This window comes from Intrasporangium chromatireducens Q5-1 (assembly GCF_000576575.1).
Lineage (GTDB): Bacteria > Actinomycetota > Actinomycetes > Actinomycetales > Dermatophilaceae > Intrasporangium_A > Intrasporangium_A chromatireducens.
In genome coordinates, this window is record NZ_AWQS01000002.1 from 1 (window position 1) to 56,756 (window position 56,756).

Genomic DNA, 56,756 nt, shown 5'->3' on the forward strand with positions numbered 1-56,756 from the left:
CGTTCCGGATCCGGGGGCTCGCCGCGGCGCGCGCGGCCGCGTTGGGCCCGACGCCGGTCCGGACGACCGGCGGGCCACTGGGTCCTGCGCGCAGGGCGGCTGCCTCCCGAGCGGACGGCGCACAGACGAGCACGGCCGTGCTCACGACAGGCTCCGCACGTAGCGCGCCAGCGCGCTGACCGGGAAGACGAGCCGGTAGAGGTGGTAGTTGATGTAGAAGTCGCCGGGGAAGCCGGTGCCGGTGTAGTGCGGCTCGTCCCAGCCGCCGTCGGGCTGCTGGTGCTCCACGAGCCACTGCACGCCGCGCCGGACCGCGTCCGAGCCGGACTCTTCTGCGGCGAGCAGCCCGAGCAGGGCCCAGGCGGTCTGCGAGGCGGTGGAGGTGCCCCGCCCGCGCTGCGACGGGTCCCGGTAGGAGCGCAGGTCCTCGCCCCAGCCGCCGTCGACGTTCTGCACCTGTTCGAGCCAGGCGGCGCCTCGCCGCACGGCCGGCTCCTGCGGCTCCACCCCGACGGCGACGAGCGCGGGCAGGGCCGCCCCGGTCCCGTAGACGTGGTTGGCGCCCCAGCGCCCGAACCACGACCCGTCCGGCTCCTGGGCACGCAGCAGCCAGTCCCGGCCGGCCCGGGCGGCCGGGCTGGCGGCGCGGCCGGTCAGGCCGAGCAGCTCGACGACGTGCGCGGTGACGTCGGCGCTCGGGGGATCGGTGACCGCGCCGAAGTCGCAGAACGGCAGGGCAAGGGGCAGGGTGCTGGTGTTCTCGGCGTCGAACGCGGCCCAGCCGCCGTCCCGGCACTGCATGCCCAGCACCCAGTCCGTCCCGCGCACGGCCGGGGCCGTCCCGCCAGCCCCGACCCGGTCGAGCCCGAGCACGACCTCCGCCGTGTCGTCGACGTCGGGATAGAGGTCGTTGTCGAACTCGAACGCCCAGCCGCCGGCGGCCAGGTGCGGGCGCCGCACCGCCCAGTCACCGCGCGTCGTGATCTCCTCGCGCAGCACCCAGTCGACGGCGCGGGCGACCGCGGGGTCGTCGTGCCGGAGGCCGGCGTCCCCGAGGGCGACGAGGGCGAGCGCGGTGTCCCACACGGGGGACTGGCAGGCCTCGATCCGCCGGACCGGCCCGTCGGGCGTCGGTTCCTCGACGGTGAACCGGCTCCACCCGCCCAGGCCCAGCTGCATGACCGGGTCGTCGAGGGGCCGCCCCAGGGTGCGCAGGGCCATCAGCGAGTAGACCCACGGCGGCTGGATGCCGCCCCAGGACCCGTCCGCCTCCTGGCGCTCGATGATCCAGGCCTCGGCCCGACGCAGCGCCCTGCTGCGCAGGCTGCCGGGGTGGTGCCGCTCGAAGACGCGCAGGCCCACGTCGAGCACCTGACCGAGCAGCGCCCGGCCCCGTTCCATGGTGAGGCGGCGGTATGGCGCTGAGCCCGCCCCGCTCCCACGTGACGGGCGCGTCGGCGCCGGCTCAGCGGCATACAGCTCGGTGATGTCGAAGCCGAGGGCGGCGTGCGGACGCAACGCGCAGAGCACGGCGATCGGCACGATCGTCTGGCGTGCCCAGCAGGCGAAGTCGTGGACGGACAGGGGGACCCAGGCGGGCAGGAGGACCTGCTCGACCGGGACGGCCGGCAACCGGTCCCAGGGCCAGAGGCCGAAGAGGGCCAGCCAGATCCGGGTGAAGACGCGGGACTGCTCGAGACCACCGAGGGCACGCACGACGTCCCGGGCCCGGACGAGGTGCGCGTCCTCGGGTCGGTCTCCGGCGAGTCGCAGGGCGAGGTAGGCCTCGACGGTCGTGGAGAGGTCGGCCGGGCCGCCATGGAAGGTCGCCCACGAGCCGTCCCCGCGCTGCTTGCTGCGGATCCACCGAGCGGTCCACTCCGTCTCCCGGTCGGTCCGGATGCCGAGGAACTGACGCACGAGCAGGTCCTCGGCCTCGATGGTCACGTTCGTCTCGAGCTCGCCCTTCCACCATCCCTCCGGGTGCTGCAGGGCCCGGAGCCGGGCGACCGAGCGGTCGAGCGCCGAGCGGGCCGGCGACGTGCCGGGCTCGTCGGTCGTGAGGTTGCGGTCGGCTTGCATCGTCATGCGGAAGTCCCTTCAGTGGTCCCGGCCGGCGAGGCGCGTCGCCATGGCGGCAAGCGGCGCCGCACGGTGCGGGTCGGGGAAGGCCTCCGCGAGCAGACGCAGGGCGGCATCGAGCTCGGCGGCGGCGCGGCGCTCGGCCCAGGTGCGGCCACCGGCCTCCTCCACGAGCTCGGCGGCCCGCGCCAGCTCGTCCTCGTCGAGCGGCGCCTCCTGGCGGTAGAGCGCGCGCAGGGCCGCGCCGGCCGCCGTGCCCGACGTGAGCGCTGCGACGATCGGTGCCGACTTCTTGCGGGAGCGCAGGTCGGACAGGACCGGCTTGCCGGTGCGCTCCGTGGCGCCCCAGATGCCGAGCAGGTCGTCGTCGAGCTGGAAGGCGATGCCGACCCGCTCGCCGAACTCCGCCAGCGCGGCCGCCGAGCAGGCCGGGGCGTCGGCGAGCATGGGCCCGATCGAGCAGGCGCATGCGAGCAGCGCCCCGGTCTTGTCGGCCTCCATCCGCAGGCACTCCTCCAGGGCAACGTCGGGCCGGGTTTCGAAGGCGAGGTCGGCGGCCTGACCGGCGATGAGCCGCCGGGTCGTGGCGCTCAGGGCCTGGACCGCATAGCCGACCGTGGGAGAAGGAGCCTCGGCGAGGACCTCTCCCGCGAGGGCGAGCAGCGCGTCGCCGGCGAGCAGGGCCGTCGACAGGCCGAAGGCGGCCCACACCGTGGGGCGGTGGCGTCGGGACTCGTCACCGTCCATGACATCGTCGTGGACCAGGGAGAAGTTGTGCACGAGCTCGACGGCGACGGCCGCCGGGACCGCACTGAGCGGGTCACGGTTGGTCGCGGCGGTGCTGATGAGGACGAGCTCCGGACGAACGCCCTTGCCCGACAAGCCCGTCGGGACCCCATCGGCGTCCCAGAGGCCGAGGTGGTAGCCGCAGACGTGGCGCATCCGGGGGTCGAGGCGCTCGATGGAGGCGTGCAGTGCCTCACGGGTCGCCTCGCGGGCGATGGTCACGCTGTCGGTCACGACGCTGGTCATGACGTCACCTCCATCTGGGCTCGCGCGGGGGCGCTGACCCCGGCATCGCCGTGCTCGGTCGCGGTCATGGGGACTGACAGGAGCCGGGCCGCCGCCGCCCTGCCGCTGCGGACAGCGGCCTCGAGGGTGTCCGGCCACCCGGGGACGGTCCACGCGCCGGCCAGCGCGAGGTCCGGCCAGTGGGTCGTCGGACCGGGTCGCAGTCGTCCGGTGCCGGGGCGCTGCCTGAAGGTGGCGTGTGGCTCGCGGGTGACGAACGCCTCGAGGACGTGGGCGTGCTCGAGGCCCGGCAGGTGGCGGGCGAGCTCGGCCAGGTGCACCCGGACCAGGTCCTCCGTGCGCTCGTGGAGCGCGTCGTCGGCGGCGGAGACGGACGACACGAGGTACTGCTCGCCACCAGCGGCGCGTCCGCTCGCCGCGGTGCGGTCGAAGACCCACTGGACGGCGCTGCCCGGGACCGCGGCGAACGGCACGGGCAGGACGGCGCGGTCGAACACGACGTGGACGTTGACGATCGGGGAGTGACCCAAGGCCTGCCAGCCCGCCGGGTCGTCGACAGCACCCGCGGGGACCAGCTGTGCGGCGTGGTCGTGGGGGACGGCCAGCACGACCGCCTCGGCCGGTAGCTCGGTCACCTGCTGGTGCCGGTCGCGGACGGCGACGACGAGCCCCCGGGCCCTGCGTTCGATGCGGACGACCTTGCTGCCCAGACGGACCCGGGCTCCTGCCGCGAGCAGCGCACTGCGTGGCGGTGCCTCGTGCAGCAGGCTGAGCGGGACCGTCGGGATGCCGATGTCCCCGGCGTCGACCCGGTCGAGGAGACCGGTCCGGAAGACCCGGGCGGCGAGGGCGAGGGACGCCTCGTCGGGGGCGAGGTTGAGGGCGGCCGTGGTGACCAGGCCCCAGAGGCCCTCGGTCGTGGACGGGTCCTGACCGTGTCGCCGCAGCCACGTGCCGAACGCGTCGAGGTCGACGGCAGGGTCGTCCGGGTCGAGGTGCCGCAGGGCCGCGGCGGCCCTCAGGGCGGAGAGCCGGGCAGGTCCCGGCAGCGCGTCATACCGGAGCAGGGCGGCCAGCAGGTGCAGGGGTGGCGGGCCACGGTGTGACCGAGTCAGGTGGGCCCGCTCGCCGCGGGGCAGGAGCACCTCGATGTCGAGGCGGTCCTGCAGCGCGATGAGCGGGGTGACGCCGAGGCGGTCGAGCAGGGCGAGGTAGTGCTCGTAGCAGCGCAGGACGACGTGCACTCCCGTGTCGACGGGCTGACCACGCCGTCGCCCCGACGTCGCCCGGCCGCCGAGCCTCGGGCGCGCCTCGAGCAGCGTGACCTCGCGTCCCGCGTCGGCGAGCCCGAGCGCTGCGGTGATCCCGGCGAGGCCGCCGCCGACGACGATGACCGGCGGCGCGCTCATGCCGCACCTCGCACGATGGCGTGGACAGCCACCGACACCTTCGCCGACGTCGAGAGTGACAGCCGCTGGCCGCGGACCGCGCTCGGCTCGGCGGCGATGCGGCCCAGGAGCCGGTGGTAGATGCCCGCCATGGCGGCGGTGCAGGCGGCGCTGCGTCGGTCCAGGAGGGGCAGCAACGTCAGCCCCCGGGCGTACCAGGCCTCGGCCCGGCGCGCCTCGAACCGGACGAGCGCGTCGAAGTGACGGGGCGGGTCGGCGATCGCGCCGTCCAGCCCGACGGCGAGCGTGCAGCCGAACCGGTCCAGGTCCTCCTGCGGCAGGTAGACGCGGCCCATGAGGCGGTCCTCACGGAGGTCGCGCAGGATGTTCGTCAGCTGGAGGGCGACCCCGAGGTCGTCGGCGAGCGGCTCCGCGTCGTCGAGCAGCAGCGGGTTGTAGACGCCGACCGACAGCCGGCCCACCGACCCGGCAACCTGCCGGCAGTATCCGACCACCTCCTCGAAGGTCTCGTAGCGGCGCCCCTCGACGTCGGCCAGGCAGCCGTCGACGAGGTCGTCGAAGGCATCGAGCGGGATCGGCAGCCGCTCGGCCGCGTCGGCCAGCGCAGTGAGGACCGCCCCCTCGAGCGGCGCGTCGTCCCGCGCACTCGGCGGGGAGGCGGAGGTCATGAGCGGGACGGCGCCAGGCACGGAAGACGGGGCGGGGGACCAGTCCGGCGGGAGCGGGCCGGTGGGGAGCCGCCGCGGGTGGGCGCGTCGGCCCTCGATCGCGCCGAGACAGGCCCGGAGCGCCTCCAGGGCACGCTCGCGCTCCGCCGCCGGGCCGTCACCGTCACCGATGTCGTCGATCCGGCGGGCGGTCGCGTAGACGGCGGAGAGGGCCTGGCGCTGCTCCCGGGGGAGCAGCCGGATCCCGTAGGAGAAGTTGTGCGCCTCGGCGCGGGTGATCTCCTCGCAGCGCTGGTAGGCAGTGGTGACGTTCATCCCGCCCGCCTCAGCAGGCCCTCGGCCCAAGCGGCCGCGATGTCGGACCGGGTCGGCTTCACCTGGCCCCCGAGGACGTCGTGGTCAGCGCGGCGGACCCGGCCGGCGGCGGCCCAGCCCCCGGCGACGTAGCCGGACACGGCAAGGCGGGCCCAGCCGTGCAGCGTCGACACGAGGGGGGCGCCGGCACCGAGCCAGGCCACTGCCCGTGTCGTCTCGAAGGCGACGAGCCGCCGCAGCGCGTCTCCGGCCCGCGCTGCCCCCAGGTCCTCCTCGGTCACCCCGAACCGGTCGAGGTCCTCCTTCGGCAGGTAGACCCGTCCCTCGGCGTAGTCCTCGCCGATGTCCTGCCAGTGCTCGAGGAGCTGCAGCGCGGTGCAGATCCGGTCGGACAGCTCGACCCGGTCGGGGGTCGCTGCGCCGAAGATCGTCAGGACGACCTCGCCGACCGGGTTCGCCGACAGCCGGCAGTAGTCCAGTAGCTCGGCGAAGCTCTGGTAGCGGGGGTGGTCCTGGTCGCGCAGGTTCGCTTCCACGAGGCGCAGCAGGCAGTCGGCGGGCACCCCGGCGCGGCGCACGAGGGGCCCCATGCCGGCGACCACTGGGTCCGTGACGGGCTCGCGCGCGTAGAGCCGCCGGACCTCGGCCGCGACCGCTTCGAGGGCGGCGACGCGGTCGCCGGTCAGCTCGTCGCCGAGGTCGTCGACGTAGCGGGCGTAGCGATACGTCGCGTGCAGCTCGGACCGCAGCCGCGCAGGCAGGATCCGCAACGCGACGGGGAAGTTCTCGCCGGCCTCGGCGGCTCGGACCGTAGCAGCCATGGCGGCCCTCAGGCGGGTCTCCGGACCCGAGCGTCCGGCTCCGCCCGGTCCCGTATGCCGCTCAGGCCGGCCGGCACGGAGAGCCGCGCCGCGACGGCGCGGGCGATGCCACTGGGATCAAGCCCGTGCTCACGCAGGATGCCGCCGCGGTCGCCGTGCGCGATGTACTCGGTTGGCAGCCCCAGCACCTCGACCGGGGTATCGACGCCGGTGTCGGCGACGGCCCGGGCGACGTGGGCGCCGACGCCGGAGGACCTCAGCCCGTCCTCGACCGTGACGACGAGGTCGTGCTCAGCCGCCAGGTCCGGCAGGGCCGGGTTGACCGGGAGCGCCCAGCGAGGGTCGACCACCGTGCAGCGGATCCCCTCGGCGAGGAGCCGGTCGGCCGCCTCGACCGCAGCGCCCGCGAGCGCTCCGACCGTCACGAGCAGGACGTCAGGGTTCGGGGGCCGGCGCAGGACGTCCATGCCGGCGACCCGGTCGAGCGCCGGGAGTGCCCCGGCCGCGGCGGCCTTCGGGAAGCGGAGGGCGGTCAGACCGGGCTGCTCCACCGCCTCGTCGAGCTCCTCGACGAGCGTGGCGGCATCCCGGGGGGCCGCGACCCGCATGCCTGGCACGCCGGCGAACAGGCTGAGGTCCCACAGGCCGTGGTGGCTGGGGCCGTCCGGGCCGGTGATGCCCGCCCGGTCGAGCACGAGCGTCACGGGCAGCCGGTGCAGACCCGCGTCGAGGAGAGTCTGGTCGAACGCGCGGTGCATGAAGGTCGAGTAGATGGCGACGACGGGGTGCAGGCCGCCCATCGCCATACCGCTCGCGCTCACGAGGGCCTGTTGCTCCGCGATGCCGACGTCGATGCACCGCTCGGGGTGGCGCTGCGCCAGCGTGCGCAGGCCGGTGGGGCCCACCATCGCGGCGCTCACCGCCACGACGTCGGGACGCCGCTCGGCCACGGCGAGCAGCGCATCGCCGAACACGTCGGTCCAGGTCCGGCTGGGCACGCTGCTCGGTGCGCCGGTGCGGGCGTCGACCACGCCGATGGAGTGGAGGTGGTCGGCCTCGTCGTTGACCGCGGGCAGGTAGCCGTGCCCCTTCTCGGTGCGAACGTGCACGAGGACCGGGTGGTCGCACCCTCGCGCCTGCCGCAGGGCCGTCTCCAGGGCGTCGAGGTCGTGCCCGTCGACCGGGCCGAGGTAGTCCAGGCCCATGGCCTGGAACAGGCTGACCCCGCGGGTCGCGTCACGGCCCGGCGCGACGGGTTGCGAGCCATCGCTGGCGCCGCTGCCGAGCCGCGCCACGACCGCCGGATAGCCGGCCCGGTCCACCAGGCGACGCAGGTGCTCGGGGAGTGCTCCCACCGTCGGGGCGTAGGAGCGTTCGTTGTCGTTGAGCACCACGACGATGCGCCGGCCGGACGCGCCGATGTTGTTCAGGCCCTCCCAGGCGAGGCCGCCGGTCATGGCGCCGTCCCCGATGACGGCGACGACCGGCTGTGCTGCGCCTCGGCTCGCGAGGGCCCGGCTCAACCCGTCGGCATAGGCCAGCGCCGTCGACGCGTGGGAGTTCTCGACGAGGTCATGGGGAGACTCATGTCGCTTGGGATAGCCCGACAGCCCTCCGCTCCTGCGCAGTGAAGGGAACTGGGGCAGCCGGCCGGTCAGCAGCTTGTGGACGTAGGCCTGGTGGCCCGTGTCGAACACGATCGGGGTGCTCGGCGAGTGGAAGACCCGGTGCAGGGCGATCGTCAGCTCGACGACACCGAGGTTGGGTCCGAGGTGGCCGCCGGTCGCACAGACCGAGTCGACGAGGACCTGTCGGATCTCCTGCGCCAGCTGGACGAGGCTCTCGGAGTCGAGCTCACCGAGGTCTTCCGGGCGGTGGATTGTTGCCAGAATGGACATCGTGCCTTCGCTCCGGTCACGGCCGAGGGAGGTCATGGCCATTACATCGGGATGCGATCTAATTCGAGGGTATACCCACCGGCGCCGGCAGATCACTGCCCAATTCGCGTATCCGGCCCAAGGAATTTCGCTGAGAGAGTGGTGAGAAACTCCTCGGAGATGCTGAGCGTCTCCGCCGCCCGCTCGAGCTCGGCCAGGTGGGCGCTCGCAAGGCCGTCGAGCAGCTCGTGTGCCCGGTCGGTCAGCGACACCCGCACCACCCGCTGGTCACGGGGGTCACGGTCGCGGGCGACGAGGCCCAGCGCCTCGGCCCGGTTGACCAGCTCGATCGCGCTGTTGGGGCGGATGAGCAGCTCGGCCGCCAGGTCGCCGACGCTGGGTGGCGCCTCACCGACCCAGGCTCGGACCGCGAGGAGCAGGAGGTACTGCTGGGGGGTCAGCCCGGCCGTGCGGACCCGCTGCTCACTCCACTTGGTGAACTGCAGCATCGCCCGGCGGAACGTGAAGAGCATGGCGAACTGGTCACCCGTCAACGGTTCGGGACGGGTGGTGGGCTCGTCCTGGTCGCCCATGGCCGCACCTCCGCGTGATGATTCGATCGTATGCCGACCCGCAGTCCCCACGACCCGGGCACAGGCTGGTCAGGTGCGCACGTAGGCGTCCAGCAGCCGGTTGAGCTCGGCCCCGGGATCCGCGGTGAGGCCCCCGTGGACGGGGCCCGGCTGCACGACGGTGGACCGGGGGGCGATGATCCAGCCGAAGCGCTGGCCCGGCTTGTCGAAGGTCGGCAGCCCGCGCCCACTCTCACCGCGACACAGCGCCTGGAGGCGCTCGAGGACGGCCCGGACGCCGTCAAGGTCACAGCCAGGCGCGAAGCAGCCTGCCCGCCGCTCGTCGATCTCCCAGGCGGCATCGAGAAAGCCCGCGTCCTGGCTGTAGAGGACGACGCCGACGTTGAGGAACTCCTCGCGGTCGACGCGCGGCACGAGGCGCAGGACGACGTACTGGTAGCCGTTCACCGGTCGCCCCCGGTGGGCAGCCACGCGCGCGGGTCGGCGAGACGGGCACTCAGCATCGACACGTATGCCGCTCGCACCGCGGATGCGTCGGTGAGCCACGGCGTCGGCTCGAGCCACTCATCGGGCACCTCGTCGACCGCCGCGACGAGGGCCGGCCGCGGGAGCAGAGCCGACAGCTCGGCGTGACGGGCGGCGACATCACCGGCGACATCCCGCAGGACGTGCCGGCTCGCGTCGAACGGTTGCGCCGCAAAGCGATCCGGGTCCGGCGCCCTGCCGGGCCAGGAGTGGTGGAAGTACAGGGCGGCGCCGTGGTCGATCGCGTAGGTCCGGCCGTGCCACACGAGCAGGTTGGGGTTGGACCAGGTGCGGTCGACGTTCGCGGTGAGGGAGTCCAGCCAGATGATCCGCTCGGCGAGCTCCCTCGGCGGCGGCAGCGCGCCGTCGTAGCCGAGCGCTCCGGGGAGGAAGTCGACCCCGAGGTTCGTGCCGATCGAGGCGGTGAGGAGGTCCTGGACCTCCTCGTCCGCCTCGTACTTGGCGATCCGCTCGTCCAGGTCGACGACGGCGAGGTCCGGGACCGGCACGTCGAGGAGCCGGGCCAGCGCAGCGACGATGACCTCCGCGACGAGGACCTTGATCCCCTGCCCCGCGCCCCGGAACTTGAGCACGTAGGTGCCGCAGTCGCTCGCCTCGACGATGCCGGGCAGCGAGCCGCCCTCCTTCAGGGGGGTGACGTAGCGAGTCGCACGGATCTGGGGAAGCACGGTCTCAGTCTTCTCAGCCGAGCATCGGATGGAAGCCGTTGGCCTGCAGGTCGGAGATGACCGAGGCGGCATGGTCCGCGCCCTTCGTCTCGACGCGGACGCCGATCTCGACCTCGTCGATGCCGAGCGGCACGGCGGTGCGGACGTGCTCGATCTCGAGGACGTTCGCCTCGGCCTTCGCGAGGTGGTCGAGCAGTGAGGCGAGCGAGCCGGGTCGGTCGGGCACCCGCACGCGGAACTGGAGGTAGCGTCCGCCCGCTGACAGCCCGTGGCGGATGATCCGCAGCAGCAGGAGCGGGTCGATGTTCCCGCCCGAGAGGACCGCGACGATCGGTCCCTCGAAGGCACCGGCCTGCGCGTCGAGCAGGGTTGCGGCGCTTGCCGCCCCCGCCGGCTCGACGACGAGCTTGGCCCGCTCCAACAGGTAGAGGACCGCCCGGGAGAGCTCTTCCTCGGTGACCGTCCGGAAGTCGTCGACCAGGGAGCTGATGATCGAGTAGGGCACCTCTCCGGGGCAGCCGACCGCGATCCCGTCGGCCATCGTCGCCATCTCCGCGAGCGGCACCGGGTGGCCGGCGGCGAGGGAGAGCGGATAGGCCGCTGCTCGCTCCGCCTGCACGCCGATGACGGTGACGTCTGGCCGGCGCGTCTTGACGACCGTCGTGATGCCGGCCAGCAGCCCGCCGCCACCCGTCCCGACGATGATCGTCCGGACGTCGGGGCACTGGTCGAGGATCTCGAGCCCGCACGTGCCGGCGCCCGCAACGATGTGCGGGTGGTCGAAGGGGTGGATGAGGACCGCTCCGGTCCGGTCCTCGAACTCCTTTGCCTGCACAAGGCATTCGTCGATCGTCGTGCCGAACTGCTCGACGTGCGCACCATAGCCCCGGGTGGCCTGCAGCTTCGGCAGGGGAGCGCCGACGGGCATGAACACGGTTGCCTCCAGGCCGAGCATCTGCGCCGCGAGCGCGACGCCCTGCGCGTGGTTGCCCGCGCTGGCGCACACGACGCCGCGCGCCTTCTCCTCCTCGGTGAGCCGCGCCATCCGGTTGTAGGCCCCGCGGATCTTGAACGACCCGGCGCGCTGGAGGTTCTCGCACTTGAGGTGGGTCTCCGCACCGACGCGCTCGCTCAGACCGCGGGTGTACTCGAGCGGGGTCGGACGGACGACGCCCTCGAGCAGACGCTGGGCCGCGAGGACGTCGTCAAGGGTGACGGGCAAGGCCGGTGATGCCATGACACGTGAGCCTAGTGGCGCGCCTGCTCTGCCCGTCCCAGGCCGGCCACGGCACGTCCCTCGTCAGGCGACCCGGCGCGCGTCCGCCCGGTCGGCGGCACGCCAAGCGGGTTGGAGCCGGGTCCCCAGCAGGATGTAGACGGCTCCCGTGACGAGCACCGGCCAGGCCCGTAGCCCGCTGGCCGGCAGCAGCGCGGCCCCGACGCCGGCAGCGGCCACGAGCCCGCCGTTGTAGACCAGGTCGTAGGCCGAGAAGGCCCGGCCGAGAAGGGAGTCCGGCACGTGCTGCTGCATGAGTGTGTCGCAGCAGATCTTGACCGACTGGGACCCGAACGAGACGAGGGCCGCGAGCAGCGCGGTGCTCCAGAGCGTGAGCCACCAGCCGAGCCCGAGCGCGGCCGCGCCGGCGAGCGCGAGGGCGGCAGCGGCATACGGGACAGGTGACCAGCGGCCCGCCAGCCATGGTGTGACGAAGGCGGCCAGCGCGAAACCGACCGCGGAGGCGGCGGCGGCGACCCCGAACCTGAGAAAGCCGGTCCCCCCGGCGCCGGACAATGGGCCCCTGGACAGCAGCAGCGCCTGGAGCAGGACGATGCCGAACGGCAACCGGGTGAGGAAGACGAGGGCGAGGACGAGCCAGCCGCGCACGGGCAAGGTCCGGACCATCTCGACGAACCCTCGCATGACCGCCGCCACGACCTGGCCGAGCCGTGGGCCGGCCACCTCCTGCGTCGGCCCGATGAACGGCAGCCGCGACACGACCCAGGCAGCCGTCAGGGTGCCGCCGGTGGCGACGAGCACCACGACCACGTCCGAGCCGAGGGCGTGGACGCCGGCGCCGACCGCGCCGCCGGAGGCGTAGGCGAGCGAGCCGAGGGTCGGCGCGATGGAGTTGGCCTCGACGAGCTCCTCGCGACGGACCACGTGGGGGAGTGCGGCCGAGAAGCCGGCCAGCACGAAGCGGTTGAGCGAGAACACGAGCAGGACCAGCAGGAACAGGACCGGACTGAGGGTCGCACCCGTCACGAACGCGGCCACCCCGGCGATCGCGGCCGCGCGGAGCAGCTGGCTGACAACGAGGGTCCGGCGCCGCGGCCAGCGGTCGAGCAACACCCCGACGAACGGACCGAGCGCGCTGTAGGGCAGCAGGACGATGGCAAAGGCTGCCGCGATCGCTCGGGGGCTGGCGGCCTGCTCGGGGTTGAACAGGACATGGCTGGCGAGGGCGACCTGGAAGATGCCGTCACTGCCCTGCGACGTGACCCGGGCGGCGAAGAGCCGGCGGAAGCCGCGCAGCCGCATCAGTGACACGAGCGCGCGCAGAAAGGTCACGCCGCTCAGCGTAGGCCGCGTCGTCCCCTGCCCCGGAGGGGGACGAGCAGGCCCCCGGGACAGCATCCCGGGGGCCTTCGCTGGTGTCGAGGGGGGGACTTGAACCCCCACGCCCGTTAAGGGCACTAGCACCTCAAGCTAGCGCGTCTGCCATTCCGCCACCCCGACAAGGTGATGAGCAGGGCTCTCGTGGGGAGCTCCCTGCGGCGAGGTGAAACGTTAGCACGACCCCTCACCGGATCACGAACCGAGCCCGGGGGCGCGCCCGCGGTGCGCGGCATACCCTGTGCGACATGACGCCACCCGACGCGAAGGCCCCGATCGCACCCGAGGACGAGGTCGTGCGGATCTGCTCCGAGCTGATCCGGATCGACTCGTCCAACTACGGCGACGGGAGCGGTCCGGGGGAGCGCGCCGCGGCCGAGTACGTGCTCGGTGAGCTCGCCGAGGTGGGCCTCGAGGCAGAGCTCTTCGAGAGCGAGCCGGGCCGCTCCACGGTCGTGCTGCGCCTCGAGGGCGCCGACCCGGCGCGCCCGGGGCTGGCCGTCCACGGCCACCTCGATGTCGTCCCGGCCAACGCCGCGGACTGGCAGGTCGACCCGTTCGGCGCGGAGCAGCGCGACGGCTGCATCTGGGGACGCGGCGCGGTCGACATGAAGGACATGGACGCGATGATGCTCGCGGCGATCCGGCACTTCGCCCGGACCGGCACCAAGCCGGCGCGCGACACGACGGTCGTCTTCTTCGCTGACGAGGAGGCGGGCGGCGTGCACGGCAGCCACTGGCTCGTCGACCACCACCCCGAGGTCTTCGACGGCGTCACCGAGGCGATCAGCGAGGTCGGCGGCTTCAGCGTCACCCTGCCGACCCCGAGCGGGCCCCGTCGCGCCTACCTGCTCCAGACGGCGGAGAAGGGCCTCGCCTGGCTCCGGCTCCGCGCCCACGGCCGGGCCGGCCACGGCTCGGTGCCCAACGACGCCAACGCCGTCGTCCGCCTCGCCGAGGCGCTCGCGCGGATCGCGGCCCACGCGTGGCCGCGCGAGTACGTCGCGTCGGTCCGCGGCCTCCTCGACGGAGTGAGCGAGCTGACCGGCATCCCGTATGGCGCTGACGAGCCGTCCGACCTGCTCGCAACCTTGGGCGGGGCGCGCGGTTTCGTGCAGGGCACGCTGCGCAACACCGTCAACGCGACGATGCTCGAGGCCGGCTACAAGCACAACGTCATCCCGCAGAGCGCCACCGCCGCGATCGACTGCCGGTTCCTGCCCGGGCACCAGGAGGAGCTGCTCGACACGGTGCGCGAGCTCGCGGGCGAGTTCGTCGAGGTCGAGACGGTCCACCTGGACGTCGCGCTCGAGGCCCCGTGGGACGGCGACCTCGTCGAGTCCATGAAGCAGGCGCTGCTCCGGGCCGATCCGGAGGCGGCCGTGCTGCCGTACTGCCTCTCGGGGGGCACCGACAACAAGGCGCTGAGCCTGCTCGGGATCACCGGCTATGGGTTCGCGCCCCTGCGGCTGCCCGGCGACCTGGACTTCGTCGGCATGTTCCACGGCGTGGACGAGCGGGTGCCGGTCGACGGGCTGCGGCTCGGCACCCAGGTGCTGACGGACTTCCTCCGCACCTGCTGAGGGACCGGACCGGCCTCCGGCGGCGGTCTCCTGCTTGAGCGGCCTCAGGTCCGCTGGACCCGCATGATCCGGCGCCGCAGCCACATCCGCCGGATCCCCCCGACGTAGATCACCGAGCGCGCCAGCTCCCACCGGCCGTACTCGGCATGCTCCCGGACCGCCTGGCGTGCCTCTGCCTTCGACGTGTGCCGGTCGAAGGTCAGGACCCGGTACTCGTATTCGGTCAGCGTGCTCATCCCGGCCATTGTGGCACTGCGTTGGCTCCGGCAGGACCTGACACATAGGGTTGCCGCGTCGCGTCCGTCGGGTGCGACGTGGCGTTCGCCGACGCCGCTCACCCAAGGAGGGCCCAGACCATGACCACCCGTCTTCGCCGTGCCGCCGCCTGCCTCGCCGTGCCCGCCGTCCTGCTCGTCGGGGCGTGTGGCACGAGCACGACCCCCACGGCCAGCTCCAGCGGGACCTCCGGCACCGCGTCGGTGCAGGCGAGCGGCGGCGCGACCGCCACCTCCGCCGACCCGACGAGCGGCGGTGCGACGGCCGGCGCCCACACCGACAAGGCGTCCTTCGTGTCGGCGATGAAGGCCGGCATGGCCGATGTGTCGAGCGCGCACGTGTCGATGCAGCTCGAGGGACAGGGCCAGAAGGTGTCGATGTCGGGCGTGACGAAGGTCGACTCCACGGACCCGGCCATGCAGCTGACGATGACCATGGCCGGGATGGACATCGACCTGATCGTCCTCGACGGCAAGGTGTACGTGAAGGGCATCCCCGGCGCTGCGGCCGAGGGCAAGTGGGCGCAGTTCGACAAGGACAGCGTCGTCGCCAAGAGCATGCTCGAGTCCGCCTCGGGCGCCGACCCGACGCGGATGTTCGACGACTTCGAGAAGGCCCTGACCGACGTGAAGTACGACGGACCGGAGACTGTCGACGGGGAGCAGCTGCAGAAGTACTCCGTCAAGCTCGACACGACCAAGGTCGCGACGGGCGACGCGACCTCGCTGCCGAAGTCGGTCGACTACGACGTGTGGCTCGACGCCAAGGACCGGATGCGCAAGGTGACCTTCGACCTGGCCGGAGTCAAGGCCGACATGCGGATGGACAAGTATGGCGAACCCCTTGACATCAAGGCGCCCCCGGCCTCGCAGGTCGTCAAGGGCCAGGGCTGAGTGGACTGCGCCGGGACTGAGCGGCCAAACCGGTTTGCACCGGTCACCCCGTCCACTACGGTCAAGACATGAGCGACGCGCGCGCTGCCCTGGAGCAACTCATCGCAGCACTCGAGCGCCACTACGAGGCGGCCAACTCGAGCCGGGACCCCGACCACCCCATGGTGATCGCAGCTGCCCAGGACCTCGCGGAGGCGTTCGACGACTACGACGAGGCGCTCTTCGACGCCACTGAGGTGGCCACGCCGCTCGCGGTCTACGGCGAGGACCTCGACATGGAGGAGGACGACTCCGACGACACCGGGGTCTACGCCGGTCTCGACTCCGACGACTACGACTCGGAGGACGACGAGTCCGACGACGATGAGGACGCCGACGATGAGGACGGCGACGACGACGAGGACGACGACGAGGACTACGACTTCGACGAGGACGACGAAGAGGAGTAGCCGCCCGCCGTCGGGGTCAGCCCGACACGTCCTCGAGCGCGACCACGATCTGCTCCGGAAGGACGAGGTCCTGGCTGGCGAGGGCCGTGCGGAGCTGCCCGAGCGTGCGCACCCCGACGATCGGCGCCGTCACGCCGGGCCGGTCCCGCACCCAGGCGAGCGCAACCTCCGTCGGCGACACGTCCAGGCCCTTGGCCGCGATCACCACTCCCTCGGCGATCCGGGCGCTGCGCTCGTCGAGGAAGCGCTCAGCGAAGCGGGGGAAGTCGGCGGACGCCGCCCGCGACCCGGACGGGATGCCCCTGCGGTACTTCCCTGTCAGCACGCCACGAGCGAGAGGGGACCAGGCGAGCAGCCCGAAGCCCAGCGCAGCGGCAGCGGGCGCGATCTCGGACTCGGCTGAGCGGCATACGAGCGAGTACTCGACCTCGTTGGCCACCAACGGCACCCGGGCCTGCTCGAGGAGGCTCACCGCACGCGCGGACTGCCAGCCCGAGTAGTTCGAGACGCCGACATAGCGGGCGCGTCCGGTCGTGACGGCCCACTCGAGGGCCGACAGCGTCTCGGCGAGCGGGGTCTCGTCGGACCACGTGTGCGCCAGCCAGACGTCGACGTGGTCGGTGCCGAGCCGGGCGAGCGAGGCGTCGAGCTGGGTCATCAGCGCCCGTCGTGACACGTCGACGCGGCGTTGGCCGCCGGCACGGGAGATGCCGGCCTTTGTGCAGACCACGACGTCCTCGCGGCTGACCGTCTCGCGCAGGACCGTCCCGAGGATCGTCTCCGCCGCACCGCCTCCGTAGCCGAAGGCGGTGTCGATGAGCGTGCCCCCGCCGTCGACGAAGGCACGCACGTGCTCGGACGCCTCGTGGACGTCGACGGCGTTGCCCCACGTCATGGTGCCGAGGGCGAGGCTGGAGACGGAGAGCCCGGACTGGCCGAGCCGACGGTGTTGCATGAGACCGCACGGTAGTGGACGCGCCGTTGGGGCTGCGCCGAACCGGCGCTCCGGACCTCGCTCCTTCGTCGCTCGGGTCCGCACACCTTGGCTCAGCCGCCCGATACCCTCGGGCCCATGCGACTTGGCCTCAACCTCGGCTACTGGGGACCCGGCAGCGCCCCCACCGACCTCATCGAGAACGCCGTTCTCGCCGACCAGCTGGGCTTCGACAGCGTGTGGGCCGCGGAGGCGTACGGCTCCGACGCGGTCTCCGTCCTCGCCTGGGTCGGCGCCCGGACCGAGCGGGTCAAGCTCGGCAGCGCGGTGCTGCAGATCCCGGCGCGGACCCCCGCGATGACGGCGATGACGGCCGCCACCCTCGACACCCTCTCCGGCGGCCGGTTCCAGCTCGGCCTCGGCGTGTCGGGCCCGCAGGTCAGCGAGGGCTGGCACGGCGTGCGCTTCGAGGCGCCCTTGGCGCGCACCCGCGAGTACGTCGACATCGTCCGGATGGCGCTGGGCCGGCAGACCGTCGAGCACGAGGGCCGCTTCTGGAGCCTCCCGCTGCCGGACGGGCCGGGCAAGGCGCTGCGGCTCACGATCCGCGAGCACCGCCCCGACCTGCCGATCTACCTGGCCGCCGTCGGCCCGAAGAACCTCGAGCTGACCGGGGAGATCGCCGACGGGTGGCTCGCCATCTTCTTCAGCCCGGAGCACTCCGGTGACCTGCTCGCCGCGATCGAGAAGGGCCGTCGGGCGTCCGGGCGAGCCGCCACGGACGCCCCGCTGACCGGCTTCGACGTCGTGGCCACGGCCCCCGTCGTGCTGCACGACGACGTCGAGCGGGCCGCCGACGTGGTGCGGCCGTACTGCGCGCTCTACATCGGCGGGATGGGCTCCCGGGACAAGAACTTTTACAACCAGCTGGCCTGCCGCATGGGCTACGAGGAGGAGGCGGCCCGGATCCAGGACCTCTTCCTGGCCGGGCAGCACCGCGAGGCGGCCGCGGCCGTGCCGTTCGAGTTCATCGACGAGACCGCCCTCATCGGGCCGGCGGCCCGCGTCGCGCAGCGGATCGGCCGCTACGCCGACGCGGGGGTGACGACGCTCGCGCTGTCGCCGCAGGCAGCCAACGGCGAGGGCCAACGCGCCGTGCTGCGGGCGGTGGCCGAGATGGTGCCGGCCAGCGACTAGGCTTCCGGACTGGCCCGCCCGCTCACCCGTGCCGCGGCCGCCATCCACGACACCGACGACGGACCTGCGGAGTGACCTGTGTCTGACCTCAGCTACCTCGATGCGATCATCCTCGGCATCGTCGAGGGCCTGACGGAGTACCTGCCGGTCTCCTCGACCGGCCACCTGACGATCACCGAGAAGCTGCTCGGCCTGCAGGTCGACGACCCCGCGGTGACCGCCTACACCGCGATCATCCAGCTGGGCGCGATCCTCGCGACGCTGATCTACTTCCTCAAGGACATCGTCCGGTTCGCCGGAGCCTGGTTCCGGGGCCTCGGCAACGCGGAGGCCCGCCAGGACCCGGACTACGGGCTCGCGTGGGCCGTGATCATCGGCTCCATCCCGCTCGGCATCGTCGGCTACCTCGCCAAGGACCTCATCACCGGTGGCCTGCGCAGCCTGTGGGTCGTGGCCATTGCGCTCGTCCTCTGGTCGGTCGTCATGGTGGTCGCTGAACGGATGCACACCAGGTTCGACCGACGAGGAGTCGTGCGCGGTGAGGGCACCGTCACGCCGCTCGACGGCCTCGTCATCGGCCTGCTCCAGTGCTTCTCGCTCATCCCGGGTGTCTCACGCTCCGGTGCCACGATCTCGGCGGGCCTGGCCCGGGGGCTAGACCGGGTGACCGCGACGCGGCTCAGCTTCTTCCTCGCGATTCCGGCCCTCACGGCGGCCGGGCTGTTCGAAGCGGTGCAGGAGCGCCACCAGCTGGCCGCCTTCGGGGCCGGCCAGATGCTCGTCGGCCTCGTCATCGCCTTCGTCGTGGCCTACGCCTCGATCGCGTGGCTGCTGCGCTTCGTCGCGAGCAACAGCCTGCTCGCGTTCGTCTGGTACCGGGTGCTGCTCGGCGTCGTGCTCGCCGTCGTCCTCGGCGTCGGCTGGATGACCGCCACGTGACGTCCGCCGGCGGCGCTCGTGGGCGCCGCGCCGCTCAGAGCCAGCCGGACCGCTTGAACATCCGGTAGAGGCTGAAGCAGATCCCCGCCATGACGGCGAGCACGACGAAGTAGCCGAAGTAGACCTCCCGGCCGCCCACGTCGAGGCTCCACTCGAGCTCCGGGATGGTGTGGAAGTTCATCCCGTAGATGCCGGCGATGAGCGTCGGGACCGCCGCCATGGCGACCCACGCCGAGATCTTGCGCATGTCCTCGTTCTGCTTGACCGACACCCCGGCCAGGTGGGCGCTCAGCACGTCCGTCAGCAGCCGGTCGTAGGCGTCGACGTGGTCCCCGACCTGACGCAGGTGGTCCTCGATGTCGCGGAACTGGTGGCGCAGGTCCGTCTCCAGGGCGCGGCCCTGCCCGCGGGTCATGAACTCCTGCAGCGCCTCGGCGAGCGGCCCGTCCGCCCGGCGGAACTCCAGCACCTCGCGCTTGAGCCGGTAGATCACGTTGGCGTCGCCGCCCGCCGGGCTGCCGAAGACGTCCCGCTCGATCTCCTCGAGGTCCTGCTGGATCTCCCGGTCGACGCTCCGGTAGTTGTCGACGACGGAGTCCATCACGGCGTGCAGGACGCCCATGGTCTCGAAGCGCAGCCGGCCGGGGTCGTGCTCGAGCGCCTGCCGCACCCCGGCGAGCGGGTTGCCCTCGCCCCGGCGGACCGTCACGACGAACCGCTCGCCGATGAACAGCATCAGCTCGCCCGTCTCGATGTCGCTCGTCCGGTCGATGTAGCGCAGCGTCTTCAGCACGACGAAGAGGGACGACTCGTACTGCTCGATCTTGGCCCGCTGGTGGCCCTTGATCGCGTCCTCCACCGCGAGCGGGTGCAGGTGCAGCTGCCGGTTGACGAGGCCGAACTCCTCGTCGGTCGGGTCCTTCAGGCCGATCCAGAGGAAGCCGTCCTCGCCGTCGCTCAGACGCTCGAGCTCGTCATGCAGGTCGGCGCACGGGTGGCGGCGCCCGTCCCGGTAGATGGCCTGGTCCACGATCACACCCCCACCTCACCATGGATCGCGCCGCGCTGCGCGCAGTCCGTATGCCGCTCAGCCCGCCGGGGTGTCTACGCTGGCCGGGTGCCCACAGTCCTCTTCGTCCGTCATGGCCGGTCGAGCGCCAACACGGCCGGCACGCTCGCGGGGTGGATGCCGGGCGTGTTCCTCGACGAGACGGGGGAGGGGCAGGCCGACGAGGTCGGCAAACGCATCTCCGCCGCCGGGATCGACGTGAGACGCATCGTCAGCTCCCCCCTCGACCGGTGCGTGCAGACCGGCGACCGCATTGCCGCCGTCCTCGGGCCCGTCGGCCGCAGCGTCCACGAGGGGCTGGGGGAGTGCCGCTACGGGGCGTGGACGGGTCGTCCCCTCGCCGAGCTCGCCCGCGACGAGCTGTGGAAGGTCGTCCAGGACCGACCGAGCGAGGCCGCGTTCCCCAGCTCAGCGGCATACGAGGGGGAGTCGCTCGCGCAGATGCAGGCGCGCGCGCTCCGCGCGGTGCGCGAGACCGACGAGCGCGTCGCGAACGACCACGGCGCCCACGCGGTCTGGGTCGCCATCTCGCACGGCGACGTCATCAAGTCGATCCTCGCCCACGCGGTCGGCGCGCGCCTCGACGACTTCCAGCGGATCCAGGTCGACCCGGGCTCGGTCAGCGTCGTGCACTTCACGAGCCGTCGCCCGCTCGTCCTGCGGATCAACGACACCGGCGGCGACCTCAGCGGCCTGCGCCCGCCGGCTCCGACAGGTGGCCAGGAGGGCGACGCGGTCGTCGGCGGCGGCGCCGGCACCGTCGGATAGGGTCGAATCCATGACGCTGCACGAGTTCGACCCCGCGCTGCGTTTCGTCGCGGGGACCGTCGGTCCCGCGGGGCAGCGAGCCTTCTACCTGCAGGCGACGGACGGCTCGCAGCTCGTCACGGTGGGCGTGGAGAAGCAGCAGGTCGAGATCCTCGCCGACCGCGTCAACGACGTCCTCGACCAGCTCGCTCCGGCGGAGGCGGCCGAGCCCGGCCAGCCAGGCGGGGCGGCGGAGGACTCGGAGCCGCTCATCACGCCGTTCGACGAGGACTGGCGGGTGCAGACCCTCGCGCTGTCCTGGGACGACGACCGGCACCTGATCGTCATCGAGTGCCACGACCACGACCCCGACGACTTCCCCGACGACGACGCGGGCGCCGCGACCGGCCTCGACCGCAACACCCTCCGCGTGACGCTGGCACCGCCGGACGCCCGGGCCTTCGCCCGCCGCAGCACCGCCCTCGTCGCAGCCGGACGGCCCCCGTGCCCGTTCTGCGGCGGCCCGTTGGACGCCGGCGGGCACATCTGCCCCCGGGCCAATGGCTACAAGCGCTGAGGCCGGCGGTCACGGGCTGCCCCCGCAGGTCGAGCCTGACCTGACCGGCGAGCTGGAGGTCGTCGGCCGCATCTCGCAGTCCTCGAACATGGCACTGCTGTGCCGCCTCGCCGGCAGCGACCGGCACGTCATCTACAAGCCCGTCCGGGGCGAGCGGCCGCTGTGGGACTTCCCCGACGGCACCCTGGCGGGTCGCGAGGTGGCGGCCCACCTCGTGTCGCGGCTCGGTGGCTGGGACCTGGTCCCGCCGACGGTCCTCCGGGAGGGCCCGCTCGGGCCCGGCTCGGTGCAGTTGTGGATCGGGGACCCCTTCGACCCGGTCGCCGACGACGCCGTCGTCGACCTCGTGCCGGCGGGGCGGGTGCCACCGGGCTGGCTCGAGGTGTTCGATAGCGAGACCGCGAGCGGTCAGGACGTGACGGTCGTGCACGCGGACCTGCCGGACGTCCGGTCGCTGGCCGTGCTCGACGCGGTGATGAACAACTCGGACCGCAAGGGGTCGCACTGCCTGCGCGACGAGGCCGGCCGGTTGTGGGCCATCGACCACGGAGTGTGCTTCCACGCCTCGCCGAAGCTGCGCACCGTCCTCTGGGGCTGGGCCGGGGCGCCGCTGCCGGAGGGCGAGATCGATCGGCTGGGGCGGCTGCTCGATGCCCTCGACCAGGATGCCGTCGGCACCGCGCTCGAGGTGCTGCTGCCGGAGGACGACGTGGCCGCCCTCGCCCAGCGCACCCGTGCCCTGCTGCGCAGCCGGCGGCACCCGCTGCCGGCCCCCGGATGGCCCTCGGTGCCGTGGCCGCCGCTCTGACGCCCGCACGATCGACAGCACGACCCTCGCGATCGAGAGCACAGCTCTACCGAGGAAGGGATCACCCGTTCCAGGCCAGGCGGCAGACCGGCTCGAGCTGGGACAGGGCATGCGGCCACGGCAGATAGGCTGCCCCGCGTGAAGTCGTGGCCCATCCCGAGCATCCCGGACCTACCCGGCCGCGCGCCCCGCGTCGTCGTCCACGACACCGCCAGCGGCGCCAAGGTGCCGGCGGCTGCGGGCGAGAGGGCAACTCTCTACGTCTGTGGCATCACTCCGTATGACGCGACGCACATGGGACACGCCGCGACCTATGTCACCTTCGACCTGCTCGGGCGGGTGCTGCGCGACTCGGGCGTCGCGGTGACCTTCGTGCAGAACATCACCGACATCGACGACCCGCTGCTCGAGCGCGCCGAGCGCGACGGGATCGACTGGCGCGACCTCGCCGTGCGCGAGATCGACCTCTTCCGTGAGGACATGACGGCACTGGCCGTCATCCCTCCCGATGCCTACCTGGGCGCCGTGGAGAGCATCCCGAGCTTCGTCGGCCCGATCGAGACGCTTGTTGCCCGGGGTGCGGCCTATCCCGTGCCGGCGGACGACGCGCGCCTCGAGGGCGCGGTGGACTACTACTTCGACGTGACGAGCGACCCGTCCTTCGGGTCGGTCGGGCACTACGACGAGGCGACGATGCTCGCCCTCTCGGCCGAGCGCGGGGGCGACCCCGACCGCCCCGGCAAGCGCGGACCCCTCGACCCGCTCCTCTGGCGGGCGGCGCGGCTCAATGAGCCGGAGTGGGAGGGCGGCTCGCTCGGACCCGGGCGCCCCGGCTGGCACATCGAGTGCGCCTGCATCGCGCTCAACCGCCTCGGGATCCCGATCGACGTCCAGGGTGGTGGCACCGACCTGATCTTCCCGCACCACGAGATGAGCGCGTCACACGCCAAGGTGCTCGCCGAGACTCCCACCTTCGCCGGCGCCTACGTCCACCAGGGCATGGTTGGTCTCGACGGCGAGAAGATGAGCAAGTCGAAGGGCAACCTCGTCCTCGTGTCGGGACTGCGCCGGGCCGGCGTCGACCCGATGGCGATCCGCCTCGCGCTCCTCGACCACCACCACACCGAGGACTGGATGTGGACCGACGAGGGGCTCTCCCGCGCGGTGCAGCGCCTGGAGCGCTGGCGGCAGGCGCTGCTCGCGGACCGTGGACCGGACCCGGACCAGGCCATCGACGACGTCCGGGCTGCCCTCGCGGACGACCTCGACAGCCCACGGGCGCTCGCCGCCGTGGACCGGTGGGCCTGCCAGGCGCTGACCCGCGGTGGGGTCGACCCTGAGGCTCCGGGCCAGGTGCGGGCCGCCGTCGACGCCCTGCTCGGGATCCGGCTCTAGGCCGCTCTCTCCCAGCAGCGAAGCCCGCCGGGACCGGACCGTGGTCGAGTTCCGGTGGTGCCTGCGGGGTCGGTGCCCGCCGGGATCGGACCGTGGTCCACTCCTGGTGCCGCTCAGGGCACCCGCGACAGCGGCGGGGAGCCTGCGCCGGGGAGCCGGCTGAGCGGCATACGGAACTGCGGCGTCAGCGACCCGACTCGTCGTCGCGACCGCGCAGGTAGCGCTCGAACTCGCGCGCGATCGCGTCACCGCTCGCCTCCGGCAGCTCGGCGGTGTCCTGCGCCTCCTCGAGGGACTGGACGTACTCGGCCACCTCGTCGTCGGTCTGGGCCAGCTCGTCGACGCCTCGCTCCCAGGCCTGGGCGCTCTCCTCGAGGTCACCGTGCGAGACCCGCATGCCGAGCAGCGACTCGACCCGCTTGACCAGGCTGAGCGTCGCCTTCGGGGACGGCGCGGCACCGGCATAGTGGGGGACCGCCGCCCACGCGGACAGCGACGGCAGGTCGAGCTGGCCCGCCATGTGCGTCAACACCCCGACGATGCCGGTCGGCCCCTCGTAGCGGCTTGACTCGACGTCGTAGCGCTCTCGCACCGAGTCGTCCTCGGCCGTCGCCGTCACCGGGATGGGACGGGTGTGGGGCACCTCGGCGAGCAGGGCGCCGATCGTCACGATCGCCTCCACCCCGAGCTGGTCGGCCAGCTCGAGCAGCTCGACACAGAAGGCGCGCCACCGCATCGACGGCTCGATGCCCTGCACGAGCACCACGTCGTGGTCGAAACCGGTCCCGGTCGCAACAAGTATGCGGGTCGTCGGCCACGACAGCACCCGCGCGCCGTCCTCAGTGACGACGCGTGGCCGGTTCACCTGGAAGTCGTAGTAGTCCTCGGGGTCGAAGGCGGCGATGACCTCCGCGTCCCACACCTCGGCGAGATGACGCACCGTGGCGGTCGCCGCCTCCCCGGCGTCGTTCCACCCCTCGAAGGCCGCGATGAGGATCGGATCATGCAGCTCCGGAAGCTCCTCGAACTCGAGCACCTGGTCTCCTTGACGATGGTCGTGGCCGTGGTTCGCACCACGTCTCCAGCCTATGCCGGTACCCGCTGGTCCACCGGAGGTCGCCCCTCGTGTCCCCGCCGTGTCCTGCGGCGTCCCGGGACGTCCGGTGCCCGCCGCCCGGCCCGTGGTCCGACGCCGGGACGACGGCGCCGGTTTCGTAGAATCAGACGTTCCCCCGTTGTCATCCGCTGCCCCGGGCAGCGCAGAGAGGAGCTCCGTTGTCGGACTCCAGCCTGATCCGCCCCGACGCCAGTGCCGGCCTCACCGCGGCCCTGCGTGACCGCGTCCTCGTCCTCGACGGGGCGATGGGGACGATGATCCAGCGGGAGGGACTGGGGGAGCGGGACTGGCGCGGCGAGCGGTTCGCCGACTGGCCGGTCGACGTCAAGGGCAACAGCGACCTGCTCGTGCTGTCCCAGCCCGACCTGATCCGCTCGATCCACGAGCAGTACCTCGAGGCCGGCGCCGACATCCTCGAGACCAACACGTTCAGCGCGACCCGGATCGCCCAGGCCGACTTCCGCTCGGAGGAGCTGGCCTACGAGATCAACCGCGAGGCCGCCCGGCTCGCCCGCGAGGCCGCGGACACCTTCTCCACACCGGAGCGTCCGCGCTGGGTCGCCGGGGCGATCGGCCCGACGAACCGCACCGCCTCGATCTCGCCCGACGTCAACGACCCGGGGGCCCGCAACGTCTCCTACGACGAGCTCGTCGAGGCCTACCACGAGCAGGCCTCCGGGCTGCTCGACGGCGGCGCGGACCTGCTCCTCGTCGAGACGATCTTCGACACCCTCAACGCGAAGGCCGCCATCTTCGCCCTCGAGACGCTCTTCGAGGAGCGCGGCCGGCGCTGGCCGGTCGTCATCTCGGGCACGATCACCGACGCGTCCGGGCGGACCCTCTCCGGACAGGTGACCGAGGCGTTCTGGAACTCGGTGCGGCACGTCGCGCCGCTCGCGGTCGGGCTCAACTGCGCCCTCGGCGCCAAAGAGCTCCGGCCGTATGTCGCTGAGCTGGCCAGGTGCGCCGACACCTTCGTCTCGGCCTATCCGAACGCCGGTCTGCCAAATGCGTTCGGTGAGTACGACGAGGAGCCGGACACGATGGCGGACACCCTCGCGGAGTTCGCCGAGAGTGGCCTCGTGAACCTCGTCGGCGGGTGCTGCGGCACGACGCCCGCGCACATCGAGGCGATCGCCCGAGCGACGAAGGACGCGGCACCGCGGGTGCCGGACCGGCTCGCCCCCGCGATGCGGCTCTCGGGGCTCGAACCGCTGACGATCACCGAGGACAGCCTCTTCGTCAACATCGGGGAGCGCACCAACATCACCGGGTCCGCCCGCTTCCGCAAGCTGATCAAGGACGGCGACTACGACACCGCCCTGTCGGTCGCCGCTCAGCAGGTCGAGAACGGCGCGCAGGTCATCGACGTCAACATGGACGAGGGCATGATCGACGGCGTCGCGGCGATGGACCGGTTCCTCAAGCTGGTCGCGAGCGAACCGGACATCAGCCGGGTGCCGGTCATGGTCGACTCCTCCAAGTGGGAGGTGATCGAGGCCGGCCTGAAGTGCATCCAGGGCAAGCCGATCGTCAACTCCATCTCCATGAAGGAGGGGGAGGACGCGTTCGTCGAGCAGGCGCGCCTGGTCCGCAAGTACGGTGCGGCCGCGGTCGTCATGGCGTTCGACGAGCAGGGCCAGGCCGACACGGTGGAGCGGCGGATCGAGGTCTGCTCCCGGGCCTACCGGATCCTCACGGAGAACGTCGGGTTCCCGCCCGAGGACATCATCTTCGACCCCAACGTGTTCGCCGTCGCCACGGGCATCGAGGAGCACGCGTCCTACGGACGGGACTTCATCGAGGCGACTCGCTGGATCAAGCAGAACCTGCCCGGTGCCCGTGTCTCCGGCGGCATCTCCAACGTCTCGTTCTCGTTCCGGGGCAACAACCCGGTCCGGGAGGCGATCCACGCCGTCTTCCTCTACCACGCGATCGCGGCCGGCCTCGACATGGGGATCGTCAACGCGGGCGCACTGGCGGTCTACGACGAGGTCGACCCCGAGCTGCGCGAACGCATCGAGGACGTCATCCTCAACCGCCGCCCCGACGCCGCCGAGCGGCTGCTCGAGATCGCGGAGCGCTACAACGGAGCCGCTGCGGCGGAGGAGAAAGCCGACGAGGAGTGGCGTGGCCGCCCGGTCCGCGAGCGCATCACGCACGCGCTCGTCAAGGGTGTCGACACGCACGTCGAGGCGGACACCGAGGAGCTGCGTGCCGAGATCGAGGCCGCAGGCGGGCGGCCCATCGAGGTGATCGAGGGCCCCCTCATGGACGGCATGAACGTCGTCGGTGACCTCTTCGGCGCCGGGAAGATGTTCCTGCCGCAGGTCGTCAAGAGCGCCCGAGTGATGAAGAAGGCCGTGGCCTACCTGATCCCGTACATCGAGCAGGAGAAGGCGACCAACCCGGAGCTGGCCAAGCAGAAGGACACCAACGGCACGATCGTCATGGCGACCGTCAAGGGCGACGTGCACGACATCGGCAAGAACATCGTCGGAGTCGTCCTGTCGTGCAACAACTACGAGGTGATCGACCTCGGCGTCATGGTGCCGGCACAGAAGATCCTCGACGCCGCGCGCGAGCACGAGGCCGACCTCATCGGCCTGTCCGGGCTCATCACCCCGTCGCTCGACGAGATGGCGTCGTTCGCCGCGGAGATGCAGCGCGCCGGGCTCTCCATTCCGCTCCTCATCGGCGGTGCGACGACCTCGCGGGCGCACACGGCGGTCAAGATCGACGGCCGCTACGACGGGCCGGTCGTGTGGGTCAAGGACGCCTCCCGGTCGGTCCCCACCGCGGCGGCCCTCCTCAGTGACGAGCAGCGTCCAGCCCTGCTCGCCACGACGAAGACCGACTACGACGCGCTGCGGGCCCGGCACGCCGCCAAGCAGGACCGGCCGATGCTCTCCCTCGAGCAGGCGCGGGCGGCGCGGACCCCGATCGACTGGACCGACTACCAGCCGCCGCGACCGCGGCTGCTGTCCCAGCAGGAGCAGGGCCTCTCGCCAGTCACGGGCAGGCCGGGAACCAGCGAGCACATCCGGGTGTTCGAGGACTACCCCCTCGACGAGGTCCGGCAGTACATCGACTGGCAGCCCTTCTTCAACGCCTGGGAGATGAAGGGGTCGTTCCCGGACATCCTCAACAACCCGGCGAGCGGCCCAGCGGCCCGCAAGCTGTACGAGGACGCCCAGGCGATGCTCGACCGCGCCATCGGTGAGGGCTGGCTCCGGGCGAACGCGGTCATCGGGCTGTTCCCGGCCAACGCCGTCGGCGACGACATCGAGGTCTACCTCGACGAGGAGCGCACACAGCCGCACGTCGTGCTGCACAACCTGCGACAGCAGGGCCAGCACCGGGACGGCATCCCGAACCGCTCGCTGGGGGACTTCGTCGCGCCCAAGGAGACCGGCATCCGAGACTACGTCGGAGCCTTCGCCGTGACGGGCGGCCTCGGCGTCCAGGACCGGGTCGCGGCGTACCGCAAGGACCTCGACGACTACAACGCGATCCTGCTCGAAGCGGTGGCCGACCGGCTGGCCGAGGCCTTCGCCGAGCGCATGCACGAGCGGGTGCGCACGGAGTTCTGGGGCTATGCCCCCGACGAGCAGCTCAGCAACGAGCAGCTCATCAAGGAGCAGTACGTCGGGATCCGGCCGGCGCCGGGCTACCCCGCCTGCCCGGAGCACACCGAGAAGCGCACCCTCTGGCAGCTGCTGGACGTGCACGCCCACACCGGCATCGAGCTGACCGAGGGCATGGCAATGTGGCCGGGCGCGTCCGTGTCGGGCTGGTACTTCTCCCACCCGCAGTCGCAGTACTTCGTCGTGGGCCGGATCGGGCGCGACCAGGTCGTGGACTACGCCGAGCGCAAGGGCTGGACGCTGGCGCAGGCCGAGCGGTGGCTCTCGGCCAACCTCGCCTACGACCCGGAGGACTGACCGTGGACCGCAGGAACCTCCCGGCCGCGGTGCTGTGGGACATGGACGGCACCCTCGTCGACACCGAGCCATACTGGATGCGGGCCGAGCACGAGCTGGTCGAAGAGCACGGAGGAGTGTGGACACACGAGGACGCGCAGTCGCTGGTGGGGAACGCCCTCGAGGTGTCGGCCGGGATCATCCTGGAACGGACCGGCCTGTCACTCACCGTCGACCAGGTCGTGCACGCCCTCCTCGGCCGGGTCATCGAGCAGGTGCGGGTCGAGGTGCCGTGGCGACCCGGGGCACGCGAGCTGCTGCGCGACCTCAAGCGGGTCGGGGTGCCCTCGGTGCTCGTCACGATGTCGTGGCGCCCCCTCGCGGACACGGTGGTGGGCAACCTGCCGCACGGCGCGTTCCGCGGCATGGTGACCGGCGACCAGGTGCACCGCGGCAAGCCGGATCCGGAGCCCTACCTCACCGCCGCTCGGCTGCTCGACGTGCCCCCTGCGGCCTGCGTCGCCCTGGAGGACTCCCCAGCGGGCGTCCGGTCGGCCACCGCGGCCGGGGTGCCCACGGTCGCGATCCCGCACGTGGTGCCGGTCCCGGAGATGGCCGGAGCGGTCCAGGTCGAGACCCTGGCCGGCATCGGTCCGGCCGACCTGCTGCCCCTCGTCGAGAGAGCCGTTCCCACGGAGGCCTCCGCGCCGTAGGGTCGGCGGCATGAGCGCCATCACGTCGATCGACCACTGGATCTCCGGCTCACGCACGGCCGGCGCGTCAGGCCGCAGCGCACCCGTCTTCGACCCCGCTACGGGGCAGCAGACCGGTGCCGTGGCACTCGCGTCGGCCGGTGAGGTCGACGCCGCGGTCAAGAGCGCAGCCGCGGCGGCGCGGGAGTGGCGCACGAGCTCGCTGTCCACTCGCGCGGCGGTCCTCTTCGCGTTCCGGGAGCTGCTCCATGCGCACACCGACGAGCTCGCCGCCATCATCACCGCCGAGCACGGCAAGGTCCGCTCGGACGCAGCCGGCGAGGTCGCGCGCGGCCTCGAGAACGTCGAGTTCGCGACCGGCATCCCGGCGCTGCTCAAGGGCGGCTACTCGGAGCAGGCCTCGACAGGAGTCGACGTCTACAGCATCCGGCAGCCGCTCGGCGTCGTCGCCGGCATCACCCCGTTCAACTTCCCGGTGATGGTCCCGCTGTGGATGTGCGCGAACGCGATTGCGTGCGGCAACGCGTTCATCCTCAAGCCGAGCGAGAAGGACCCGTCGGCCGCACTGCGGCTCGCCGAGCTGTGGCAGCAGGCCGGCCTGCCGGACGGTGTCTTCACCGTCGTTCAGGGCGACCGCGAGGCCGTGGAGTCCCTCCTCGAGCACCCGGACGTCGCTGCCGTCAGCTTTGTCGGGTCCACCCCGATCGCCAAGCACATCTACGAACGGGCGACGGCTGCCGGCAAGCGCGTCCAGGCGCTCGGTGGCGCCAAGAACCATGCCCTCGTCCTCCCGGACGCCGACCTCGACCTCGCGGCCGACGCGATCGTGTCGGCTGCCTACGGCTCCGCCGGAGAGCGCTGTATGGCGCTGTCCGTGGCCGTCGCAGTGGGGGACGTCGGCGACGACCTCGTGTCGGCCCTCGCCAAGCGGCTGCCCGCACTGCGGATCGGTCCGGGCGCCGAGCCCGGCACCGACATGGGGCCGCTCGTCACACGTGAGCACCGCGACCGGGTGGCCGGCTACGTCGCGGAGGGCGCCGACGCCGGCGCCACGGTCGTCAGTGACGGCCGGACGGCGGACGTGCCAGCGGACGGGTTCTTCCTCGGCACCACCCTGCTCGACCACGTGACGCCCGACATGACGGTCTACCGGGACGAGATCTTCGGCCCGGTCCTGTCCGTCGTGCGCGTCGCGACCTTCGAGGAGGGTCTGGCCCTGGTCAATGCCAACCCCTACGCCAACGGCACGGCGATCTTCACGCGCGACGGGGGAGCGGCTCGCCGGTTCCGCAGTGAGGTCGAGGTCGGCATGGTGGGCATCAACGTGCCGATCCCCGTGCCGGTCGCCTACTACTCCTTCGGGGGCTGGAAGGACTCGCTCTTCGGCGACACGCACATGTACGGCCCCGAGGGGGTCAGCTTCTACACGCGCGGGAAGGTCGTCACCGAGCGGTGGCCCGACCCGGCGACGTCGAGCGTCGACCTCGGCTTCCCGCGCACCCGCTGAGGGCCCGGACACCAACCCACCCGAGCATCGAGGAAGGCAGGTCCTGACGTGACGGACATGCACAGCCACCACAGCACCGCCGAACGGATCGACGCCATGACCGCGGAGGAGGTGCGCTCGCTCGACCGGGCTCACGTGCTGCACTCCTGGTCCGCGCAGGACCTCATCGACCCGCTGCCGATCGCCGGTGCCGAGGGATCGTACTTCTGGGACTACAGCGGCAAGCGCTACCTCGACTTCAGCTCGCAGCTGGTCAACGTCAACATCGGCTACCAGCACCCGAAGGTCGTTGCCGCCATCCAGGAGCAGGCGGCCCGGCTCACGACCATCCAGCCGTCCTTCGCCAACGACGCACGCAGCCAGGCCGCCCGGCTCATCGCTGAGGTCGCGCCCAACGGGCTCGACACCGTCTTCTTCACCAACGGGGGTGCCGAGGCGATCGAGAACGCCGTCCGGATGGCGCGGCTGCACACCGGGCGGGGCAAGGTGCTCGCCGCGTACCGGAGCTACCACGGCGCCACCGCCGGCGCGATCACGCTGACCGGAGACCCGCGCCGTTGGGCCTCGGAGCCGAGCGCCCCCGGCGTGGTGCACTTCTGGGGGCCCTACCTCTACCGGTCGGCCTTCCACGCCGAGGACGAGGAGCAGGAGCGCGACCGAGCGCTGCAGCACCTGCGCGACACGCTGATGGTCGAGGGCCCGCACACGGTGGCGGCTATCCTGCTCGAGACCGTCGTCGGCACGAACGGGATTCTCGTCCCACCGGACGGCTACCTGCAGGGCGTCCGGGAGATCTGTGACGAGCACGGGATCCTCCTCATCGCCGACGAGGTGATGGCCGGGTTCGGCCGGTGCGGCGAGTGGTTCGCCGTGGACCGGTGGGGCGTGACGCCCGACCTCATCACCTTCGCCAAAGGGGTCAACTCCGGCTACGTGCCGCTCGGCGGGGTCGTCCTGTCGGATGCCGTCCGGGCGTCCTTCGCGACCACGCCGTATCCCGGCGGGCTCACCTACTCGGGCCACCCCCTGGCCTGTGCCTCCGCCGTCGCCTCCATCCAGGCCTTCCACGAGGAGGGCATCGTCGGGCACGCGCGCCGGCTCGGCGAGGAGGTCATCGGTCCGGGCCTGGCCAAGCTGGCAACCAGGCACGCCAGCGTCGGCGAGGTGCGCGGCCTGGGTGTCTTCTGGGCGATCGAGCTGGTCCGGGACCGGGCCACCCGTGAGCCCCTCGTGCCCTTCAACGCCGGCGGCGAGGCGGCCGCCCCCATGGTGGCGGTCGCCGCGGCGTGCAAGGAGCGCGGCCTCTGGCCCATGACGAACATGAACCGTGTGCACGTCGTCCCGCCGTGCACGACACGTCGCGACGAGGCCGAGGAGGGCCTGGCGATCCTCGACCAGGCCCTCGAGGTGGCAGACCGCTTCGTGGTCGGCTGAGTCGGCTCTCCGTCGCTGCGCCTGCTGGCGTCGTCCGCACGACGAGCCGGTATGCCGCTCCGCCTCCGCGTCGCTCAGTCGACGACGACAACGGCTCCTGAGCCGGCGGGGTCGACGGCCAGGACCGCGGCATCGTCTGGCAGCGGCGGTGGCGTGCCACCCCACGCGGGGCAGAGCGACCGGTGCTCGCACCAGTCGCAGAGGCGGCTCGGACTCGGGCGCCAGTCGCCCGTCGCGGCGGCGCGCTCGATCGCGGCCCAGAGGGCGCGCACCTTGCGCTCCACGCCGAGCAGGTCCTGCTCGTCGGGGGCGTAGCGCACCACCTCACCGTTGCCCAGGTAGACCAGCTGCAGCAGCCGAGGGATCTCACCGCGCAGACGCCACAGCACCAGGGCATAGAACTTCATCTGGAACAGCGCCTTGGCCTCGAAACGCTCCGAGGGTGACCGACCGGTCTTGTAGTCGACGACGCGCATCGCCCCGTCCGGCGCCACGTCGAGCCGGTCGACGTAGCCACGCAGGACGAGCCCGTCGAGGTCGGTCTCGACGTAGAGCTCGCGCTCGGCCGGCTCGAGCCGGGTCGGGTCCTCGAGCCCGAACCACGTCTCGAGGAGCGCGCCCGCGCCCTCGAACCACTCGTCGGTGCGGCCGTCGTGCTCGGCCAGCAGGTCGAGCATGTCCGGCTCCTCGGTCACGAGCCGCTCCCACTCCTGGGGCACGAGACCCAGCGCCGCCTCGAGCGTGCGATCGGCCATCGGCAGGTCGAAGAGCCGCTCCAGCACCGCGTGCACGAGGGTGCCCCGCGCCGTCGCCGGAGTGGGCGGGGAGGGAAGCTTGTCGATGACGCGGAAGCGGTAGAGCATCGGACAGGTCATGAAGTCCGACGCCCGGCTGGGTGACAGGGCTGCGACCATGCGCCGACTGTACGACGCGCCTCCGACAGCGTGTGCCGACACCCTAGGAGGGTGCCGTAGTGTCCCACCCATGAGCACACCCGCGGGCGCGAGCCGGTCGCCGTACGGCTGGCGGATGGGTTCCCTGGGAGGCACTCCGGTCTTCCTCGGCCGCTCCTGGCCGATCATCGCGATCATCATCGTCGCCGTCTTCGGACCGCGACTCGGCGCGGTCGGCCGCAGCCCTGCCTACGGGTATGTCGTCGCGCTCGGCTACGCGCTGCTGCTGCTCGTCTCGGTCCTCGTGCACGAGACCGCCCACGCCCTCGCCGCACGGTGGAGCGGGCACCCGGTCGACCGCATCGTGGCGGACGTCTGGGGCGGCCACACGGTCTATGACGCGACGCGGTCCCGCCCGGGTGCGACGGCGCTGATCGCGGTGGTCGGCCCCGTGGCGAACCTGGTTCTGGCCGGCGTCGGCTACGTCGCGCTGCCCTTCGTCACCGGCGACACGGCCCAGCTCCTGCTCAGCGTCGTCACCTGGGCGAACCTGCTCGTGGGACTGTTCAACCTGCTGCCGGGACTGCCCCTCGACGGTGGCCAGATCGTCAGCGCGCTCGTCTGGAAGGCGACCGGCAGCAAGGGGACCGGGCTCGTCGCCGCCGGCTGGCTCGGCCGGCTGCTCGCCGCGGGTGCTGTCGTCTACATCGTCGGCGTGCCCCTGCTCCAGGGCCGCCAACCCGACCTGACGACGCTGCTCTGGACCGTGCTCATCGGCGTCTTCCTCTGGAAGGGCGCCTCCGACGCGATCCGGTCCGGCCACATCCACGAGGCGACGGCGGGCCCGGTCGACCCCGTCCTCGACCCGGCTCTGCTCGTGCCGAGCTCGAACACCGTCGAGGAGGCGGTCCGCACCGCGTCCGCCGGCGGTCGGCCGGTCGTCATCGTCGGCACCGACGCCACCGGCTGGCCCGTCGGCGTCGTGCCCGGCTCGGCGATCTCCGAGATCCCCGAGGCGCGCCGCTCCGCGACGACGGTGTCCGCGGCACTGCAGACGGAACGCCCCGACTGGGTCGTCGCGCTGCCGAGCGACGCGGTGCTCACCGACCTCGTGAGGGTCATGGGGGAGCGGTCGCTGCCGGTGGCCGTGGTCATCGATGAGGCGACCCGCGGCGTGCGGGGCGTGGCCCGCGCCGAGCGGATCAACGAGGTCGTGGGCGCCGAGCTCGCCCGGCGCGGCCGTCGCTGACGCCGTCCACACCCCCACAGCGGTAGGGCGGATCGTCCCCAGGTCGAGGCCGCGGCCTGTGCTTCGGCGACCGTCTGGCCGACGCTGGTCCCGAGCCCGACGGACGGGCCGGGAAGGACTGGGGTGATGACGGCTGCAGCGAGGAGCGAGACGGTGGCGGCAGAGCCGACGCCGCGCAACGAGGTCATCCTGTGGGGCCGGCTGCCGGCACCCCCCGAGGAGCGCGAGCTGCCCAGCGGCGACGCCATTGCCGTCCTGCGGGTCGTCATCCCGCGCCGGCCCGGGCCGAGGCGCTCCGAGGCGGCACAGGCCTCCCGGCAGAAGGTGGACACCATCGATGTGGTCTGCTGGTCGGCCCGGACCCGACGGACCGCCCGCGGCCTGCAGGAGGGCGACTGGATCGAGGTCGAGGGCGCACTCCGGCGCCGGTTCTTCGCCGGAGCCGGTGGCCGCCAGAGCCGCTACGAGGTCGAGGCGGCCGTGCTGCGCCGGCTGGTCAGGGGCGGCCCGCGTGCCACCTAGACTCTGCTGCCATGACGAGCCCCGCGACGCCGGCACCCGAAGCGCACCCGCACCACCGCCGTGGGTTGTTCGAGACCGGGGAACGGATCCAGCTGACCGACCCGAGGGGACGCCTGCACACCATCACCCTCGAGCCGGGCCGCGAGTTCCACACCCACCGCGGCTACCTGCGGCACGACGACCTCATCGGCCGTCCGGACGGGTCGGTCGTGACGAACACCGCTGGCATCGAGTACCTCGCCCTGCGGCCGCTGCTGTCCGACTACGTCATGTCGATGCCCCGCGGCGCCGCGGTCGTCTACCCCAAGGACGCCGGACAGATCGTCCAGATGGCGGACATCTTCCCGGGTGCCGTCGTCGTCGAGGCGGGGGTCGGCTCCGGGGCACTGTCGATGTCGCTGCTGCGGGCCATCGGTGAGTCGGGGCGGCTGCACAGCTTCGAGCGGCGCGAGGACTTCGCCGAGATCGCCAAGGCCAACGCCCGGGCGTTCTTCGCCGGTGACCACCCCGCGTGGTCGGTGCACCTCGGCGACCTCGTCGACCGCCTGCCGGAGGAGGTCGAGCAGAGCAGCGTGGACCGCGTCGTGCTCGACATGCTCGCGCCATGGGAGTGCCTCGACGTCGTGGCCGATGCGCTCATCCCGGGCGGGGTACTGATCTGTTATGTCGCGACGACGACCCAGCTCAGCAGGGTGGCCGAGGGGATTCGGGCCCACGGGGGCTTCACCGAGCCGACCGCATGGGAGTCGATCGTGCGCGGTTGGCACCTCGAGGGTCTCGCGGTCCGGCCCCAGCACCGAATGCACGGACACACCGGGTTCCTCATCTCGACCCGACGCCTGGCGCCTGGGGTCACCCCGCCCGAGCGCAAGCGCCGGCCCGCCAAGGGGTCGCGCCCTGAGGCGGCCGGCGCCGGCAGCTCCGACGACCGGCTGGGCATTGACGACGGCATCGCCGACGGCACCGAGTCGGAGCTCACCGGGGAGAGCACCGCGGCGTCGGGAGGCTTCGACGACACGGAGTGGACGCCGGAGGCTCTCGGCGAGCGAGTCAAGTCCGACAAGCGGATTCGGCGGCTCCGACGCTCACTCACCGGGACGTCCGACGGATAGTCGCCGTGGCGAGTTAGGGTCGAAGTGTCAGGCAGCGCGGACCAGGAGGCCGACATGACCGACGAGACCCGAGGAATGCCACCCGGTGCGCCGGGTGACCGAGACCGGGAGGCCCTGCAGTCCGAGGTGCACGGCATCCGCCGTGGCTCCTCCGGAGCCGACCGCGCCCGCGAGCTCGAGGTGCGGCTGAACCACCTGCAGACCTCCCTGACCACCCTTTCCACGCAGAACGAGCGGCTGGTGCGCACGCTCAAGGAGGCGCGGGAGCAGATCGTCACCCTCAAGAAGGAGGTCGACCGGCTCGCCCAGCCGCCCAGCACCTTCGGGCTCATCGTCGACGTCGAGGAGGACGGCACCGCCGACATCCTCACCGGGGGCCGCAAGATGCGGGTCGCGGTGAGCCCCTCGGTCGACGCGCAGGAGCTCGGCCCGGGGCGGGAGGTCATGCTCAACGAGGCGCTCAACGTCGTGTCGGTGCACGGCTACGAGCGCGTCGGTGAGGTCGTCACCGTCAAGGAGAAGCTGTCCGACGGCCGGCTCGTCGTCGTGACCCACGGCGACGAGGAGCGGGTCTGCCGGCCCGCCGAGACGCTGCGGGGCGAACGCGTCCGTGTCGGCGACGCCCTGACCCTCGACCCGCGCAGCAACTTTGCCTACGAGGTCATCCCCAAGCTCGAGGTCGAGGAGCTCGTTCTCGAGGAGGTGCCCAACGTCGCCTACGAGGACATCGGCGGCCTGACCGGGCAGATCGAGCAGATCCGCGACGCCGTCGAGCTGCCCTTCTTGCACCCCGAGCTGTTCCGCGAGCACGCGCTCAAGCCGCCCAAGGGGGTGCTGCTCTACGGCCCACCGGGATGCGGCAAGACGCTGATCGCCAAGGCGGTGGCGGCCTCGCTCGCCCGCCAGGTGGCCCAGCGCGAGGGCTCCGACCCGGCTGAGCGCAAGAGCTACTTCCTCAACATCAAGGGCCCCGAGCTGCTCAACAAGTACGTCGGTGAGACCGAGCGGCACATCCGCCTCATCTTCCAGCGGGCGCGTGAGAAGGCGTCCGAGGGAACGCCGGTCGTCGTCTTCTTCGACGAGATGGACTCGCTGTTCCGCACCCGGGGCTCGGGCATCTCGAGCGACGTCGAGACGACGATCGTGCCGCAGCTGCTTGCCGAGATCGACGGCGTCGAGCGGCTCGACAACGTCATCGTCATCGGTGCCTCCAACCGCGAGGACATGATCGACCCGGCCATCCTGCGACCCGGCCGGCTGGACGCCAAGATCAAGATCGAGCGGCCCGACGCCGAGGCGGCACGCGACATCTTCAGCAAGTACCTCACAACCGACCTGCCGCTGCACGAGCACGACCTGTCCGAGCACCAGGGCGACCGCGGTGAGACGGTCGAGGACATGATCACGGCGGCGGTCGAGCGGATGTACTCCGAGGTCGAGGACAACCGCTTCCTCGAGGTCACCTACTCAGGCGGCGACAAGGAGATCCTCTACTTCAAGGACTTCAACTCCGGTGCGATGATCCAGAACATCGTCGACCGCGCGAAGAAGCTCGCGATCAAGGACTACCTCACCACCGGCCAGAAGGGCATCCGCGTCGAGCACGTGCTCACGAGCTGCGTCGACGAGTTCAAGGAGAACGAGGACCTGCCCAACACGACCAACCCCGACGACTGGGCGCGGATCTCCGGCAAGAAGGGCGAGCGGATCGTCTACATCCGCACCCTCATCAAGGGCAAGGACGGCAGCTCGCCCGGGCGGTCGATCTCGACGGCCAACACGGGCCAGTACCTCTGACCCGACGACCAGAGGGTATGCCGCTCAGCCGGCCCCGCGCGGAGGCTCCGTCGCCCGCGGGGCGGGCTCAGCGGCATACCGGCTGCGGCGCCAACCGGCGAGGGCCCGCCAGCCGAGCAGCAGCACGGCGAGCGTGACCGACGCGACGATGACGAACGGCCAGGCCGTGCCCTCGCCGGCCGCGCGGCGCAGCACCATGCCGGCGACGAGGGTCGCGAACCAGACGGTCACCCCGGGGCCGGTCGCGACCGGCCAGCGGCCGCGCATGGCGCGCACGACGAGCCAGCCGACGAGCGTGCCGACGAGGAACGGCCACGCGGTCAGCAGGGCGCCGAGGACGGGGTTGGCCTCCTGGTGCGAGGCCCGGCCGATGGCGGCGAAGACGATGACGAGGAACAGGTCGAGCAGCAGCCCGACGACCGGTCGGGGAGTGGCGCGTCGGCTCATACGGTCGTCTCGAACGGCAGCCGCGCCTGCGGTGGGGCGTAGGCGGGGTCGACGCCCTCGAACAGGGACGAGACCGAGCGGCCGTGGTGGATCCGGCTGATCGCCTCGGCGAACAGCTGCGCGACCGAGATCGTGCGCAGCTCCGGCCAGTCCGCCGGCCGCGGCACCGTGTCGGTGGTGACGACCTCGGTGACCCACGGGTGTCCCCGGAGCCGCTCGACGGCCTTGCCGGCGAACAGGCCGTGCGTGCAGACGACCGAGGCACCGGTGGCTCCCTCGTCGCGGAGCCGGTCGATGAGCTCGACCATGGAGCCACCGGTCGCGATCTCGTCGTCGAGGATGATCGCCCGGCGACCTCGGACGTCGCCGACGATGGAGTCGATGATGACCCGGTCGTCGGCCACCCGCTGCTTCGCGCCGGCGGCGACCGGCAGGCCGAGCAGCCGGGCGAACAACGTGGCGACCTTCGCGTTGCCGAGGTCGGGGCTCACGACGATCGAGTCACGCAGGTCGGTGCCGCGGAAGTGGTCGGCCAGGACGCCGATCGCCGTCAGGTGGTCGACGGGCATCGAGAAGAAGCCGTGCACCTGCGGTGCGTGCAACGCCATGGTGAGCACCCGGTCCGCGCCAGCGGTCTTGATGAGGTCGGCGACGAGCCGTCCCCCGAGCGAGATGCGCGAGGCGTCCTTCTTGTCCGAGCGGGCATAGGCGTAGTGCGGCATGACGACCGTGATCTGTCCGGCGGACGCGCCCCGGGCGGCGTCGATCATGAGGAGCAGCTCCATGAGGTGCTCCTGCGTCGGGGGGACGAGCGGCTGGATCAGGTAGACGTCCTGCTTGCGGCAGTTCGCCAGCAGCTGCGCCTGGAGGCAGTCGTTGCTGAAGCGCTTGATCTCGACCGGGGACAGCCGCACCCCGAGGTGGCTGCAGATGCGCCTGGCCAGATCCATGTGAGCCGAACCGCTGAAGACCACGACGTCGTTCACCGCAGGCATCCTCTCGACGGGGACGGCATGACCCTACTGGAGCCCGCCGTGTCATGTCTGTGCGGGCGCTGGGGGCCTCGGCGCCTGCTCCGGTTATCGTCGTGGCCATGACGGTTCGTCGCATCATGGGCATCGAGACCGAGTACGGCATCTCCGTGCCGGGCGACCCGCTCGCCAACCCGATGTTCCTGTCCGGGCAGGTGGTCAGCGTCTACGCCGCGGCCCACGGCATCCGGTCGAACCAGTCGAGCTGGGACTACGCCTACGAGGACCCACTACGCGACGCGCGCGGATGGCAGATGAGCCGTGCCGACGCCGAGGACAGCCAGCTGACCGACTCCGAGGACCCCAGCCTCGCCAATGTCGTGCTGCCCAACGGGGCCCGCTACTACGTCGACCACGCCCACCCGGAGTACAGCTCGCCCGAGGTGACGACCCCGCTCGACGCCGTCGTGTGGGACCGGGCCGGCGACGCCATCGCCCTCGAGTCGGTCCGGCTGCTCGCGGACCGACCGGACCACCAACAGGTCAACCTGTACAAGAACAACACCGACGGCAAGGGCCAGTCCTACGGTGCGCACGAGAACTACCTCATGCCGCGGCGCACACCGTTTCCCGAGATCGTCCGGCACCTCATCCCGTTCTTCGTGACCAGGCAGGTCATCTGCGGTGCCGGCCGCGTCGGGCTCGGCGTCGACTCGAGGACCCCCGGCTACCAGATCTCGCAACGAGCCGACTTCTTCGAGACGGAGGTCGGGCTCGAGACGACGCTCAAGCGTCCGATCATCAACACCCGGGACGAGCCGCACGCGGTCGCGGACCGGTTCCGCCGGTTGCACGTCATCATCGGCGACGCGAACCAGCTCGACGTCGCGACCCTGCTCAAGCTCGGCACGACCTCGCTCGTGCTCGGCATGATCGAGACCGGACACCTCGACGAGCCCCTGTCCATCCGACGCCCAGTCGGCGCGCTGCAGGCGGTCTCGCACGACCCCTCCCTCACGGCGAAGCTGGAGCTGCTCGACGGACGCGAGATGACGGCGCTCGACGTGCAGTGGGCCTACCTCGAGGCGGCCCGCACCTGGCTCGACAGCCGGGCCGACGACCCGACCCCCGAGGCGACCGAGCAGGTCATGTCCCTCTGGGAGGACGTGCTGACCCGGCTCGGCCGCGACGTCATGTCCTGCGCCGCCGATCTCGACTGGGTGGCCAAGCTCCAGCTACTCGAGGGCTACCGCAACCGGGACGGTCTCGCCTGGGACGACCACCGGCTGGCCGCCATCGACATCCAGTGGGCCGACGTGCGTCCTGAGAAGGGGCTGGCGCACCGACTGCAGGAGCGCGGACGCACCCGGCGGCTCGTCTCGGCCGAGCAGGTCAAGGCCGCCCAAGCGCTGCCGCCCGAGGACACCCGCGCCTGGTTCCGGGGCACGTGCGTGCGTCGGTTCGCCCCCAACATCTTCTCGGCGAGCTGGGACTCGGTCGTCTTCGACGTTCCGGGGCATGCCAGCCTGCAGCGCGTGCCGATCCTCGAGCCGGAACGCGGCACGCGCGCCCAGGTGGGAGACCTGCTCGACCAGAGCTCCGACGTGCGAGCGCTTCTGGCCGGACTCGCCGCCCCTGAGTAACCGTTGGTCCACCCTCACCTGCGGGATCAAGATGATGGTCCCGGTAATACTCCTGATCCGTTCTGACACCGAGGCCGATTCCTGCGAGTCCGCTGATGCCCACTGAGCGCGACGGGTTAGGGTCGAGGTAGTGATTCGCCCCAGTCTGAGGAGGTAGTCATGGCCGCACAGGAGCACGCCAAGCCACAACGTCGTGAGGACGACCCGGCAGACGCGCCGGAGGCCCCGCCCGCAGCGCCGGCAGGCGCCGCCGTGAAGGAGGGCCTCGGCGACGACATCGACTCGGTCCTCGACGAGATCGACGGCGTCCTCGAGTCCAACGCGGAGGAGTTCGTGCGCGGATTCGTCCAGAAGGGCGGCCAGTGAGCGGCCGGCCCGAGCCGCGGGCCCACCGTCTCGACGACGTCTACCTCAGCGCTGGAACCTCGTCCTTCACCGACTTCCTCGCCTCCTACCGCCCGGAGCTGCTTCCCTCCGGGCGGTCGCTGCCCCCGACGGCGAGCCTGGAGGCGCCACACGGGACGACGATCGTCTCGCTGCTCCATCAGGGTGGCGTCATCATGGCCGGTGACCGCCGGGCGACGATGGGCAACCTCATCGCGAACCGGGACATGCAGAAGGTTTTCGCTGCCGACGGCTACTCGGCCGTCGGGATCGCGGGCACCGCGGGCCTGGCCGTCGAGCTCGTTCGGCTCTACCAGGTGGAGCTGGAGCACTACGAGAAGATCGAGGGCATGATCATGTCCCTCGAGGGCAAGGCGAACCGGCTGGCCTCGATGATCCGTGGCAACCTCGGCCTCGCGATGCAAGGTCTCGCCGTCGTGCCCGTCTATGCCGGCTACGACCTCGAGACGGACAGCGGCCGGATCTACTCCTACGACGTGACCGGTGGGTGCTACACCGAGGGTGGCCACCACAGCACCGGTTCCGGCTCGCTCTTCGCCCGTGGCGCCCTGAAGAAGCTGTGGCGGCCGGGGCTGTCCGAGGAGCGCGGCATCGAGGTCGCCATCGAGGCGCTCTACGACGCCGCCGACGACGACTCGGCGACCGGCGGCCCCGACCTCGGCCGGCAGATCTGGCCGAGCGTCGCGGTCGTGGACGCCTCCGGCGTGCGGTTCATCGGTGACGACATCCTGCAGGGCGTCGTCGAGTCGATCGTCGCCGCGCGTCGCGACAACCCGGGGGGTGCCCGATGAGCATGCCGTTCTACGTTCCGCCCGAGCAGATCATGAAGGACCGGGCGGACTTTGCGCGCAAGGGCATTGCCCGGGGCCGGTCCGTCGTCGTGCTGGGCTATGACAAGGGCATCGCCTTCGTCGCGGAGAACCCGTCCAGCGCGCTGCACAAGGTGTCCGAGATCTATGACCGGATCGCCTTCGCGGCGGTCGGTCGCTACAACGAGTTCGAGAGCCTTCGGGTTGCCGGCATCCGCTACGCGGACGTCCGGGGCTACTCCTACGACCGCACCGACGTCACCGCGCGGGCCCTGGCCAACACGTATGCCCAGACCCTCGGCGCCATCTTCGTCCAGGAGAGCAAGCCGTTCGAGATCGAGATCGTCGTTGCCGAGGTGGGGCAGCGGCCCGAGGACGACCAGATCTTCCGGCTCACCTATGACGGGTCGGTCGCCGACGAGCGCGGCTACGTCGCGATGGGGGGCGCGAGCGACCAGGCCGAGGAGCACCTGGCGGCGAACTGGCGTCCCGGTCTCTCCCTCGCCGAGGCGCTCCGGGTCGCCGTGAACGTCCTGGGTGCGGCACCGAACGGGGACGGCGGCGAGCGTCGTGACCTGACAGCGGACCAGCTCGAAGTGGCGGTGCTCGACCGGGAGCGCCCACGGCGCAGCTTCCGGCGCATCCAGGGCGCCCTGCTCGAACGGCTGCTCAACACCTCCGACCCGACGAGCCAGGCCCCGTCCACCGACGAGCGGCACCCCGGGCATCCCGAGGTCCTGACCGGCGAGGACGACCCCCTGGCCGGGCCGGTCTGAGACCCTCCCGATCCGGACGACAGCAGGAGCGGGCCCCCGTCGGGGCCCGCTCCTGTTGGCTGTGGCGAACGCGTCGTCAGCGCTGGTTGGCCGAGGCCTTGGACCCGGTCTGCCGGGCCTTGCCCTCACCCTGCTGCGGTTGCTCCTGCTGACCACCCTTGCCGGCTGGCTTCTCCTCCGCGGCGGCCGGACCAGGACGCTGCTGGCCGGCGGGCTGGGCGCCTCCGCCGTCCTGACCGGCGCGCTGCGGCCGAGAGCCCTGGGGCGTAGAGCCCTGCTGTCCGGAGCCCTGCTGTCCGGAGCCCTGCTGTCCGGAAGCCTGCTGGCCAGGACCAGGCTGGCCCGAGCCCTGCGGACGAGCGCCCTCCTGCCCGGAGGCCGGCTGAGCTGCACCCGGCCGGCCACCCTGCGGTGCCTGCCGCGCCTGCTGGCCCTGTGCCGGTCCGCCGGGCGCGCCCGACCCCCGCTGCTGCTGGGGCGCCGGCGTCTCCTCCGGGACGATGCCCGTGCCGAGCGAGGCGAGCATCTGTCGCAGGTTGGTCAGCTGGGCACTGATGCTGTCGCGCTGGGCCATCGCGGCCGCGAGCTCGCGGTCGCTCTCCTCACGCACCCGGGAGGCGTGGTCGCGGGCCTCGGAGACGATCTCGTCGGCCTCGGCCTGGGCCTTCTCGAGCAGCGCCTTCGCCCGGTGGCGGGCCTCGGTCGTCTCGTGCTCCGAGCGGGCCGCGAGCTGCTTGGCGCGCTCGGCGATCTCGATGAGGGCCGCCTCCTCGGTCTCCCGGCGAGCGGCGAACTCCTGCGCCGCGCGCTCACGACGCTCGGCCAGGCTCGTCTCGAGCTCCGCCGTCGCCGACGACGCCTTGGCCCGCTGGGCCTCGTACTCTGCCGCCGCCTCCTGGCGGTGGGCCGCGGCGACGCCCTGTGCCTCGACGACGACCTGCTGGGCCTCACGCTGGGCCTGGGCGATGATCCGGGCCGCGTCCTCGTCCGCCCGGGCGCGAGCCTCAGCCGCATAGGCGGTCGTCGAGGCCTTCAGCTCGGTCGCGGCCTTCGTCGCCCGCTCCCGCAGGGCGTCGGCGTCCGCCTGGGCCTTGCTGCGCAGCTCGGCCGCCTCGGTCTCGGCGAGGGCCAGCATCTTGCCGATGCGCTCACCGAAGTCGGTGTAGCTGGGTGCCGCAGAGGCCACGGACGCGGAGCGCTTGAGCTCGACCATGGTGCGGGCCTGCTGCGACAGCTGGGTGCGTAGGTCGGCGAGGGCGGCGTTGAGGCGGGTCAGCTCGACGCTGCGCTCCGATGCGTCCTTCTTCGCCGCGGTGAGGGTGCGGTTCTGCGCCTCGATGAACTCGTCCACCTCCGCGGGCTCGTATCCGCGCCGGGACAACTTGAAGCTGGGTCTGTCGATCATGGCCATCCAATGAGCAGGGGTGAGAGGGAGCGGCCGGCAGGCCGCCCCGGCCATTGTGGCAAAGATCGGCGGCCCCGTCGCAGGAGGTCAGGACAGCGTCAGGTAGGCCGCTCAGCGGGCTCACGCTGAGCGGCATACCTCCTGCTGTGGCGCGGGGTGCGAGCGCCTCAGTGCAGGCGCACGCGGGGGTCGAGAACGGCGTAGAACGCGTCGACGACGATGTTTGCGACGACGACGGCCGCCGAGGCGAACAGGACGATCCCGATGATGACCGGAAGGTCCTGCTGGTTGATCGCGTCGATCGCCGTCTTGCCCAGCCCGGGCAGGCTGAAGACGGTCTCCGTCACGACGACACCGCCGAGGAGCGAGCCGACGTCGATGCCGAACTGGGTCACGATCGGCGTCAGGGCAGCCCGCAGGGCGTGGCGCAGCACGACCCGCCGCTCACCGACGCCCTTGGAGCGGGCGGTGCGGACGTAGTCCTCCCCGAGGACGTCGAGCATCGACGCCCGGGTGAGGCGCGTGTAGGTCGCGGCCGAGACGAGGGCGAGGGTGAACCACGGCAGGACCATGTGGATGAACCAGTCGTAGAGCCCACCGGTGAACGGCGCGTAGCCACCCGCGGGGAACACCGCCGATCCCGCCAGCGTCAGCCGGAAGTAGAGGAAGTAGAGCAGCAGCAGCCCGAGCAGGAACGTCGGCATCGAGTAGAAGAACAGCGCGAAGGCGGTCATCCCCCGGTCGACGAAGGAGCGGGGCCGGATCGCCGAGACGACGCCGTTGAAGACACCGAGCACGAGCCAGATGATCGCCCCGGGGATCACGACCGACAGGGTGATCGGCAGCGCGCCCGCGATCAGGTCCGTGACCGGCACCCCGTGGTAGTAGTCGAAGCCGAGGTCGCCCCGCACGGCCTTGCCGACGAAGTCGAGGTACTGCTTCCACACCGGCTGGTCGAGACCCAGCCGGTGCGAGATGAGCGCGACGACGTCGGGCGTGGCCTGGCGCCCGGCGAGGGTGCGGGCCACGTTGTTGGGGGCGATGAAGAACAGGGCGAACACCGCGACGGTGATCAGCCACATGACGAGGACACCGAGCGCGAGCCGGCGCACGAGGAATCGCAGCATGGTCCAGCTCCTATCCGGCGAACATTCGGTCGCTGCGCGGGTCGAACGCGTCCCGCACGCCGTCACCGAAGAGGTTGAAGGCCAAGGTCGTGATGAGCAGCGCTGCGCCGGGGAACACGACGAACCACCACGCGACGGTGTAGTAGTTCTGCGACTCGCTGATCATCCCGCCCCAGTCGGCAGTGGGCGGGGGCAAGCCCAGGCCGAGGAAGGACAGCGTCGCCTCGACGACGATGACCACGGGAATCAGCAGCGACGCGTAGACGATGACCGGCGCGAGCACGTTCGGCAGGATGTCGACGAACATGATCCGGGAGTTCGTCGCGCCGAGCGAGCGTGCGGCCTCGACGAACTCGCGCTCCCGGAGCGAGAGCACCTGCCCCCGCACGATCCTCGCGACGGACGCCCAGCTGAAGAAGCCGATGACGAGGATGGTCACGAGCAGGCTCGGACCGGTGATCGACACGAGCGCGACCGCGACGAGGAGGAACGGCACGGACAGGATGACGTCGACGAGGCGGGCCAGGATCGTGTCGACGATCCCGCCGAGGAAGCCCGCGGCGAGGCCGACGATGACGCCGATGACGACCGTCAGGGCCGTGGCGACCACTCCGACGAGGAGCGAGATCCGGGCACCGTAGGCGATCCGCACGAAGATGTCGCGACCCAGGTCGTCGGTCCCGAGCCAGAAGGTGCTGTTGGGGCCGATCGGCAGGCCGTCCGGGCTGAGCCCGGCCTGGCGGTACTGCTCGTTGACCGGGTGCCCCGTGATGGTCGTCGCGAGCGGTGCGAAGACCGCCCCGAGGATGACGAGCACGATGACCCCGAGCGAGATCATCGCGACCTTGTCCCGTCGCAGCCGTTGCCAGGCGAGCAACCAGGGGCTGCGCCCCTCGATCCGCTTCTCGGCGACCGGCTCGGTGGTCGTCGGTTGTCCCTCTCCGGTGAGGACGGACTCTGTCTCCTCCGTGCGCGGGCTCTCGCCGGGCATCGAGTTGGCCATCGTCGTCAGCTCCTCTCGGTGAGCGGCGCGCCGCCCTCGGTCGTGTCGTCGGCGACGATCTCGGAGTCCTCGATGTGGGGGACCGCGAGCGCGAGGTCCTCGCCGACCGCGAGCGGGTGCAGGCAGGCGGTGCGGTGGGTGGGCGGGTCGTCGAAGACCGGTTCCAGCGGCGGATCCGTCACCACACAGTCATGCTGCGCCTTCGGGCACCGGGTATGGAAGCGGCAGCCGGTCGGTGGGTTCGTCGGGGACGGCAGGTCGCCGACGAGGACGATCCGCTCCCGGCTGTCCGCGACGTCCGGGTCGGGTAGTGGCAGCGCCGACAGCAGCGCCCGGCTGTAGGGGTGCCGGGTCGTCCCGAAGAGGTCGTCAGCGGTCGACACCTCGGCGATCTTGCCGAGGTACATGACGGCGATCCGGTCACTCACGTGCCGCACCACGGACAGGTCGTGTGAGATGAAGACGTAGGTCAGCCCGAAGTCGTCCTGCAGGTCGATGAGCAGGTTGATGATCTGGGCCTGGATGGAGACGTCGAGGGCCGACACGGGCTCGTCACAGATGACGAGCTTGGGGCGGAGCGCGAGCGCCCGGGCGACGCCGATGCGCTGGCGCTGGCCACCCGAGAACTCCGCCGGGAAGCGGTTGTAGTGCTCAGGGTTGAGCCCGACCGTCTCCATCAGGTCCTGGACCTTGGTCTTGATCTCCTTGCGCGAGCCGATGCCGTGGATCGTGAAGGGGTCACCGATGATCGACCCGACGCGTCGGCGCGGGTTCAGCGACCCGTACGGGTCCTGGAAGATCATCTGGATGTCCCGCCGGACCGGGCGCAGGTCCCCGCGGGAGAGGTTGCTGATGTCCTTCCCCTGAAACCACACCTTGCCCGAGGTCAGGGGATAGAGGCGGGCGATGCAGCGGGCCAGCGTCGACTTGCCACAGCCGGTCTCACCGACGAGGCCGACCGTCTCGCCGGGCATGACCTCCAGACTGACGCCGTCGACCGCGTGGACGACGGCGTGCTCTCGGTCGAACAGGCTCGAGGAGCGGACTGGAAACGTCTTGACGACGTCCTCGACGCGCAGGAGCGGGTCGCTCATGCGGACCACTCCTCCGGCTCGGCGGCCTGGGCCTGGGCATCGGTCTCGTCCGCGTGCTCACGGTCGAGGTGGCGCATCTCCCGGTTGCTCGAGAGCCAGCACGAGGACAGGTGGGTCGGGTCGTCGTAGACCTCCGCCAGAGGGGGGGTCTCCTTCCAACAGAGGTCGAACGCGTAGCGACAGCGCGGCGCGAACGGACACCCGGCGGGCAACGAGATGAGAGATGGCGGTGCACCCGCGATCGGGGTCAGCCGCGCACCGATGTCGCCCTGGGCCGGCAGGGAGGCGAGCAGGCCCTCGGTGTAGGGGTGGTGGTGGTCGTAGAAGATGGTGCGCCGGGCGCCCTTCTCCATGACCGCCCCGGCGTACATGACGACCACCTCGTCGGACATCTCGGCGACGACGCCGAGGTCGTGGGTGATCAGGATGATGGCGGTGCCGTACTGCTCCTGCAGGTTGCGCATCACCTCGAGCACCTGCGCCTGCACCGTGACGTCGAGCGCCGTCGTGGGCTCGTCGGCGATGAGCAGGTCGGGGTCGAGGGCCATCGCCATGGCGATCATGACGCGTTGGCGCATGCCGCCGGAGAACTGGTGTGGGTAGTCGTCGATCCGGCTCTCGGCCCGTGGGATGCCCACGAGCGAGAGCAGGTGGGCCGCGCGCTGCCGCGCGGCCGCCGTGGAGATCCGGTGGTCGTGCGCCCTGATCATCTCGACGATCTGCCACCCGACCTTGTAGTACGGGTGCAGGCTCGAGAGCGGATCCTGGAAGATCATCCCGATCCGGTTGCCCCGGATCTTCTGGAGCACCTTCGTCGAGGCCCCGATGAGCTCGGTGTCGTCGAACCGGGCGGAGCCAGAGATCCGGGCGCCCCGGGTCAGGCCGGTGATCGTCTGCGTCGCGACGCTCTTGCCGGAGCCGGACTCTCCGACGATGGCGAGCGTGGTGCCACGCTCGACATCGAAGGAGAGTCCGCGCACGGCCTCGACGACTCCGTCCGGGGTGTTGAAGGCGACCCGCAGGTCTCGCACCTCAAGTAGAGCCATCGTTTGTGCCTGTCCTTCCGGTCAGCCGCCCTGCTTGTCCGCGGACAGCCAGACGTTCGTCGGGTCGAAGTTCTGCATGGCCGGGACATAGACCGCGCCGTGCACCTGGGCCGCGTGGTAGTTGGCCTGCTTCGGGTTGGTGATCGGGAAGAACGGAGCGTCGGCCATGACCTGCTTGTCGGCCGCTGCCCACAGGGTGCGGGCCTCGTCCTCGGTCTTGGCGTTGGCGCCCTTCTTGATCGCGTCGTTCGTCGTCGGGTTGTCGTAGAGCCCGAAGTTGCTGCCGACCGGCGGGAACGATGCCTTGCCCGAGAACAGCGGGTTGAAGAACGACAGCGCCGCGTTGCCGTACCAGTCAGCGCCCCAGCCGGCGACCGCGAGGTCCCAGACGCCGCGCTTGGCGACGGACGGCACCTGAAGGTACTTCGTGTAGAAGTCGGCGTTCGGTGAGGGCACGCCCTCGACCTTGAAGCCGGCCTTGGACAGGTCCTGCTGCGCGGTCTGGAACGTCTTGCTGCTGCCCTCGGACGAGTTGCGGTAGAGCATCTTGACCGTCAGCCCGTTCGGGAAACCGGCGTCGGCGAGCATCTGCTTCGCCTTCGCGGCGTCGTACGGGTAGAGGTCGAAGTTCTGCTCACCACCGACGATGTTCGACGGCAGGACGTGGCTGAGCGGGTCGTTCAGCTTCGGGCCGCCCAGCACCTGGATGATGTTGTTGCGGTTGAGCGCGTAGGACAGGGCCTGACGCACCTTGACGTTGCCCATCGCGCCGTTGTTGTTCGGCGACGCCGTGTTGAACACGATGTACGGGTTGCTCGACGCCGAGGGACCGATGTTGAGGTTGGGGTCCTTCTTGGCGATGAGGGCGGGCAGCTGCGACGGCGGCGGGAAGTTGTCGAACTCCATGTCCGCACTCGCGCTACCGGTCTGCAGCTGCTGCTGCGTCGAGTCCTGCGTGACCGTCTCGTTGATGACGATCTTGTCGACGTAGGCCTTGTGGACGGGGTCGCTGGCCGCGTCCCAGGCCGGGTTGCGCGAGAAGGTGATGTTCTTCGTCGGGCTGTAGCTGTCGATCTTGTACGGTCCGTCCGAGATGGTGTGCTGGCCGAGCTCTGGGCTGGCCGGGAGGTACTGGTCGTACTCCTTCGGCGCAGCGGAGAAGGCCGGCAGCGTCAGCATGTCGGTGAAGTACGCCGCTGGGTGAGTCAGCGTGAACTCGAGCGTGAGGTCGTCCTTGGCCACCACGCCGGGCAGGTCCGTCTTGTTGATGTAGTCGGCCACGCCCTTGGCCGACTTGTCCGAGATCTTGGCGAAGCCGTCACAGAACTGGGTCATGCCCTTGATGAGGTCCTCGTAGTCCGGGAGGCCACCGAAGGGCTGGACCGGGTTGCAGGTCCGCTTGACGCCGCGGACGAAGTCCGCCGCTGTGACCTGGCGAGCCGGCTGGGTGTCCCACTTGACGCCGTTGCGGATCTTGATCGTGTAGGTCAGGCCGTCGGCGCTGATCCCGTTGCCCTGCGTCGGCAGCGACTCCGCGATGTCGGGCACCGACTTGGTCGTCTGACCCTCGACTGCCGGGTAGGTGAACAGCTGCCGGCTCCAGATCCTCGCGGCGAGGTAGCCGATGCTGTAGTACGTGATGTTCGGGTCCATGTAGTCGACGTCGCCCGAACCCAGCATGTTCAGCGTGCCGCCCTTGACGGCCTGGGCGGAGCCCCCGCCGCCGCCGGTCGACCCGCCGCTCGGAGTGCTGGGCGACCCGCCGCACGCCGCCAGGCCGACCAGGCTCAGCGTCGAGGCAGCAGCGACGAGCGCGACCCGTCTTGTCCTGCTTGTCATGTCACTCTCCTTCGAGACCATGTCTCGTGGGACTCCGGACCGGGATCGGCCGGCCTCGGTCTTGCGGCTGTCACGCTAGGCACCCGGATGCGCCTCGGGCCGGGACTGGCGGGAGGTGTCACGGGAGTGTCATGTGAGCGTCATGTACCACGCGTGTGTGTGACATTTTCATGACGGCGGTGAGTCCAGCCGGCCCCCAGCGCGCGTCCAGCAAAGAGAGCAGAATGTGGGGTGTGACGCGCCAGCTGCTTCTCGTCGAGGACGACTCCAGGGTGCGTCGCGTGCTGCGCATGGCCCTCGAGGACGAGGGGTTCCACGTCACCGAGGCTGCGGACGGCTCCCAGTGCCTGTCGGCGATGCGGGAGCACTCCCCGGACGTCGTGCTCCTCGACGTCATGCTGCCGGACCGCGATGGCTTCTCGGTGTGCCGTGAGATCCGCAAGGACAGTGACGTCCCCGTCATCATGGTCACGGCCCGCACCGACAGCCACGACGTCGTCGCGGGCCTCGAGGCCGGGGCGGACGACTACGTCACGAAGCCGCTCGTCTCCAAGGAGCTGGCGGCACGGATCCGGGCCCTGCTGCGCCGGGCCGAGCCTTCGCTGGAGCAGCATCGCAAGCGGCTCGGCTTCGGCGACCTCAGCATCGGCCTCGACGACGGTGTGGTGCTGCGCGGCGACGAGGAGCTGGCCCTGACCCGCACCGAGTTCCGGCTCCTCGCCGAGCTGGCCATGGCGGACGGCGGGATCTGCAGCCGGGAGCACCTGCTCGACCGGGTCTGGGGCTACGGCTACTTCGGCGACAGCCGCATCGTCGACGTCCACATCCGGCGCCTGCGGGTCAAGGTCGAACGCGACCCTGCCAACCCGCGCCACGTCGTCACGGCCAGGGGACTCGGCTACCGGCTGGTGGGGTAGGTGCGCCGGCGCGAGGCTCGACTTCGGACGCCGAGTGGCCGCCGCCTCGGCCTGCGCGATCGGGTCTCCATCGCGTTCGGCCTGCTCGCCCTCGCCCTGTCGGCGCTGCTGTCCCTCATCGCCTGGGGCGTCGTGTCGCAGTACCTGGTGGGGGAGCGCCAGTCGGCGGCACTGGCCCAGGCGGACCTGCACCGCTCGCTGCTGGCGACGGGCATCGTGCAGCGCAAGGAGTCGGTCGCCCTCCTGCTGAACGGCCTGCCGACGAACGGGGCGACCGGCGCGACGGCGGTCGTGGGCGGTCGCTGGTATGCGACGTCGCCCCGGGTGCAGCCGGCGACCCTGCCGAACGAGCTGATCGCCGAGGCGATCGCGGGGGAGACTGCGACGCAGCGGATCCGGCTCGAGGGCGGGCTCTACCTCGCCGTCGGCATCCCGCTGGCCCAGAGCGACGACGCCTTCTTCGAGGTCTTCCCCATGGACGAGACCGAGGAGACGCTGCGCACCCTGTCGTGGGTCCTGAGCGGGACCGCGGCCGCCACGACCGTCCTCGGCGCCGCGTTCGGTCGGGTGGCGAGCGGCATCTCGCTCCGGCCGCTCAATGAGCTGAACGCGGCGGCCGCGGCGGTGGCCGGCGGTCAGCTCGACGCGCGGCTGCCCACGGGGGACGACCCCGACCTCACGCCCCTTGCCCTCTCCTTCAACCGGACCGTCGGCGAGCTGCAGCACCGCGTCATGGCCGATGCACGGTTCGCCGTCGACGTCGGTCACGAGCTGCGCACGCCGCTCACGACGATGCTCAACTCGATGCAGGTCATCAAGAACCGCGAGGACCGGCTCCCGCCGGAGCTGCGGGAGCCGCTCGAGCTGCTCGAGAGCGACCTGGAACGCTTCCGCGCGCTCGTCGTGGACCTGCTCGAGATCTCGCGCCACGACGCCGGGGAGCAGCTGGTCCTCGCGCCGGCGGCGATCGGCCGGCTCGTGCGCCTCGCCGCGGACACCGCCGCCGGCCGCCCGGTCACGACGATCGACGAGAGCGCCCGGCACGTGACGCTCTCGGTCGACAAGCGGCGGCTCGAGCGGGCCATCGTCAACCTCGTCAACAACGCGGAGACCCATGGGGGAGGCTGCACCGGCGTCACGGTGCGGATGGAGGACCACCACGTCGCCATCGAGGTCGACGACAAGGGGCCGGGCGTGCCGGCCGAACGACGCGCCCTCGTGTTCGACCGCTTCGCCCGAGGGAGCGGCACGACGAGCGGCGGCGTCGGTCTCGGGCTCGCCATCGCCCGCCGGCACATCGCCGCGCACGGCGGCACGGTCCGCGCCGAGGAGTGCCCGGGAGGAGGTGCCCGCTTTGTCATCAGCCTGCCCCTCGCGCGGCCCTGAGGACCGGCGCCCCTCGCGCGCGACGCGTCGGCTGCTGCCGTATGCCGTGTGCCTCCTCCTGCTCGCCGGCTGCGGGATCGGCCCGCAGACCGATCCCGTCGTCGTCAGCATCCCGCCGCAGACCGCCATCTCGGTGCCGACGACCGTCGTGTCCGGGGTGCCGCTCAGCGTGCAGGTGTATCTCCTCGAGGGCTCGCACCTGTTCCGCGTGACCCGCACGGTGCCACCGGGGCCGGGGATGCAGCCGACCCTGTCGGCCATCTCCGCCCCGATCTCGCCGGACGAGCGGTCACAGGGACTGCGCACTGCCCTGCCGCCGTCGGTGCGCCCACTGCGGGGGTCGATCACCGGCGGTGACATCGCGAGGATCGAGGTCCCGCCGGGGTTCGACCGGCTCCCGGTGCAGGAGCAGATCAACGCGCTCGGGCAGCTGGTCTTCACCGTCACGGCCGACACCCTCGCCACCGGCGTGCAGCTCGTCGAGGACGACAAGCCGGTCGCGGTGCCGGATGCGAGTGGGCAGCTGCAGGACCGCCCGGTGACGCGGGAGGACTACGCGGTGCTCGCGCCGCGCGCCAGCTAGCAGGGCTCGCGAGGGCGCTTCGGGGGTCAGGGGAGCCGGGCGATGAGGGCGAGCTCGTCGCGCCGGTCCAGGCCGGCCCCCCGGCGGGGGCGGTCGAGGCCGAGTTGCCTCTCCCAGGCGGCGGCGTCCTGGACCACGACGTCGAGCGTGCGGTGGGTGAGGCCGTCGCGGGCCGCCGCCTCCCCGCTGCGGTCCATGAAGGCGGACCACTCGGGGTCCGCGATCCAGAGGGGGAGGGAGCGCGGGCCCATGAACTCCTCGACGCCCGCGGAGCGGAGCACCTCGTCGGACGCGGGCACCGTCCGGCCGGTGAAGCCGGCGCGGCTTCCCGAGGCCTCGAGCACGTCGCCGAGGGAAGCGGCCGGTCCCACCGCGTTGCGGACTCCACAGACGCCCTCGAGCCCCGCGGCGACGAGCCACTGCGCGAGGTCCTCGACGTGCACCCACTGGACCGGACGGTCCCGCCGCTCAGGGGCGAGGACGGGGGAGCCGTCCTGGCCGGCGAGGGCGAACCGCCCCGGCCAGTAGCCGAACCGGTCGCTCCGGTCACCGCGACCGACGATGAGGCCGGCCCGCGCGACGAGCACGTCGTCGCCGCGCTCCGAGCGCACCGCGTCCTCGCAGGCCACCTTGCCCTCGCCATACTCCTCGGGGGCCGCGAAGTCGCCCGTCACGGCTGGCAGCGTGGCGGCCGACTCGTCGGCGCCCGGCTCGTCGTGCCGGGCGTAGACCGACGCCGAGCTGACGAACACCCACCGCCGCGCGGAGGCGCCGAGGGCACGGACGGCTCCACGCGCGTGCACCGGCTGGCGAGCGAGGTCCACGACAAGGTCCCATTCGACGGGAGGGAGCACAGCGGCATACACCTGATCGTCGTCACGGTCCCCACGCAGCAGGCGTGCGCCGTCGGGGACCGAGCCACTCGCTCCGCGGGCGAGACAGGTGACCTCGTGACCCGCGTCGTGGGCGACGCGGGCGACCGCACCGCCGAGCCAGGAGGTGCCGCCGAGGACGAGGACACGAGTCATGCGGCCCAGCAGACCACGACGAGCCGCGCCGGGGAAGGATGTTCGCGGCGGGCGCATCGTCAGCAACCTAGAGTGGATTCATGGACCGGCGGATCTTCGGGATCGAGAACGAGTACGGCGTCACGTGCACGACGCGCGGTCAGCGCCGGCTCACGCCCGACGAGGTGGCCCGCTACCTCTTCCGCAAGGTGGTCGCCTGGGGGCGGTCGAGCAACGTCTTCCTCGGCAACGGCGCCCGGCTCTACCTCGACGTCGGCTCGCATCCCGAGTACGCCACCGCGGAGTGCGACTCGGTGCGTGAGCTGGTCATTCAGGACAAGGCGGGGGAGCGGATCCTGGAGGGGCTCGTCGAGGACGCCCAGCTGCGCCTGCAGGACGACGGCGTGGAGGGCGAGATCTTCGTCTTCAAGAACAACACCGACTCGGCCGGCAACTCGTACGGCTGCCACGAGAACTACCTCTACAGCCGGTCCGGCGACTTCCAGCGGGTGTCGGACATGTTCATCCCGTTCCTCATCAGTCGCCAGATCACGTCGGGCGCGGGCAAGGTCGTCGCGACCCCGCACGGTGCCACCTTCGCCGTGAGCCAGCGCGCCGACCACATCTGGGAGGGCGTGTCCTCCGCCACGACGCGGTCCCGGCCGATCATCAATACCCGGGACGAGCCGCACGCCGACGCGGAGAAGTATCGGCGGCTGCACGTCATCGTCGGTGACTCGAACATGTCCGAGACGACGAGCCTGCTCAAGATGGGCTCGGCCGATCTGGTCCTGCGGATGATCGAGGCGGGGATCGTGATGCGGGACCTCACCCTCGAGAACCCGATCCGCGCCATCCGCACCATGAGCCATGACATCACCGGCCGAGCGACCGTGCGGCTCGCGAACGGCCGGGAGATGTCCGCGCTCGACATGCAGCGCGAGTACCACGACAAGGCAGCCGACTTCGTCGACCGCGAGGGCATCGTCTCCGACGACGTCAAGCACGTCCTCGACCTGTGGGGCCGGGCGCTCGACGCCATCGGTGCCGGCGACCTCGACGCGGTCGGCACCGAGATCGACTGGGTCATCAAGCACCAGCTCATCGAGCGCTACCGCGCCAAGCACGGGCTCGAGCTGTCCGACCCGCGGATCCTGCAGATCGACCTCGCCTACCACGACATCAACCGCCGGCGCGGCCTGTTCAACCTGCTCCAGCGGCACGGTCGGACGGCGCGGGTGGCGAGCGACGTCGAGATCTTCGAGGCGAAGGTGCGCCCGCCCCAGACGACGCGTGCCAAGCTCCGGGGCGACTTCATCCGCGCCGCGCAGGCGCACAGCCGCGACTTCACGGTCGACTGGGTCCACCTCAAGCTCAACGACCAGGCGCAGCGCACGGTCCTCTGCAAGGACCCGTTCCGGGCGGTCGACGAGCGGGTCGAGCGCCTGATGGAGTCGATCGAGCGCTCGTCGCCGCCCCGGCACCGGCCGCTCTGAGGGCGCCACCTCGCGTCGAGCCATTCATGGGTTCGGGGGTTACAGTGGCGACGCTCTGCCCCCTATCCTCCTGAGGTCCTCCGTGCGTCTCACCCGTCCCGCGCTGGCGATCGCCGCCGCGCTCGGCCTGTCCCTTCTCGCCGCGTGCGGCTCGACCAACCCGAGCCCGGGTGCCACGTCGACGGCGGCCCAGAGCGGTGCCGCCGGTGCCACGAGTGCCGCCTCGACGCCGCTGCCCGGCGCGGTCGGCATCGACGCAGTCTCCGCCACCGGTCCGGTCGACTTCACCACCGCCCCCAAGGTCGAGTTCGCCAAGAAGCCGGTCTCGACGAGCACCGTCACGTCCAAGGCCCTCGTCAAGGGCAGTGGCCCCGCGTCGACCGCCAAGGACACCGTCGTCGTGCGCGCGCAGATCTTCAACGGAACGACCGGCAAGCTCGTCGACAACGGCTACGACCAGGGCCGCGGCGCGGAGGGGTTCCGCCTCGGGCGCACCGACCTGATCAAGGGGTTCGCCAAGGGCCTCACCGGGGTCCAGAAGGGTGAGCGCATCGCCTTCACCATCCCGCCGAGCGAGGCCTTCGGCAGCGCCGGCAACCAGAACATCGGGATCGGCGCCAACGACACGATCGTCGTCGTCGCGGACGTCAAGGACGTCCACACGGCGCTGACCGAGGTGACCGGCACCCAGGCCCCGAGCCCCGCCGGGATGCCGAAGGTCGACTTCCCCAAGGGTCCGACCCAGGCTCCCACCGTCACCATCCCGAAGACCGCCGCCCCGAAGAAGACCGAGCAGGCGACCCTCGTCGAGGGCACCGGGCCGACGGTCGAGAAGGGCCAGACGATCACCGCGCAGTACCACGGGGTCCTCTGGAAGGACGGCTCCGTGTTCGACTCGTCGTGGCAGCGCGGCGAGCCCGCCGACTTCCCGATCGGCGTCGGCGCGGTCATCCCCGGCTGGGACAAGACCCTGGTCGGCAAGAAGGTCGGCAGCCGCGTGCTCCTCGTCATCCCCCCGGCCGACGGCTACGGCTCGCAGGGCA

General features: G+C 71.5%; 51 protein-coding genes and 1 tRNA gene (1 of these 52 running past the window's edge). 26 read left to right on the top strand and 26 right to left on the bottom strand.

What is annotated here, in order from left to right; translation table 11 throughout:
* Window positions 1–141 precede the first annotated feature (141 nt).
* From shc to N864_RS00315, 12 genes are all read right to left on the bottom strand, one after another.
* Window positions 142–2,088 (bottom strand): squalene--hopene cyclase, encoded by a 1,947-nt coding sequence (gene shc, locus N864_RS00260; RefSeq protein WP_034712004.1) that lies wholly within the window; start codon window positions 2,086–2,088, stop codon window positions 142–144.
* A 12-nt stretch (window positions 2,089–2,100) separates the two neighbouring features.
* The gene (locus tag N864_RS00265) at window positions 2,101–3,114 is read right to left on the bottom strand and encodes a polyprenyl synthetase family protein (protein WP_034712007.1); all 1,014 of its coding nucleotides are present in this window, start codon (window positions 3,112–3,114) and stop codon (window positions 2,101–2,103) included.
* Window positions 3,111–4,523, bottom strand: coding sequence for a hydroxysqualene dehydroxylase HpnE (gene hpnE / locus N864_RS00270; RefSeq protein ID WP_081793224.1), 1,413 nt, complete (start codon window positions 4,521–4,523; stop codon window positions 3,111–3,113). The genes N864_RS00265 and hpnE overlap by 4 nt, the downstream gene beginning before the upstream one ends.
* Complete coding sequence (locus tag N864_RS00275) at window positions 4,520–5,506, bottom strand: squalene/phytoene synthase family protein (RefSeq protein ID WP_034712009.1); 987 nt, start codon at window positions 5,504–5,506, stop codon at window positions 4,520–4,522. Before N864_RS00275 ends, hpnE begins: the two co-directional genes overlap by 4 nt.
* Entirely contained in the window at window positions 5,503–6,327 is an 825-nt protein-coding gene (gene hpnC, locus N864_RS00280; protein ID WP_034712012.1) for a squalene synthase HpnC, read from the bottom strand. Before hpnC ends, N864_RS00275 begins: the two co-directional genes overlap by 4 nt.
* Before the next feature lie 8 nt (window positions 6,328–6,335).
* On the bottom strand, window positions 6,336–8,225 hold the full coding sequence (gene dxs, locus N864_RS00285) for a 1-deoxy-D-xylulose-5-phosphate synthase (RefSeq protein WP_034712105.1): 1,890 nt from the start codon (window positions 8,223–8,225) through the stop codon (window positions 6,336–6,338).
* Between the two features lie 92 nt (window positions 8,226–8,317).
* Window positions 8,318–8,797: a MarR family winged helix-turn-helix transcriptional regulator gene (locus N864_RS00290; RefSeq protein WP_034712015.1), complete on the bottom strand. Its 480-nt coding sequence runs from the start codon at window positions 8,795–8,797 to the stop codon at window positions 8,318–8,320.
* 69 nt (window positions 8,798–8,866) lie between these two features.
* Window positions 8,867–9,244 carry a DUF3037 domain-containing protein gene (locus tag N864_RS00295; protein WP_034712107.1) on the bottom strand — a complete coding sequence of 126 codons (378 nt, stop codon included), beginning with the start codon at window positions 9,242–9,244 and terminating at the stop codon, window positions 8,867–8,869.
* The gene (locus N864_RS00300) at window positions 9,241–10,011 is read right to left on the bottom strand and encodes a HipA family kinase (protein ID WP_034712016.1); all 771 of its coding nucleotides are present in this window, start codon (window positions 10,009–10,011) and stop codon (window positions 9,241–9,243) included. The genes N864_RS00295 and N864_RS00300 overlap by 4 nt, the downstream gene beginning before the upstream one ends.
* A gap of 13 nt (window positions 10,012–10,024) precedes the next feature.
* Window positions 10,025–11,248: a threonine ammonia-lyase gene (gene ilvA, locus N864_RS00305; RefSeq protein ID WP_034712018.1), complete on the bottom strand. Its 1,224-nt coding sequence runs from the start codon at window positions 11,246–11,248 to the stop codon at window positions 10,025–10,027.
* A 63-nt stretch (window positions 11,249–11,311) separates the two neighbouring features.
* Window positions 11,312–12,580, bottom strand: a complete 1,269-nt coding sequence (locus tag N864_RS00310; RefSeq protein ID WP_081793225.1) for an MFS transporter — start codon at window positions 12,578–12,580, stop codon at window positions 11,312–11,314.
* A gap of 81 nt (window positions 12,581–12,661) precedes the next feature.
* Window positions 12,662–12,748, bottom strand: a tRNA-Leu gene (locus tag N864_RS00315).
* A 125-nt stretch (window positions 12,749–12,873) separates the two neighbouring features.
* Between N864_RS00315 and N864_RS00320 the strand changes: the two genes are divergently transcribed.
* A complete protein-coding gene (locus N864_RS00320; RefSeq protein WP_034712020.1) occupies window positions 12,874–14,208 on the top strand; it encodes a M20/M25/M40 family metallo-hydrolase in 1,335 nt (444 codons plus the stop codon).
* 44 nt (window positions 14,209–14,252) lie between these two features.
* Here the strand turns inward: N864_RS00320 and N864_RS00325 are convergent, their stop codons facing one another.
* Window positions 14,253–14,444: a DUF5703 family protein gene (locus tag N864_RS00325; protein WP_051518000.1), complete on the bottom strand. Its 192-nt coding sequence runs from the start codon at window positions 14,442–14,444 to the stop codon at window positions 14,253–14,255.
* A 120-nt stretch (window positions 14,445–14,564) separates the two neighbouring features.
* On the opposite strand from N864_RS00325, the gene N864_RS00330 reads away from it, so the two are divergent.
* Both N864_RS00330 and N864_RS25580 read left to right on the top strand, forming a co-directional pair.
* A complete protein-coding gene (locus N864_RS00330) occupies window positions 14,565–15,377 on the top strand; it encodes an SCO4651 family lipoprotein (protein WP_034712022.1) in 813 nt (270 codons plus the stop codon).
* Window positions 15,378–15,445: 68 nt separating this feature from the next.
* Window positions 15,446–15,826 (top strand): hypothetical protein, encoded by a 381-nt coding sequence (locus N864_RS25580; protein ID WP_034712025.1) that lies wholly within the window; start codon window positions 15,446–15,448, stop codon window positions 15,824–15,826.
* 16 nt (window positions 15,827–15,842) lie between these two features.
* Here the strand turns inward: N864_RS25580 and N864_RS00340 are convergent, their stop codons facing one another.
* Window positions 15,843–16,781, bottom strand: coding sequence for an aldo/keto reductase (locus N864_RS00340; protein WP_034712028.1), 939 nt, complete (start codon window positions 16,779–16,781; stop codon window positions 15,843–15,845).
* 117 nt (window positions 16,782–16,898) lie between these two features.
* On the opposite strand from N864_RS00340, the gene N864_RS00345 reads away from it, so the two are divergent.
* Together N864_RS00345 and N864_RS00350 are read left to right on the top strand one after the other, a co-directional pair.
* Window positions 16,899–17,957 carry an LLM class F420-dependent oxidoreductase gene (locus N864_RS00345; protein ID WP_034712030.1) on the top strand — a complete coding sequence of 353 codons (1,059 nt, stop codon included), beginning with the start codon at window positions 16,899–16,901 and terminating at the stop codon, window positions 17,955–17,957.
* Window positions 17,958–18,035: 78 nt separating this feature from the next.
* The gene (locus N864_RS00350; RefSeq protein ID WP_034712032.1) at window positions 18,036–18,896 is read left to right on the top strand and encodes an undecaprenyl-diphosphate phosphatase; all 861 of its coding nucleotides are present in this window, start codon (window positions 18,036–18,038) and stop codon (window positions 18,894–18,896) included.
* Between the two features lie 34 nt (window positions 18,897–18,930).
* Here the strand turns inward: N864_RS00350 and N864_RS00355 are convergent, their stop codons facing one another.
* Window positions 18,931–19,932, bottom strand: a complete 1,002-nt coding sequence (locus N864_RS00355) for a magnesium and cobalt transport protein CorA (RefSeq protein ID WP_034712034.1) — start codon at window positions 19,930–19,932, stop codon at window positions 18,931–18,933.
* A gap of 81 nt (window positions 19,933–20,013) precedes the next feature.
* On the opposite strand from N864_RS00355, the gene N864_RS00360 reads away from it, so the two are divergent.
* From N864_RS00360 to mshC, 4 genes are all read left to right on the top strand, one after another.
* Window positions 20,014–20,733, top strand: a complete 720-nt coding sequence (locus tag N864_RS00360) for an MSMEG_4193 family putative phosphomutase (RefSeq protein WP_034712036.1) — start codon at window positions 20,014–20,016, stop codon at window positions 20,731–20,733.
* Window positions 20,734–20,743: 10 nt separating this feature from the next.
* Window positions 20,744–21,289 (top strand): DUF3090 domain-containing protein, encoded by a 546-nt coding sequence (locus tag N864_RS00365; RefSeq protein WP_034712037.1) that lies wholly within the window; start codon window positions 20,744–20,746, stop codon window positions 21,287–21,289.
* A complete protein-coding gene (locus N864_RS00370) occupies window positions 21,273–22,097 on the top strand; it encodes an SCO1664 family protein (RefSeq protein ID WP_081793227.1) in 825 nt (274 codons plus the stop codon). Before N864_RS00365 ends, N864_RS00370 begins: the two co-directional genes overlap by 17 nt.
* A 138-nt stretch (window positions 22,098–22,235) precedes the next feature.
* Complete coding sequence (gene mshC / locus N864_RS00375) at window positions 22,236–23,492, top strand: cysteine--1-D-myo-inosityl 2-amino-2-deoxy-alpha-D-glucopyranoside ligase (RefSeq protein ID WP_034712039.1); 1,257 nt, start codon at window positions 22,236–22,238, stop codon at window positions 23,490–23,492.
* A gap of 184 nt (window positions 23,493–23,676) precedes the next feature.
* Here the strand turns inward: mshC and N864_RS00380 are convergent, their stop codons facing one another.
* Complete coding sequence (locus N864_RS00380; protein ID WP_034712042.1) at window positions 23,677–24,528, bottom strand: PAC2 family protein; 852 nt, start codon at window positions 24,526–24,528, stop codon at window positions 23,677–23,679.
* Between the two features lie 239 nt (window positions 24,529–24,767).
* Between N864_RS00380 and metH the strand changes: the two genes are divergently transcribed.
* Genes metH through N864_RS00400 form a run of 4 tightly spaced genes read left to right on the top strand, consistent with a single transcriptional unit; the run spans window position 24,768 to window position 32,186 of the window.
* Entirely contained in the window at window positions 24,768–28,553 is a 3,786-nt protein-coding gene (metH, locus tag N864_RS00385; RefSeq protein WP_081793228.1) for a methionine synthase, read from the top strand.
* A 2-nt stretch (window positions 28,554–28,555) separates the two neighbouring features.
* A complete protein-coding gene (locus N864_RS00390; protein WP_276203088.1) occupies window positions 28,556–29,245 on the top strand; it encodes an HAD family hydrolase in 690 nt (229 codons plus the stop codon).
* A gap of 10 nt (window positions 29,246–29,255) precedes the next feature.
* Window positions 29,256–30,752: a CoA-acylating methylmalonate-semialdehyde dehydrogenase gene (locus N864_RS00395; protein WP_034712046.1), complete on the top strand. Its 1,497-nt coding sequence runs from the start codon at window positions 29,256–29,258 to the stop codon at window positions 30,750–30,752.
* 57 nt (window positions 30,753–30,809) lie between these two features.
* Window positions 30,810–32,186: an aspartate aminotransferase family protein gene (locus N864_RS00400; protein WP_205620830.1), complete on the top strand. Its 1,377-nt coding sequence runs from the start codon at window positions 30,810–30,812 to the stop codon at window positions 32,184–32,186.
* 74 nt (window positions 32,187–32,260) lie between these two features.
* Here N864_RS00400 and N864_RS00405 read toward each other — a convergent pair whose 3' ends face one another.
* Window positions 32,261–33,100 (bottom strand): RecB family exonuclease, encoded by an 840-nt coding sequence (locus tag N864_RS00405; RefSeq protein WP_034712048.1) that lies wholly within the window; start codon window positions 33,098–33,100, stop codon window positions 32,261–32,263.
* Between the two features lie 70 nt (window positions 33,101–33,170).
* On the opposite strand from N864_RS00405, the gene N864_RS00410 reads away from it, so the two are divergent.
* The 4 genes from N864_RS00410 to arc all read left to right on the top strand — a co-directional run bounded on the left by N864_RS00410 (window position 33,171) and on the right by arc (window position 37,759).
* The gene (locus N864_RS00410; RefSeq protein ID WP_034712051.1) at window positions 33,171–34,328 is read left to right on the top strand and encodes a site-2 protease family protein; all 1,158 of its coding nucleotides are present in this window, start codon (window positions 33,171–33,173) and stop codon (window positions 34,326–34,328) included.
* 126 nt (window positions 34,329–34,454) lie between these two features.
* Complete coding sequence (locus N864_RS00415; RefSeq protein WP_051517994.1) at window positions 34,455–34,850, top strand: single-stranded DNA-binding protein; 396 nt, start codon at window positions 34,455–34,457, stop codon at window positions 34,848–34,850.
* A gap of 11 nt (window positions 34,851–34,861) precedes the next feature.
* The gene (locus tag N864_RS00420; RefSeq protein WP_034712054.1) at window positions 34,862–35,962 is read left to right on the top strand and encodes a tRNA (adenine-N1)-methyltransferase; all 1,101 of its coding nucleotides are present in this window, start codon (window positions 34,862–34,864) and stop codon (window positions 35,960–35,962) included.
* Between the two features lie 54 nt (window positions 35,963–36,016).
* Window positions 36,017–37,759 (top strand): proteasome ATPase, encoded by a 1,743-nt coding sequence (gene arc, locus N864_RS00425; protein ID WP_051517995.1) that lies wholly within the window; start codon window positions 36,017–36,019, stop codon window positions 37,757–37,759.
* A 24-nt stretch (window positions 37,760–37,783) separates the two neighbouring features.
* On the opposite strand, the gene N864_RS00430 is transcribed toward arc, so the two are convergent.
* Both N864_RS00430 and N864_RS00435 read right to left on the bottom strand, forming a co-directional pair.
* Window positions 37,784–38,206 (bottom strand): DUF3054 domain-containing protein, encoded by a 423-nt coding sequence (locus tag N864_RS00430; RefSeq protein ID WP_051517996.1) that lies wholly within the window; start codon window positions 38,204–38,206, stop codon window positions 37,784–37,786.
* Window positions 38,203–39,192 (bottom strand): ribose-phosphate diphosphokinase, encoded by a 990-nt coding sequence (locus N864_RS00435; RefSeq protein ID WP_034712059.1) that lies wholly within the window; start codon window positions 39,190–39,192, stop codon window positions 38,203–38,205. The genes N864_RS00430 and N864_RS00435 overlap by 4 nt, the downstream gene beginning before the upstream one ends.
* A 107-nt stretch (window positions 39,193–39,299) precedes the next feature.
* On the opposite strand from N864_RS00435, the gene dop reads away from it, so the two are divergent.
* The 4 genes from dop (at window position 39,300) to prcA (ending at window position 42,810) form a co-directional block, all read left to right on the top strand.
* The gene (dop, locus tag N864_RS00440) at window positions 39,300–40,820 is read left to right on the top strand and encodes a depupylase/deamidase Dop (RefSeq protein WP_034712062.1); all 1,521 of its coding nucleotides are present in this window, start codon (window positions 39,300–39,302) and stop codon (window positions 40,818–40,820) included.
* A gap of 159 nt (window positions 40,821–40,979) precedes the next feature.
* The gene (locus N864_RS00445) at window positions 40,980–41,186 is read left to right on the top strand and encodes a ubiquitin-like protein Pup (protein ID WP_034712065.1); all 207 of its coding nucleotides are present in this window, start codon (window positions 40,980–40,982) and stop codon (window positions 41,184–41,186) included.
* Window positions 41,183–42,016 carry a proteasome subunit beta gene (gene prcB / locus N864_RS00450; RefSeq protein ID WP_034712068.1) on the top strand — a complete coding sequence of 278 codons (834 nt, stop codon included), beginning with the start codon at window positions 41,183–41,185 and terminating at the stop codon, window positions 42,014–42,016. Before N864_RS00445 ends, prcB begins: the two co-directional genes overlap by 4 nt.
* Window positions 42,013–42,810, top strand: a complete 798-nt coding sequence (gene prcA, locus N864_RS00455; RefSeq protein WP_081793229.1) for a proteasome subunit alpha — start codon at window positions 42,013–42,015, stop codon at window positions 42,808–42,810. The genes prcB and prcA overlap by 4 nt, the downstream gene beginning before the upstream one ends.
* A gap of 76 nt (window positions 42,811–42,886) precedes the next feature.
* Here the strand turns inward: prcA and N864_RS00460 are convergent, their stop codons facing one another.
* The 6 genes from N864_RS00460 to N864_RS00485 form a co-directional block, all read right to left on the bottom strand.
* The gene (locus N864_RS00460) at window positions 42,887–44,215 is read right to left on the bottom strand and encodes a coiled-coil domain-containing protein (protein ID WP_051517997.1); all 1,329 of its coding nucleotides are present in this window, start codon (window positions 44,213–44,215) and stop codon (window positions 42,887–42,889) included.
* Between the two features lie 167 nt (window positions 44,216–44,382).
* On the bottom strand, window positions 44,383–45,342 hold the full coding sequence (locus N864_RS00465; protein WP_034712071.1) for an ABC transporter permease: 960 nt from the start codon (window positions 45,340–45,342) through the stop codon (window positions 44,383–44,385).
* A gap of 10 nt (window positions 45,343–45,352) precedes the next feature.
* Window positions 45,353–46,345 carry an ABC transporter permease gene (locus N864_RS00470; protein ID WP_205620829.1) on the bottom strand — a complete coding sequence of 331 codons (993 nt, stop codon included), beginning with the start codon at window positions 46,343–46,345 and terminating at the stop codon, window positions 45,353–45,355.
* A gap of 5 nt (window positions 46,346–46,350) precedes the next feature.
* Window positions 46,351–47,439, bottom strand: coding sequence for an ABC transporter ATP-binding protein (locus tag N864_RS00475; protein ID WP_081793230.1), 1,089 nt, complete (start codon window positions 47,437–47,439; stop codon window positions 46,351–46,353).
* On the bottom strand, window positions 47,436–48,485 hold the full coding sequence (locus tag N864_RS00480; RefSeq protein ID WP_034712074.1) for an ABC transporter ATP-binding protein: 1,050 nt from the start codon (window positions 48,483–48,485) through the stop codon (window positions 47,436–47,438). Before N864_RS00480 ends, N864_RS00475 begins: the two co-directional genes overlap by 4 nt.
* A 21-nt stretch (window positions 48,486–48,506) precedes the next feature.
* Window positions 48,507–50,324: an ABC transporter substrate-binding protein gene (locus N864_RS00485; protein ID WP_034712077.1), complete on the bottom strand. Its 1,818-nt coding sequence runs from the start codon at window positions 50,322–50,324 to the stop codon at window positions 48,507–48,509.
* Window positions 50,325–50,557: 233 nt separating this feature from the next.
* On the opposite strand from N864_RS00485, the gene N864_RS00490 reads away from it, so the two are divergent.
* Genes N864_RS00490 through N864_RS00500 form a run of 3 tightly spaced genes read left to right on the top strand, consistent with a single transcriptional unit; the run spans window position 50,558 to window position 53,210 of the window.
* Window positions 50,558–51,241 (top strand): response regulator transcription factor, encoded by a 684-nt coding sequence (locus N864_RS00490; RefSeq protein WP_034712080.1) that lies wholly within the window; start codon window positions 50,558–50,560, stop codon window positions 51,239–51,241.
* Window positions 51,242–52,627, top strand: coding sequence for a sensor histidine kinase (locus tag N864_RS00495; protein ID WP_051517999.1), 1,386 nt, complete (start codon window positions 51,242–51,244; stop codon window positions 52,625–52,627).
* The gene (locus N864_RS00500; RefSeq protein ID WP_155892746.1) at window positions 52,596–53,210 is read left to right on the top strand and encodes a GerMN domain-containing protein; all 615 of its coding nucleotides are present in this window, start codon (window positions 52,596–52,598) and stop codon (window positions 53,208–53,210) included. The genes N864_RS00495 and N864_RS00500 overlap by 32 nt, the downstream gene beginning before the upstream one ends.
* A gap of 26 nt (window positions 53,211–53,236) precedes the next feature.
* Here N864_RS00500 and N864_RS00505 read toward each other — a convergent pair whose 3' ends face one another.
* Window positions 53,237–54,238, bottom strand: a complete 1,002-nt coding sequence (locus N864_RS00505; protein ID WP_034712086.1) for an NAD-dependent epimerase/dehydratase family protein — start codon at window positions 54,236–54,238, stop codon at window positions 53,237–53,239.
* Window positions 54,239–54,318: 80 nt separating this feature from the next.
* Between N864_RS00505 and pafA the strand changes: the two genes are divergently transcribed.
* Window positions 54,319–55,713, top strand: coding sequence for a Pup--protein ligase (pafA, locus tag N864_RS00510; protein ID WP_034712089.1), 1,395 nt, complete (start codon window positions 54,319–54,321; stop codon window positions 55,711–55,713).
* Between the two features lie 82 nt (window positions 55,714–55,795).
* Window positions 55,796–56,756, top strand: the 5' portion of a protein-coding gene (locus N864_RS00515; RefSeq protein WP_034712091.1) for an FKBP-type peptidyl-prolyl cis-trans isomerase. Its footprint extends 65 nt past the window's final position; only the first 961 of its 1,026 coding nucleotides appear in the window; the start codon lies at window positions 55,796–55,798; its stop codon lies off the right edge, out of view.

Bases quoted from the DNA above. Each gene is read 5' to 3' on its own strand.
- shc (WP_034712004.1), bottom strand. From the start codon at position 2,088: ATGACGATGCAAGCCGACCGCAACCTCACGACCGACGAGCCCGGCACG.
- N864_RS00265 (WP_034712007.1), bottom strand. From the start codon at position 3,114: ATGACCAGCGTCGTGACCGACAGCGTGACCATCGCCCGCGAGGCGACC.
- hpnE (WP_081793224.1), bottom strand. From the start codon at position 4,523: ATGAGCGCGCCGCCGGTCATCGTCGTCGGCGGCGGCCTCGCCGGGATC.
- N864_RS00275 (WP_034712009.1), bottom strand. From the start codon at position 5,506: ATGAACGTCACCACTGCCTACCAGCGCTGCGAGGAGATCACCCGCGCC.
- hpnC (WP_034712012.1), bottom strand. From the start codon at position 6,327: ATGGCTGCTACGGTCCGAGCCGCCGAGGCCGGCGAGAACTTCCCCGTC.
- dxs (WP_034712105.1), bottom strand. From the start codon at position 8,225: ATGTCCATTCTGGCAACAATCCACCGCCCGGAAGACCTCGGTGAGCTC.
- N864_RS00290 (WP_034712015.1), bottom strand. From the start codon at position 8,797: ATGGGCGACCAGGACGAGCCCACCACCCGTCCCGAACCGTTGACGGGT.
- ilvA (WP_034712018.1), bottom strand. From the start codon at position 11,248: ATGGCATCACCGGCCTTGCCCGTCACCCTTGACGACGTCCTCGCGGCC.
- N864_RS00320 (WP_034712020.1), top strand. From the start codon at position 12,874: ATGACGCCACCCGACGCGAAGGCCCCGATCGCACCCGAGGACGAGGTC.
- N864_RS00325 (WP_051518000.1), bottom strand. From the start codon at position 14,444: ATGAGCACGCTGACCGAATACGAGTACCGGGTCCTGACCTTCGACCGG.
- N864_RS00330 (WP_034712022.1), top strand. From the start codon at position 14,565: ATGACCACCCGTCTTCGCCGTGCCGCCGCCTGCCTCGCCGTGCCCGCC.
- N864_RS25580 (WP_034712025.1), top strand. From the start codon at position 15,446: ATGAGCGACGCGCGCGCTGCCCTGGAGCAACTCATCGCAGCACTCGAG.
- N864_RS00340 (WP_034712028.1), bottom strand. From the start codon at position 16,781: ATGCAACACCGTCGGCTCGGCCAGTCCGGGCTCTCCGTCTCCAGCCTC.
- N864_RS00345 (WP_034712030.1), top strand. From the start codon at position 16,899: ATGCGACTTGGCCTCAACCTCGGCTACTGGGGACCCGGCAGCGCCCCC.
- N864_RS00365 (WP_034712037.1), top strand. From the start codon at position 20,744: ATGACGCTGCACGAGTTCGACCCCGCGCTGCGTTTCGTCGCGGGGACC.
- N864_RS00370 (WP_081793227.1), top strand. From the start codon at position 21,273: ATGGCTACAAGCGCTGAGGCCGGCGGTCACGGGCTGCCCCCGCAGGTC.
- N864_RS00395 (WP_034712046.1), top strand. From the start codon at position 29,256: ATGAGCGCCATCACGTCGATCGACCACTGGATCTCCGGCTCACGCACG.
- N864_RS00400 (WP_205620830.1), top strand. From the start codon at position 30,810: ATGCACAGCCACCACAGCACCGCCGAACGGATCGACGCCATGACCGCG.
- N864_RS00405 (WP_034712048.1), bottom strand. From the start codon at position 33,100: ATGGTCGCAGCCCTGTCACCCAGCCGGGCGTCGGACTTCATGACCTGT.
- N864_RS00410 (WP_034712051.1), top strand. From the start codon at position 33,171: ATGAGCACACCCGCGGGCGCGAGCCGGTCGCCGTACGGCTGGCGGATG.
- N864_RS00415 (WP_051517994.1), top strand. From the start codon at position 34,455: ATGACGGCTGCAGCGAGGAGCGAGACGGTGGCGGCAGAGCCGACGCCG.
- N864_RS00420 (WP_034712054.1), top strand. From the start codon at position 34,862: ATGACGAGCCCCGCGACGCCGGCACCCGAAGCGCACCCGCACCACCGC.
- arc (WP_051517995.1), top strand. From the start codon at position 36,017: ATGACCGACGAGACCCGAGGAATGCCACCCGGTGCGCCGGGTGACCGA.
- N864_RS00430 (WP_051517996.1), bottom strand. From the start codon at position 38,206: ATGAGCCGACGCGCCACTCCCCGACCGGTCGTCGGGCTGCTGCTCGAC.
- dop (WP_034712062.1), top strand. From the start codon at position 39,300: ATGACGGTTCGTCGCATCATGGGCATCGAGACCGAGTACGGCATCTCC.
- N864_RS00445 (WP_034712065.1), top strand. From the start codon at position 40,980: ATGGCCGCACAGGAGCACGCCAAGCCACAACGTCGTGAGGACGACCCG.
- prcA (WP_081793229.1), top strand. From the start codon at position 42,013: ATGAGCATGCCGTTCTACGTTCCGCCCGAGCAGATCATGAAGGACCGG.
- N864_RS00460 (WP_051517997.1), bottom strand. From the start codon at position 44,215: ATGATCGACAGACCCAGCTTCAAGTTGTCCCGGCGCGGATACGAGCCC.
- N864_RS00465 (WP_034712071.1), bottom strand. From the start codon at position 45,342: ATGCTGCGATTCCTCGTGCGCCGGCTCGCGCTCGGTGTCCTCGTCATG.
- N864_RS00470 (WP_205620829.1), bottom strand. From the start codon at position 46,345: ATGGCCAACTCGATGCCCGGCGAGAGCCCGCGCACGGAGGAGACAGAG.
- N864_RS00475 (WP_081793230.1), bottom strand. From the start codon at position 47,439: ATGAGCGACCCGCTCCTGCGCGTCGAGGACGTCGTCAAGACGTTTCCA.
- N864_RS00480 (WP_034712074.1), bottom strand. From the start codon at position 48,485: ATGGCTCTACTTGAGGTGCGAGACCTGCGGGTCGCCTTCAACACCCCG.
- N864_RS00485 (WP_034712077.1), bottom strand. From the start codon at position 50,324: ATGACAAGCAGGACAAGACGGGTCGCGCTCGTCGCTGCTGCCTCGACG.
- N864_RS00505 (WP_034712086.1), bottom strand. From the start codon at position 54,238: ATGACTCGTGTCCTCGTCCTCGGCGGCACCTCCTGGCTCGGCGGTGCG.
- pafA (WP_034712089.1), top strand. From the start codon at position 54,319: ATGGACCGGCGGATCTTCGGGATCGAGAACGAGTACGGCGTCACGTGC.